At 46.8% G+C, this 45224-nt stretch carries 37 protein-coding genes and 1 pseudogene; 4 read left to right on the forward strand and 34 right to left on the reverse strand.

Annotated features, from left to right (window positions below; translation table 11 throughout):
* The 8 genes from rfbC (Q8L79_RS12185) to rffA all read right to left on the reverse strand — a co-directional run.
* The coding region (gene rfbC / locus Q8L79_RS12185) for a dTDP-4-dehydrorhamnose 3,5-epimerase (protein ID WP_305271634.1) at positions 1–313 on the reverse strand (313 nt) is incomplete at its 3' end.
* Positions 310–1197: a glucose-1-phosphate thymidylyltransferase RfbA gene (gene rfbA, locus Q8L79_RS12190; RefSeq protein ID WP_305271635.1), complete on the reverse strand. Its 888-nt coding sequence runs from the start codon at positions 1195–1197 to the stop codon at positions 310–312. The genes rfbC (Q8L79_RS12185) and rfbA, both read right to left, overlap by 4 nt.
* Complete coding sequence (rfbD, locus tag Q8L79_RS12195; protein ID WP_305271637.1) at positions 1194–2096, reverse strand: dTDP-4-dehydrorhamnose reductase; 903 nt, start codon at positions 2094–2096, stop codon at positions 1194–1196. Before rfbD ends, rfbA begins: the two co-directional genes overlap by 4 nt.
* Positions 2097–2234: 138 nt before the next feature.
* Positions 2235–3302 carry a dTDP-glucose 4,6-dehydratase gene (gene rfbB, locus Q8L79_RS12200; protein WP_305271639.1) on the reverse strand — a complete coding sequence of 356 codons (1068 nt, stop codon included), beginning with the start codon at positions 3300–3302 and terminating at the stop codon, positions 2235–2237.
* Positions 3303–3716: 414 nt separating this feature from the next.
* Positions 3717–4712 (reverse strand): GDP-mannose 4,6-dehydratase, encoded by a 996-nt coding sequence (locus Q8L79_RS12205; protein ID WP_305271641.1) that lies wholly within the window; start codon positions 4710–4712, stop codon positions 3717–3719.
* A complete protein-coding gene (gene gmd, locus Q8L79_RS12210; protein ID WP_305271643.1) occupies positions 4681–5766 on the reverse strand; it encodes a GDP-mannose 4,6-dehydratase in 1086 nt (361 codons plus the stop codon). Before gmd ends, Q8L79_RS12205 begins: the two co-directional genes overlap by 32 nt.
* A 544-nt stretch (positions 5767–6310) precedes the next feature.
* On the reverse strand, positions 6311–6916 hold the full coding sequence (gene cysC / locus Q8L79_RS12215; protein WP_305271644.1) for an adenylyl-sulfate kinase: 606 nt from the start codon (positions 6914–6916) through the stop codon (positions 6311–6313).
* A complete protein-coding gene (gene rffA / locus Q8L79_RS12220; RefSeq protein WP_305271646.1) occupies positions 6913–8058 on the reverse strand; it encodes a dTDP-4-amino-4,6-dideoxygalactose transaminase in 1146 nt (381 codons plus the stop codon). Before rffA ends, cysC begins: the two co-directional genes overlap by 4 nt.
* A gap of 140 nt (positions 8059–8198) precedes the next feature.
* Here rffA and Q8L79_RS12225 point away from each other — a divergent pair, with 140 nt between their 5' ends.
* From Q8L79_RS12225 to Q8L79_RS12235, 3 genes are all read left to right on the forward strand, one after another.
* Entirely contained in the window at positions 8199–9953 is a 1755-nt protein-coding gene (locus Q8L79_RS12225; RefSeq protein WP_305271648.1) for a hypothetical protein, read from the forward strand.
* 280 nt (positions 9954–10233) lie between these two features.
* Positions 10234–11172 carry a glycosyltransferase family 2 protein gene (locus tag Q8L79_RS12230; RefSeq protein WP_305271650.1) on the forward strand — a complete coding sequence of 313 codons (939 nt, stop codon included), beginning with the start codon at positions 10234–10236 and terminating at the stop codon, positions 11170–11172.
* Positions 11172–11930, forward strand: a complete 759-nt coding sequence (locus Q8L79_RS12235) for a sulfotransferase (protein WP_305271652.1) — start codon at positions 11172–11174, stop codon at positions 11928–11930. Before Q8L79_RS12230 ends, Q8L79_RS12235 begins: the two co-directional genes overlap by 1 nt.
* 3 nt (positions 11931–11933) lie before the next feature.
* Here Q8L79_RS12235 and Q8L79_RS12240 read toward each other — a convergent pair whose 3' ends face one another.
* Genes Q8L79_RS12240 through Q8L79_RS12250 form a run of 3 tightly spaced genes read right to left on the reverse strand, consistent with a single transcriptional unit; the run spans position 11934 to position 16482 of the window.
* The gene (locus Q8L79_RS12240) at positions 11934–13517 is read right to left on the reverse strand and encodes a hypothetical protein (RefSeq protein WP_305271653.1); all 1584 of its coding nucleotides are present in this window, start codon (positions 13515–13517) and stop codon (positions 11934–11936) included.
* A gap of 12 nt (positions 13518–13529) precedes the next feature.
* Complete coding sequence (locus tag Q8L79_RS12245) at positions 13530–14762, reverse strand: DegT/DnrJ/EryC1/StrS aminotransferase family protein (RefSeq protein WP_305271655.1); 1233 nt, start codon at positions 14760–14762, stop codon at positions 13530–13532.
* A 58-nt stretch (positions 14763–14820) separates the two neighbouring features.
* Positions 14821–16482 carry a hypothetical protein gene (locus Q8L79_RS12250; protein WP_305271656.1) on the reverse strand — a complete coding sequence of 554 codons (1662 nt, stop codon included), beginning with the start codon at positions 16480–16482 and terminating at the stop codon, positions 14821–14823.
* Between the two features lie 139 nt (positions 16483–16621).
* On the opposite strand from Q8L79_RS12250, the pseudogene Q8L79_RS12255 reads away from it, so the two are divergent.
* A pseudogene (locus Q8L79_RS12255) lies at positions 16622–16779 on the forward strand (transposase); the annotation flags it as partial.
* 87 nt (positions 16780–16866) lie between these two features.
* Here Q8L79_RS12255 and Q8L79_RS12260 read toward each other — a convergent pair.
* The 23 genes from Q8L79_RS12260 to rfbC (Q8L79_RS12370) form a co-directional block, all read right to left on the reverse strand.
* A complete protein-coding gene (locus Q8L79_RS12260) occupies positions 16867–17442 on the reverse strand; it encodes a class I SAM-dependent methyltransferase (RefSeq protein WP_305271658.1) in 576 nt (191 codons plus the stop codon).
* Positions 17443–17471: 29 nt separating this feature from the next.
* The gene (locus Q8L79_RS12265; protein ID WP_305271659.1) at positions 17472–18425 is read right to left on the reverse strand and encodes a lysylphosphatidylglycerol synthase transmembrane domain-containing protein; all 954 of its coding nucleotides are present in this window, start codon (positions 18423–18425) and stop codon (positions 17472–17474) included.
* Between the two features lie 341 nt (positions 18426–18766).
* Entirely contained in the window at positions 18767–20350 is a 1584-nt protein-coding gene (locus Q8L79_RS12270) for an FAD-dependent oxidoreductase (RefSeq protein ID WP_305271661.1), read from the reverse strand.
* Positions 20347–21624, reverse strand: a complete 1278-nt coding sequence (locus Q8L79_RS12275; protein WP_305271663.1) for an NAD(P)-dependent oxidoreductase — start codon at positions 21622–21624, stop codon at positions 20347–20349. Before Q8L79_RS12275 ends, Q8L79_RS12270 begins: the two co-directional genes overlap by 4 nt.
* The gene (locus tag Q8L79_RS12280; RefSeq protein WP_305271665.1) at positions 21621–22538 is read right to left on the reverse strand and encodes an NAD(P)-dependent oxidoreductase; all 918 of its coding nucleotides are present in this window, start codon (positions 22536–22538) and stop codon (positions 21621–21623) included. The genes Q8L79_RS12275 and Q8L79_RS12280 overlap by 4 nt, the downstream gene beginning before the upstream one ends.
* Positions 22539–22578: 40 nt before the next feature.
* Positions 22579–23895, reverse strand: a complete 1317-nt coding sequence (gene rfbH, locus Q8L79_RS12285; protein ID WP_305271667.1) for a lipopolysaccharide biosynthesis protein RfbH — start codon at positions 23893–23895, stop codon at positions 22579–22581.
* 188 nt (positions 23896–24083) lie between these two features.
* A complete protein-coding gene (rfbG, locus tag Q8L79_RS12290; protein ID WP_305271669.1) occupies positions 24084–25178 on the reverse strand; it encodes a CDP-glucose 4,6-dehydratase in 1095 nt (364 codons plus the stop codon).
* Positions 25160–25933 (reverse strand): glucose-1-phosphate cytidylyltransferase, encoded by a 774-nt coding sequence (gene rfbF / locus Q8L79_RS12295; protein ID WP_305271671.1) that lies wholly within the window; start codon positions 25931–25933, stop codon positions 25160–25162. Before rfbF ends, rfbG begins: the two co-directional genes overlap by 19 nt.
* Before the next feature lie 32 nt (positions 25934–25965).
* Complete coding sequence (locus Q8L79_RS12300) at positions 25966–26928, reverse strand: glycosyltransferase family 2 protein (protein WP_305271673.1); 963 nt, start codon at positions 26926–26928, stop codon at positions 25966–25968.
* Between the two features lie 35 nt (positions 26929–26963).
* Entirely contained in the window at positions 26964–27389 is a 426-nt protein-coding gene (locus tag Q8L79_RS12305) for a GtrA family protein (protein WP_305271675.1), read from the reverse strand.
* A 370-nt stretch (positions 27390–27759) separates the two neighbouring features.
* Positions 27760–29337, reverse strand: coding sequence for a hypothetical protein (locus Q8L79_RS12310; protein WP_305271677.1), 1578 nt, complete (start codon positions 29335–29337; stop codon positions 27760–27762).
* Positions 29338–29349: 12 nt separating this feature from the next.
* Positions 29350–29721: a GtrA family protein gene (locus tag Q8L79_RS12315; protein ID WP_305271679.1), complete on the reverse strand. Its 372-nt coding sequence runs from the start codon at positions 29719–29721 to the stop codon at positions 29350–29352.
* Positions 29722–29737: 16 nt separating this feature from the next.
* The gene (locus Q8L79_RS12320) at positions 29738–30322 is read right to left on the reverse strand and encodes an acyltransferase (RefSeq protein ID WP_305271681.1); all 585 of its coding nucleotides are present in this window, start codon (positions 30320–30322) and stop codon (positions 29738–29740) included.
* A 2-nt stretch (positions 30323–30324) separates the two neighbouring features.
* A complete protein-coding gene (locus Q8L79_RS12325) occupies positions 30325–31371 on the reverse strand; it encodes a glycosyltransferase family 2 protein (protein WP_305271683.1) in 1047 nt (348 codons plus the stop codon).
* The gene (locus Q8L79_RS12330) at positions 31368–33860 is read right to left on the reverse strand and encodes a hypothetical protein (RefSeq protein ID WP_305271685.1); all 2493 of its coding nucleotides are present in this window, start codon (positions 33858–33860) and stop codon (positions 31368–31370) included. Before Q8L79_RS12330 ends, Q8L79_RS12325 begins: the two co-directional genes overlap by 4 nt.
* Complete coding sequence (locus tag Q8L79_RS12335; RefSeq protein WP_305271687.1) at positions 33857–34966, reverse strand: hypothetical protein; 1110 nt, start codon at positions 34964–34966, stop codon at positions 33857–33859. The genes Q8L79_RS12330 and Q8L79_RS12335 overlap by 4 nt, the downstream gene beginning before the upstream one ends.
* Positions 34967–34978: 12 nt before the next feature.
* Positions 34979–36391, reverse strand: a complete 1413-nt coding sequence (locus Q8L79_RS12340; protein WP_305271689.1) for an MBOAT family protein — start codon at positions 36389–36391, stop codon at positions 34979–34981.
* A gap of 45 nt (positions 36392–36436) precedes the next feature.
* On the reverse strand, positions 36437–41305 hold the full coding sequence (locus tag Q8L79_RS12345; RefSeq protein ID WP_305271691.1) for a methyltransferase domain-containing protein: 4869 nt from the start codon (positions 41303–41305) through the stop codon (positions 36437–36439).
* Positions 41306–41312: 7 nt separating this feature from the next.
* Positions 41313–42026, reverse strand: coding sequence for a bifunctional 2-polyprenyl-6-hydroxyphenol methylase/3-demethylubiquinol 3-O-methyltransferase UbiG (locus Q8L79_RS12350; protein ID WP_305271693.1), 714 nt, complete (start codon positions 42024–42026; stop codon positions 41313–41315).
* A gap of 131 nt (positions 42027–42157) precedes the next feature.
* A complete protein-coding gene (locus tag Q8L79_RS12355) occupies positions 42158–42910 on the reverse strand; it encodes a TylF/MycF/NovP-related O-methyltransferase (protein WP_305271695.1) in 753 nt (250 codons plus the stop codon).
* Positions 42911–43035: 125 nt separating this feature from the next.
* A complete protein-coding gene (locus Q8L79_RS12360) occupies positions 43036–44412 on the reverse strand; it encodes an ABC transporter ATP-binding protein (protein WP_305271697.1) in 1377 nt (458 codons plus the stop codon).
* Positions 44409–44702: a hypothetical protein gene (locus tag Q8L79_RS12365; RefSeq protein WP_305271698.1), complete on the reverse strand. Its 294-nt coding sequence runs from the start codon at positions 44700–44702 to the stop codon at positions 44409–44411. The genes Q8L79_RS12360 and Q8L79_RS12365 overlap by 4 nt, the downstream gene beginning before the upstream one ends.
* Positions 44703–44850: 148 nt before the next feature.
* A partial coding sequence (gene rfbC, locus Q8L79_RS12370) for a dTDP-4-dehydrorhamnose 3,5-epimerase (RefSeq protein WP_305271700.1) occupies positions 44851–45224 on the reverse strand: 374 nt, incomplete at its 5' end.

Here is a 45224-nt window from a genome sequence, read left to right on the forward strand (position 1 = left end):
CGGCCGACAGTTCCAGCCCGACATGCCGCCCAAAGGTGGGCGAACTGCGCCGTATGTCCACGGCCACGTCAAAGACCGCGCCTTGCACCACGCGCACCAGCTTGCCTTGCGGCTGCCGGATTTGGTAATGCAGGCCGCGCAATACATTTTTGGCCGATCGGCTGTGGTTGTCCTGCACGAAATCGACATCGCGCCCAGTGAGCTCGGCGAACCGGCGGCGGTTAAAGCTTTCAAAAAAGAAGCCGCGCTCGTCGCCGAACACCTTGGGTTCGAGGATCAGGACCTCGGGAAGGGCGGTGGTGGTGACTTTCATGAGGGCTCTCCTTCTTTCAACAAGCGCTGCAGGTATTGCCCATAGCCGTTTTTGGCGAGCGGCTGCACCAGCTTTTCCAGTTGTCCGGCATCGATGAAGCCTTTGCGATAGGCGATTTCTTCCGGGCAAGCCACTTTCAAGCCCTGCCGGTGTTCGATGGTCTCGATGAAATTGCTGGCTTCGATCAGGCTCTCGTGGGTGCCGGTATCCAGCCAGGCATAGCCTCGGCCCATGATTTCCACATTGAGCTGGTTGCGCTCCAGGTAAATGCGGTTCAGGTCGGTAATCTCCAGCTCGCCGCGAGCCGATGGCTTAAGGTCGGCGGCCATATCGACCACCTGGTTGTCGTAGAAATACAGGCCGGTGACCGCATAATTGCTCTTCGGCTGTGCCGGCTTTTCTTCGAGGCTGGTGGCGCGGCCCTGCTTGTCGAACGCGACTACGCCGTAGCGCTCGGGGTCTTGCACGTGGTAGGCGAAAACGGTTGCGCCTTGAGTGCGCACCATGGCTTGCTCAAGCTGGGTTTGCAGGTCATGGCCGTAGAAGATGTTGTCGCCCAGCACCAGCGCGCTTGGGGCGTTGCCGATAAAGTCTTTGCCGATGATGAAGGCCTGGGCAAGGCCGTCCGGGCTGGGTTGCACGGCGTACTGCAGGTTCAGGCCCCATTCGCTGCCGTCGCCGAGCAGTTGCTCGAAGCGCGGTGTATCTTGCGGGGTGGAGATGATCAGGATATCGCGCATGCCCGACAGCATCAGGGTGCTGAGCGGGTAATAAATCATCGGTTTGTCGTAAATGGGCAGCAGTTGCTTGGAAACCACTTTGGTCACCGGGTAGAGCCGGGTGCCGGAGCCGCCGGCCAGAATAATGCCTTTGCGTTGGGTCATAATGGCCTCTCAAGAGTTTCGGTCAGCATGCGCGTGATACCGCTGTGCCAGTGGGGCAGATTCAAGCCGAAGGTGTTTTGCAATTTGCGGGTATCCAGGCGCGAGTTTTTAGGCCGCGGGGCTGGCAATGGGAATGCGCTGGTAGGTACGGGCTCGATCGCATCCGGCGCAACCTTGATATCGAGACCGGCTTGACGAGCGAAATCAATGACGAAACTGGCGTAGCCGTGCCAGGAAGCCTCGCCCCCTGCCACCAAGTGGTAGAGGCCGCTTACATCCGGACGCTGCAAAGCCGAGCGAATACTGTGGGCGGTTACGTCAGCCAGCAGGTCGGCGCCGGTAGGTGCACCGATCTGGTCGTCAATCACTGAGAGACGATCCCGCTCTTGGGCCAGACGTAGCATGGTTTTGGCAAAATTGCCGCCGCGTGCGGCATAAACCCAGCTGGTACGGAAGATAAGATGTTTGCAGTCCATAGCGCGAATGGCCTCTTCACCTTCCAGTTTGGTTTTACCATAGATACTCAGCGGACCGGTAGGGCCGGTTTCCAGCCATGGCTTGTCACCACTGCCGTCGAATACATAATCGGTAGAGTAATGAATGAGCCATGCCCCGCTACGCTTGGCTTCTTGGGCCAGAACACCGGGAGCCATTGTATTGATGACTCGGGAAAGTTCTAACTCGTTCTCGGCTTTATCGACCGCAGTATGCGCAGCGGCATTGACGATGATATCCGGTGCGACGATGCGGATGGTTTGAGCGATGCCTTCCAGGTTAGTGAAATCTCCGCACAGTTCCTGACTACCGGTCCCCAGAGCCACCAGCTCACCCAACGGCGCCAGACTGCGTTGCAATTCCCAGCCGACTTGACCGCCTTTACCGAACAGGAGAATTTTCATGTCGAGCTATCCCTGCCCGACACCCTGCGGGCGGCGATGCCGTACAAATACGTTCCTGACGTATTTGTCATGTCAAGCTACCCTTGCCCGACACACTGTGGGCGGCGATGCCGTGCGAATGGGCTCCCTGCGCACTTGTCATACGGCACGCCCTGTATAGTTTTTTTCAACCCATTCGCGGTAGGCACCGGATTGGACATTGGCGACCCAGCTCTGGTTTTCCAGATACCACTGCACGGTTTTGCGGATGCCTGTGTCGAACGTTTCCGCCGGCTTCCAGCCGAGCTCACGCTCTATCTTGCTCGCATCAATGGCATAACGGCGGTCATGGCCGGGACGATCGGTAACGTAGGTAATTTGTTCGCGATAGCTCTTGCCGTCGTCTCGAACCCGCAGTTCGTCGAGCAGCGCGCACACAGTGTGCACGATGCCGATGTTGGGTTTTTCGTTCCAGCCGCCGATGTTGTAGACCTCGCCGACGTTGCCGGCGTCCAGTACGCGGCGGATGGCGCTGCAATGGTCTTTGACATAGAGCCAGTCACGGATTTGCCGGCCATCGCCGTATACGGGCAGGGACTTGCCTGCCAGCGCATTGACGATCATCAGCGGGATGAGCTTTTCCGGGAAGTGGTAAGGGCCGTAGTTGTTGGAACAGTTAGTGGTGAGCACCGGCAAGCCATAGGTGTGATGGTAAGCCCGCACCAGGTGATCGCTGGCGGCTTTGCTCGCCGAGTAAGGACTGTTGGGCTCATAGCGGTAGGTTTCGGTAAAGGCCGGATCGTCTTTAGCCAGAGAACCGTAGACTTCATCGGTGGAAACGTGCAGGAAGCGAAAGCTTTGCCCGGCTTCGTCCGGCAGGTTGCTCCAGTAGGCGCGCACCGCTTCCAGCATCCGGAAGGTACCGACGATGTTGGTTTGAATGAAGTCTTCCGGACCGTGAATGGAGCGGTCTACATGGCTCTCTGCGGCGAAATTGATGATGGCGCGGGGCTGGTGCCTGGAGAGCAGACTGGCTACCAGATCAGAATCGCCGATGTCGCCCTGCACGAAAAGATGGCGCTCATCGTCAGCCAGTGAAGCCAGGTTCTCATGATTACCTGCGTAGGTGAGCACATCGAGATTAATGACCGTTTCGTCGAATTGTGCCAGCCATTCCAATACAAAATTCGCACCGATAAACCCGGCACCGCCCGTTACTAAAATCATTCAATATACCTGAAATATCCGTTCTCTCCGCAAGGATGTTTGCCGAGACGCTTTTGCGCTTTTTTATGACCTACCGAGAAGTCTGCTGCCAATCAGTCGTGCTTTGCTTATCCTTTATTCATTCTAACTTACAGAGATAAGATGGGGCAAATTTCTTATGTCAATTGAGAATAAAGTGACTGTATTGACGTTCATTCTGACAGTCCTTTTCCTCGAAACGCTCGCGCATCCACTCAATAACCGTCAAAAATCGTACTTAAATACTAGTTTTATTTTGACGGATAAAGGTAAATCCGTTCGTCCTGAGCCTGTCCTGAGCTTGTCGAATGAGATGAGCGGATTTACGCGCTGAGCTAAACAATTTTTACACGACATAACAAGACTGAGTACTAGCCTCGCCCAGTGCTCGCCTGATTAGACAATGCTGAGAATCTTAACCACATCCCTCATCCGCTTGCTAGCCTGCCAGCCAAGTATCTTCCGGGCTTTTTCCGGGTCTCCCTGACTCCAGGAAATCTCATTCGGCCGCATGAGCTTATCGTCGCGCACCACGTGCTCAGTCCAGTCCAGTCCGAAACACGCAAAAGACTGATCGACAAAATCCTCAAGCGAATTGGTTTCCCCTGTGGCAATAACGAAGTCGTCTGCGTAGTCGAGCTGGAGGATCCGCCACATTGCCTCAACGTATTCAGGCGCCCACCCCCAGTCACGTGAAATGCTCAAATCGCCCAACATCAGCTTTTCTGTCGATCCGCATGAAATTCGATATGCGGCTTGCACAATTTTCTGCGTTACAAAGCGCGCCGGGCGAAGCTCGGATTCGTGATTAAATAAAATACCGTTCGCCGCGAACATTTTATGCGCTTCGCGGTAATTGCGAACCAGCCAGTGCGATGCAGCTTTTGCAACCGCGTAAGGACTTACCGGATTAAAGGGCGTATGCTCATCCGCCGGCACGCCCCCGGTATCACCAAAACATTCGCTGGAACTTGCGTGGTAAAATCTCACAGGCATATCCAGGAAGCGCAAAGCCTCCAAAATATTAAGCGTACCAATAGTAATACTCTCAATCGTCTCTGAGGGCTGCTCAAAAGACAAACCAACAGAAGTCTGACCGGCAAGATGGTAAATCTCATCCGGACGCACTTTCGAGATCACCGTAAGCGTACTCTTGAAATCATGCGGCGCCATCGATAACAGACTGACCTGCTGGGCAACACCAATACGTGCGAGCGAATCAAATCTCGAAGCGCTTGCATCCCGTGATGTACCAAACACCTTATAACCCTTGCTCACCAGCAGTTGTGCGAGGTAAGCGCCGTCCTGGCCGCCAATACCTGTAATAAGCGCACTTTTTCTCGCCGGCATGGCGGCATCCTTATTCATGGTAATCGAAAGCGGCGTAGCCATGCTTTTTGACGAGCTCATCGCGCTCTGCGCTCTTCAGGTCTTCGCGTACCATTTCTGCCACCAGCTCACCAAAGCTGGTCTGGGGCGTCCAGCCAAGCTTCTCCTTGGCTTTAGTCGGGTCGCCAAGCAAGGTTTCGACTTCAGTAGGACGGAAGTAGCGGGGATCGACCTTCACAATGACTTTGCCATTCTGGTCTGTGCCGGTTTCTTCTACCCCGTGACCTTGCCAATCAACCTGAATGCCGAGCTCCTTCGCAGCGGCATTGACAAAATCACGCACGCTAAACTGCACCCCAGTGGCAATGACGAAGTCTTCAGGCTTCTCTTGCTGAAGCATGAGCCACTGCATTTCGACATAATCTTTAGCATGCCCCCAGTCGCGCAAAGAGTCCATATTGCCCAGATAGAGACTGTCTTGCAGCCCCAGCTTGATGCGCGCCAGGGCTCGGGTAATCTTGCGGGTAACAAAAGTTTCGCCGCGAAGCGGTGATTCGTGATTAAAGAGAATGCCGTTACAGGCATACATCCCATAAGCTTCCCGATAATTGACGGTGATCCAGTAAGCGTAAAGTTTTGCCACTGCATAAGGGCTGCGCGGATAGAAGGGAGTGGTCTCTTTCTGCGGAGTTTCCTGGACCAGGCCGTAAAGTTCGGAGGTGCTAGCCTGATAGAATCGGGTTTTATTTTCGAGACCAAGGATACGGATAGCTTCGAGGATGCGCAGAGTGCCTATGCCGTCGGCGTTGGCTGTATATTCGGGCGTTTCAAAACTCACCGCCACGTGACTCATGGCGGCGAGATTATAGATTTCGTCGGGCTGTACCTGCTGGATGATGCGGATCAGGTTGGTGGAATCGGTGAGATCACCGTAATGCAGGATGAAGTTTTTGTTCTCGACGTGCGGATCCTGATAAAGGTGGTCGATGCGGTCAGTGTTGAAGAGCGAGGCACGACGCTTGATGCCGTGCACTTCGTAGCCCTTTTTGAGCAAAAATTCGGCAAGGTAGGCGCCATCTTGACCAGTGATGCCTGTAATAAGTGCTTTTTTTGTCATTTTCTTGTTCCCTATAAATTTAAATTAACACCGTCGAGGTCAATAGTGTTCGATAAAATGTTGTCATGAAGGGAGCAAAGCCATTCTATTCCTTTTCAACCGGCAGCACCACACATCCGACATCCCGTTCTGCCGCGCTGAGCTTAGCATCACAATCAGGTGATGCCTGTAACACAGTGTCCGCGCCTGATATACTCTCACGCAACATATCCTGCCATGAGAGCTTTCAGTAGATGCGAAATGCCACTTTGCAAGCGCCCGACAATGAGGCGCTTTATCTATTCCGAGAATAGACTGTAATCCCCAAGCCTTCAAAGTCATTAAGATCTAATTTAGCCGCATGATATCGGGATCGATACCTAGCCCTATCTCGAACACCTTCATTACCTAATCAAGTAAGTAACTGTGCGCGCAGTACCCGGCACACACCATTCAATGCCGGTTCTCGATTGAAAGCAAGAATGATAGAGGCCGTTTTTATAGCTTCTGGCTACGTCCCAACAACGTAGATATCTTACGATTCATAATTACCCGTCTACATCACCTATGAACCAAGGTTAATCCCACGATTATCCAGCAAAGCAAGAACCTGTGCTACGCATTCCTTTAGTGGCAGACTACTGGTATCAAGCGACAGCTCTGGGGTTTCCGGAGCCTCGTACACAGACGAAATGCCAGTAAAGTCTTTGATCAATCCTTGCCGCGCCTTGGCATAAAGACCCTTCACATCGCGCTGTTCACACACTTCCAGCGGACAATGACAGTAAATCTCAATGAAGTCTTCCGGAGCAACAAGCGAGCGGACCCGAGCGCGGTCAGCACGATAAGGTGAAATAAAGGCCGTCAGAGCGATAACGCCAGCCTCAGTGAAAAGCTTGGCCATTTCGCCTATGCGTCGGATGTTCTCCACGCGATCCTCTGACGAGAAGCCAAGATCAGAGCACAAACCATGCCGCACGTTATCGCCATCGAACACAAAGGTTCGGCAACCACGTTCATATAACGCCTCCTCAACTGCGTGAGCCAACGTGGATTTGCCAGATCCGGATAGCCCGGTAAACCAGAGAATGAAACTTTTGTGGCCATTCATCCGCTCCCGCAGCAATCTGCTCACAACGGCTTCGTGCCAGTGAATATTTGAGGTATTCATAAGCCCCTCCCATCCCCAAAAAACTCTTCGATAGTCGCACAGATATATGCAATTTCGTCTTCGGTCAAAGCGGGATAGAGGGGCAGTCGAACGAGCCGATCAGAAAGATCTTCGGTAACCGACATCGCGGAACCGGCACGACCGAACTTTCGTCCTGCGTCTGTCGCATGTAAGGGGACATAGTGAAACACTGCATTAACCCCCTTCGCTTTTAGTGCCGCCAACAAGGCGACCTGCTCATCGTGAGTTCTTGTTAATAGATAAAACATATGGGCATTGTGGGCACATTCGCATGGGATCATGGGAAGGGAAACAAAACCGTTCTTTTCCAAGCTCCGCAATGCCGATTCGTATCGCTTCCAAATTGCCATTCGCCTGCCGTTGATTTCATCGATATGTTGCAATTGTGCAAAAAGGAAGGCCGCCACAAGCTCGCTTGGTAGGTAGGATGACCCCACATCCACCCAGGTATATTTATCCACCTCGCCCCTGAAAAACCGAGAACGGTTGGTGCCTTTTTCGCGAATTATCTCTGCCCTCTCGAAAAACCGCAGGTCGTTAACGACCAGAGCCCCGCCCTCGCCGGAAACGATATTTTTGGTTTCGTGAAAACTGAAGGCAGCCAAGTCACCAATGGTACCGAGCTTTCGGTTTTTGTAGGTACTGCCGAGTGCCTGCGCTGCATCTTCGATAACAAGCAGGCCATGTTGGCGGGCCATCTCCATGATGGTGTCCATCTCACAGGCCACCCCTGCATAGTGAACAGGAACAATAGCCTTGGTACGAGAACTTATTGCCGCCTTGATCAGACTCTCGTCCATGTTCAGCGTGTCTGGCCTGATGTCCACAAAAACGGGAATGGCTCCGCGTAATACAAAAGCATTTGCTGTGGAGACGAAAGTATAGGAAGGCATGATAACTTCGTCACCCGGCTGAATGTCCGCCAAGATGGCCGCCATTTCAAGCGCCGCTGTACACGAATGGGTGAGAAGCACATCCTTGGCGCCCAAATAAGCCCCTAGAAGTTCCGAGCATTTCTTGGTGTAAGGTCCATCACCTGCGAGCCGCCCGCATTCAAGCGCCTCACGAATGTATTCAATTTCAGTACCTACCTGGTGGGGAAAATTGAAACGTATTGTCATTATTTGAATTTGATATGTTTAATATGCTGGAGCTTATGGCGGAACTTTGTCATTAGAGGCTCGTGTAGTACAATTCTATCCATGAACTGTAGTCAGCTACCGAATAAATTTAAAAAAGATTATCAAGGATAGGACCCATAATGTCAAAGCTAGAAAAAATTTGCGCGGCGTTTTTTGTTGCGCTTATCTTGTGCTGGATGACGTTTGACAATCTCATAGGCATAAGATTTACAAACTATGATGACATGTGGTTCTCAGTTGTTTCGTTCAAGGATTACTTTGCAGTTGCCGGTGAAGATGCCACAAATACAGGCCGCTTCGGTATGTATTACGCGACAGTATATTTGATGATTTCAAATGCGTTATGGAATACCCCAATATTGGACATTGCCTTGTATGGGGCCGTAGCCGCAGTCATGGTTGGCATATTGGCTCTTGCGCACTATCTTGGGCATGTCCGCTTAGGCTTGCTTTTCGTGACATTATATCTGTCATTCATCCCGGTAACATATCATTTCAACCTGTTGGTATCTTATCCATTTCGGTACACATCCGGCATTCTTCTGTGGTTAGCGGCGCTCTTTTCAATAGAGACTTATCTTCGTAACAAAAAATCCGGTTATCTATGGTTTGCGTGTGCGCTTTCTTTCGTGGCTTACACCCATCATGAAACACTTTTTGCGATCTTCGCTTCGACAAATATTATTTTCGCTGTACTTCGTCAAAACGGAGGCACGCTAAAGCAGCGACTGTCCAATCCAGCCACTCTAGCTCTTCTTGCTACCAGCCTTGTTTATGCTGGAGTTTTTGTTGCTTGGTATATGGCGCACCCTACGACTTACGCGGGCAATACCATTAAAATTGATGCAGTAGGCTTCCTATCTGGCTATGCAAATGCCGTAGCTTATTATGTCTGCGCCTCACTTCCACTTTTTCATTTTTTTAACGGTTACGTTTTGCCATTTATTGTAGGCGGCACTGATCTGTATTCGGCCATCGCTGTGGCGCACGATTTTGTCTCCATGATAGGTAATATTGAGGCTGGACAAATTGCTCGATCTTGCCTTGTTGCTGTAATATTCTTTATCACCATAGATAGACTTCCGCCACTCATCAATTCAGCAGCACTGAAAGGAATTGTCGCTATCGGACTGGTCATCTTGATCCTACCGCCCGCAATCATCAGCTTTAGTCAAGCATACCAATTATACGTCCGGGGGGGCTATGCCCCTCTCCATATTACTTTCTTCAGTTATTTCGGATCGATTCTGCTGATTTGCGCAGCAATTATTTTTGTATTGAAATATCTATCATCTAACCTACAAAAATTAGCGTCGTACGGTCTTGCACTAATCATCGGCATCGGCGCACTTACCACTGATGTTTTCAATGCCCAAGTCTCTGAAGCCATGCACCTTAACAGCGCGCGCTGGAATGTGGCCGCCACGCTAATGCGTCACTTACAGGTGCGTAACAATGACAGCTCATTACCCAAACTTGTCATCGCGCCGCAGCTGTGGGATGTCGCCGGGTCTCCCGGTGCCCTGCCAGAGAAATATTGGCAACGGCTATTTAAGCTAAAAACAGGACTCGATATCCAGTTCTCCCCGTTACAATTATCGGATATGCCTGAACTATCAACAACGTTATATTATGACTGCCCAAAACTGAAAAACTGTCTGATTATGCTTCAGCACCAACAGAATCGCATGATCGAGGTCATTTCAACTTCCCCTAGACCGCGCTTCTTAACCTATTCCGAAAATAATGCAACAAAGACAATTAATGTTGTACCGACCCTGCAACAAGCGCCAACGCTGTTTTATCCGGGAATTTATGTGACCACATTACCCAACAACTTCACTGAGCTATCGAAGTGGCGCATTGAAATGTAAGTGTGGGATATACGTGACTGACTACTTACGGCACCAGCAGCACGATACTAAAGTTTCATAATTCTTGTTTAGGACCTTGCCAAACTGAATTCGGTGAGTAAGCCGACTTCCTACAGACGCTAATTCCATGCGTATTCAAAGCACGGGTTATAAGACAATACAAATGATTTCAATACTGATGCTGTCCGACAAAAAGATTGGCTTAGTAATTATTAATATGGCAGCTGTTCATGTTGCGATTTCAAATTGATTGGAGACCGGGCAAGTGATGAGTGAAACAATGGCAAAAAACGATTACTTATACAGCGTTGTAATTCCTGTTTATAACAGTGAGGCTGTCGTAGCGGAAACAGTCGCGTTGGTGCGCAATTTTTTTCTGTCACAAACACTGCGGTTTGAGATCATTCTGGTAAATGACGGTAGTCGAGATAGTAGCTGGAGAGTAATTTCAGATCTGGCGAGAGACTTCCCTGAAGTCGTTGCAATTGACTTGCTGAAAAACTATGGCCAGCACCATGCTAATATATGCGGCTTCCGGGAAGCGAAGGGAGATTACCTGATCACCATGGATGATGACCTGCAGAATCCCCCAGAAGAAATTGGTAAATTGATCGAGACTGTTATGAACGGCTACGATCTAGTTATTGGCCGCTTCAAAAGCAAAAAACATTCACTCGTTCGTCGCGTAGGAAGTCGCCTTGTCGGCTGGTTGAACAGGAAGGTATTCGATGTGAAAGATGACCTCATACTGACCAACTTTCGAATCATACACAGGGATGTCGTTGACCGGGTGTGCCGAGATCGTTCATTTTCGCCTTATATACCCGGACTGGTGCTTAAATATTCCGCTCGCCGCTGTAATGTCCTGGTTCGCCATCTCCCCCGGCTAGTGGGCACATCGAACTACACATGGCGTAAGATTATGCGCCTGATGACGACTATCCTCTTCAACCACTCGTCAATTCCCCTGCACTACGGTTCTGCCTTTGGTTTCGTGGTCGCAAGCATTAGCTTTTTACTAGGCGCTTTCTATTTATTGGATGCCCTGTTTAACAAAACCGTAGCACCGGGCTGGGCTACTTTGGTAGTTTTGTTATCTTTCTTCAACGGCGTATTGATTCTGATGTTGAGTGTAATCGGTGAATACCTGATCCGTGTACTGCGAGAGGTCGGCTCCCAAACTCAAAATTGTTACGAGATCAACGAGATCGTCCGCTAATGAATCATTTGTTCATCACCGGCGCTCAACGTTCAGGATCGACTTACCTCTATCACATACTTGACGAGCACCCGAAAATTAGTATGTCGCGGCCGGTTCGCCCTGAGCCGAAATTCTTCCTGGACGACCAACTTTATGCAAAAGGGCACGCATATTACGAAAACGCCTACTTTAGCGGTCATAGTAAAGAAACCCGATATCTTGGCGAAAAAAGCACGTCCTATATTGAAAGTGTAGTAGCTGCAAACAGGATTCATCAGTTCTATCCGAACGCACGAATATTGATGATTCTGCGCGACCCTGTGATTCGGGCCTATTCAAATTACCGCTTCAGCGCAGCACACCAACTTGAGGACCTGACATTTGAAGATGCGTTGAAAGCCGAGCCGATTCGTTTAGCCGATGCTTCATTCTCGACATCGGTCAATCCCTACGCCTACTGCAAACGCGGACACTACATCGATTATATCGAGACTTACCTCACTATTTTCGACCGCAGCCAACTTGAGATTCTGATTTTCGAAGAGCTCGTTTGTAAACCGGAAAGTGTGCAGCGCCTTTATCGCTGGCTGGGTGTTGATGACGACTTTAAGCCGGACTCTTTTGGTAAAATCTATAATCCTACCGTCCAAAAAGAGCAAGATCATTCCAAGACCTTTCGTTCTCTTGCGTTAGGATACCGGGAATCCTTGGAGCAGCTAGAAAACCTGCTTGGACACAGAATCGAAACGTGGCGTCGGCACTGGGATAAACTGTGATTTTCACCAGCGTATTTTCTCTACAACTCGCATCGCATTAGCCATCGCCAAAAGCCCAACAGTAGTTCCGGGCAAAGAAGGGAATGTGCTCGTATCCACAATATGCACACGCTGCCAAGCGCTGAGCCTACCCAGATCGTCAGTTTCAAGATTATCGCCACCCCCGGCTCTCATCGGTAACGAGCCCCCCACATGGTACGAACCACTGTTATTTTTTGCGAACGGGATGATGGGCAAACACCCGATTTTCCAGCATATTTTCAACAGTCTTAAAGCCGACAATGCAAAGACCAACAAATGAGAGCCTGATTTGTGGTGACGTGAATGAAGATGATTGGTGTTCGATTTTTCAGCGGACTGAGTGAGCCAGAGCTCGTAATATCCGGCATAATCAGAGTGGAAATTGACGAATGCCAGCATCACATGCTCGACCATAAACTGCTTCACGCGCGCCGCCAAACCGCTAGCACCCGGCTGAATTTTGAGCTTCTGAAATAGCAGCTCATTAGCTGTTGATATTTGCACATGCGTCCAATGCTTGAGCCATCCCCCTTTAAACTCTAAAAAAATTCCGGGCTGTGTATTGCAGTTTGGCCAGTCTATCGGCAATTTTCTAAAACTGAATACAGGCATCACATAACCGCCTCTAGTCTTGAGCTTTACTTTTTCATCAAATATTTTTAATGAATTTAAAACTATCCGGGTGCTATTGACAGCACCCGCCGCAATAAATACTCTATCGAATTCACCGATATTTTCGCACCCCTTCGCATCAAGGTATTTAACCTTGACTCGATCATCTGCTTCCGACACGTCCAGAACAAGGCACCCCGATTTGTAATCAATAACCCCTTGATTACTTAAAAGTAAAATATCGTCGCTAGCTTTATAAATGGATTTGTAAACACAGCCTGACATACACTGACCGCAGTACTTGCAACCCACAAACTTATCCGTAGTTTCTGGGCTTACAAGCAATCTCGACTGACCAAAAACAAGCGTATCTTTTTCAAGAATCGATGCATTATTCAGCCGATCAAGAACCATCCTTTCGGCTTCATTGAGGTGAAGCGCCTTTGGATCGCTTTGTAAAATTTCAAAATTTAAACTTAATCCATCCTCCTTTGCCGAATAAGGAAGGTCCGCGACCGCTATTTCGCAATATTTATTTATTTCATCGATACTAACAGGCCAATCGTTTACATCACACGCTTGAGGAGGCAATGATGCAGCCCCCCAACCCACGCTAAAGCCCCCTAAAGCGTAGCTGAATGGCGGTAGATTTCCTTCGCTCTCAACGGGTGCATCGCTTCTAGATTTTCCGTAGAAATAATCAGAGCCAAAAAGCAGCTTTTTTGGTATCGCATCACCTTTATCAACTGTAAAGTTTTGACTAAGCGCCTTTCTTTCTTGCTCCGACCACTCGCTTGGATTTTTACCTGCCAGGGTATTTGCCAGATTGGATCGCTCCAAATCTAAAGTTTCTCCACAATCCAGCACAGTCGGTTTAAAACCAAGCTTCTGAAGCGCCTTTACCGCACCGATTGCAGACAACCCACTTCCTATCACCGCCACTTCAATGGTCATAACCAGTCGCTATTAAATTAATTGATTTGTCGCATTTACAATCCGTTCCAGGTCGGCGTTACTTAGACCGGGAAAGCACGGAAGAAAGATGCCATTATGATAAATTTTCTCGGCCACAGGCGTCATCGTCTTATTGGGGTATTTCTCCAGAGCAGCAACCAATTCCAAACTGGTTGTTGCGGTATCGATCCCATGCCTTGCAAAAACTTCTTGCGCCTTTTTGGGATCTTGCACCATCACCAACTGCCAATAAACATTGGCGGAGCTTTTAGTTGTTTTTGGAAATTTATCCAGATCACATCTGGCCTTCAAAAAATTCGCGTTATCAATGCGTATCTGGTCGCTCGCAGAGACTCCATCAATATGAGCAAGGCCAATATTTGCCTGGAAGGAACTGTAGCTGGAAAACCACACCTTTGGCAGCGTTGGCAACCTGTCTTTATTGCGAGAACCCGTCTGCTTAAGTGTCGCTTCTGGATTAAATCTTCGCATGATTTGCAATAACGGGAACACGGCAAGGGAAAAAATCAACCGGGTTGTAGCAACATTTCTAACCAAATTCACCCAGGCTTTTTTGATCAGGAATTTTCGGTCTGCCAGTGAAAGACCCGCCTGTGATTTTTTTAGCGCCTCATACGTTGCGGTGTCGCTTGTTATCGCAAGACCTCCGCCAAGGGTATCCAGCGTCTTTATTGAGGAACAGCTATATATCCCGACATCCCCAAATGTACCGACACGTTTGCCATCGAAACTGCCGTTCAAACACTGGGAAAAGTCCTCAATAATGAATATTCCCTTGTCTCTGAAGAAATCAACCAACACCTTCATATCAGGTACCAACCCAAACAAGGTCGTAATGACCACAGCCTTTGTTTTGGGGCTTGTCTTGCGATGAAGATCATCCAACTGAAAGTTTAACGTATCGATGTCCCAATCAACATAAACAGGAACAAGGTCTAACGCTAAAATTACATCAACTATCCCTTTAATTGTAATGGGCGGCAAAATAACCTCGCTACCCTTTGAGAGATTGAGATTTTTCAGCGCGAAATAAATTGCAGTTCTTGCAAATGGAAATGCCACACAATATTCACGGTCGCAATACTCGGCAAACTTACTCTCAAATTTTTTGATTGTAGAATGATCATCTAACGGCATAAAAAACGAAGTCATAAAATACCCAACGCTTTCAATAATCTTGTGGTAAATCATTCCTCTAGGAATTTTATCAAGCGTAAATTTCATATTATCCAATTTTCCCAACAGCTTAACTCTATATGTGGACCAAACACCTTCTCGTCTATCATGGTGTATTCTTTTTTTGTTCGACAATCGGCAACCGTTTTAAGACCGCAAAGGTAGATATTAAAACCGGATTCTTAACATCATACCCTGCCGCTTCAAGTCGCTTGTTCAAACACAAATTTATCATCAGTTGTTTTTCTGCGCCTCGTGGCGAAATTGCACCACTATAATAGTCGCGCTTTGTGGCAGGATCCTGCATAACCGAAAGAACCGCCACATCGGCAATATCAAGCCCGATTGGGTAATTAAAAACCGTTCTGTCCCGAATCAAAGTCGCAAAATAACCTTCCTCGGTTGTTACTTTTACCCCTTTTGGAACCACAGCATCAAGTTCCCGACGTTTCTCAAGCACATAGCGGTATGGGTCCGTGGTTTGATCTCCAATAACAAATTTGACTGCTTTTACAAAAACATGGTCTTCGATCCTGGACAATGAAAACAACTTTCCGGGCAGACCGTAAAGGTTGAAGCTAAGCAGCAGCAGCGTCACAATAACCATGCCGGAGAAAAAGTAACGCAGTTTTTTCTGTGGTAAGCCTGACGACAGAACTCGAGCATAACCTACTGCCGCAGCAAAGATTATGAACGGTACATAAGTAGTATGGTAATGAGTTGTCCAGCCGGAAAGCTCCGCTCCACCAGCGTCAAACACAATATTCGGCATCATTGCACCCAAAGCAATAATCATTAAACGGGGTGCTGAGCGTACGAACAGGAATGCGAAGCAAAAATTAACAAAAAGAAATCTAATGAGACTTGCATGGACTGCTGGTTGCGCAAATCGGTTCGTTATCTTTATAAGGTCAAACAGTGACAAATAATTGCTCTGATTGCTACTTATAGAAGAATCTGTCGACTCAAAAGTAAACGTTATGCCGACAGCATAGACTGCAAGACATGCCCCTATAAAAATCAAGATAAAGAATGTGTTACGTGCAAGCCCCTGAGTTCTGAACAGCATAGAAAAAGCTATTAAGAACCCGCCTGCGAATAGCGCACTTCGCTCGTGAATGGATGCGGTCACAATCGCAACAACCACCACGCCAGCCAGCAACCAGGGTGAATCGGGCTGCCTAAGCAAATGATAGCAAAGAGCACATAGCAACAATCCTGCAAAGAGAAACAGCCTGTCGAAGTAGTATTGGCCATCCAGTGCTTGTGACCAATTGGGGTATGCAACTACCAGCAGACAAAATAAAATAGCGTGTAATGGCGCAACACGGATAGATCTTAGAAAGAAAAATACGACTGCAAGCAATCCGAAAAAAGAAAAAATATGCGATGCTGGAGCAAGCAGTTCTGCCGGAACAATACGAGCCATTGCCCCTAGAAAATAAACTATATAATAGGCATGGTTATGTAATATGTTGCTAGCCCAAGGTTCCGTTGGACTCAAGTCCATTGCGCATACATCTTCCGGAACAGCAAAAAAAGAGCGCATAAAATCCTGGGAGCTATGATTCGCAACTGACAACGGTTTACCAATGTTAGCAACATTGTTGATAGCCTCAACATAAAAAGTAGCATCAACCTGCCTCAGATACATGTAATTCTTTTCGTAAACAAAAAGAATTAGATAAGACCCCAGCAAAAGAAGAACAAAAATTGCGTCCCAGGACAGACATCGCTCCAAATACTGCTTGGAAAATATTTTTTGCATACTACCTTCTACATTTTTAACATTTCATATCATTGACATCCCAACCTTTGCCGCTGGGTCGTGAGGAAACGAAGCTATTTTATAGTTATGGCTTCTGACTCAGTTTTGAATGGCGTGCGCCGAATATTGCCAACCTTTGCGCCATCGTTGGCAAATCGAGTTATTTTTTAAATGGATAAAACGACATCTGCGTATCAAGTCCTTCTTGGATGCTTCGGAAAACACGGCCAAGTCTCAAATCTGGATCGCTGTATTGGTTATATCCTGTTTGCTATCCTCAAGAAGCCGCTCGACATGACAGCTTTGCTCTAAGAAGATGCCTGGAAACTTCGAATGCAGACCAGAGAGCCAACCAGGTGTTTCTATTCAATTAACATTGGAACTCTAGGATTTAAAAGATAAATCAAAAACATTCGCTAAAAATAAGACATTCTTTTTGCGTTTGATTTCACAATATCTAAGTAATATCTCTAATTCTTCTTTGTGCATTAATTTAGTGGAAGCGTGAGCATCAGGCCTGCCAAGCAGAAATTTACCAATATTGTTTAATAGACCATGACGACTGATACCCACAACCAACTCAAGCTTACTGTTTTTCTCCCTTAGTTCGGCAAGGAGTGTATCTAATTGTTCTTCTTCAAAAGTACAAAATACTTCGTTAGCAACGAGAACATCAAAATCAACTAATCTCCAATCATCCACATCAGTTAATGCAGGTATGATGTCATAACCGATAATGTTTGAGTTAGGAAGGAGTCGTTTTAGTTCACCGTTACCACATCCAAAGTCCAGCACTACAAGCCCTGGCCTCTCCAAGACACCAACCTCGATAATGCAACGTAGAAGCTGTCTAAAGTAAAATTTCGCCAATCCCGCATAATCAGTCACGCCTTTAATCATAATTGTTTCCTCCTTATATTTTCTACCATTGACATAATAAGTGCTCCATAATTGACTCATTGGAACTCATTTCCATAGTGACTTGCATTTTACGTCACCTTTGAAAGCCCTGATTTCGGGAGAAGCCCGATCCCAGTTTGTTTTAACACCGCACCAACAACCCCCATTAGCAAAATTGCTACCGTCAGTGCCAGATATCCAACCGCAGCCAAAGCAAATCCAGCTTCACCAGAATACCCAAGGAGCGTAAAAACATAGGCATAGGCACCTTCTCTCATGCCTATTCCTTGAACAGAAACAGGGAGCAGCCTTATCAACTCAGCCAATATCACCACAATACCGAGAGCTGCCGGTGCAATCTTGATATCCATGGTGTAGGCTAAATACAGTATTGCGACATACCAAATGCCTAAGGCTACCATCGACAGAAAGAAAAGTTTCACAAACTCTCCCACAGATTTAAACCGGGAAGCTCTCCAGCATGCATCTATAACAATCTTGATGTTGCGCCGCCCTGCAAACCACCCAAGTCGCCTGATGCGCCCCATTAGAACCGGCAGCCCCCATAATCCCATCAGTGCAACAATTATTGCACCTGCCAGCAGATCAAGTACCAGAGAACGTTGCCCACCAGTCAGTAGATAACAGAACCAAAAAATTAAATATCCTAATAAGTAGGAATACAACCCCAACAGTCGCTCGCGGAAAAGTGCCAGTAGAACAAAATAACGCCGGCCATTCTGCCGCAACATTATAAACCGGTAAACGTCCCCACCAATATTCGCCGGTGTAAACGTATTCAAAAAAGTCCCCATGCAAAAATATTGTAGATGCCACCGAAATACCCCAGGTCGTGCGGCACGCACGAGCATAAACCAACGGTATGCCATCGGAAGATATAGACAGGCTGCAATCAGCACCGCCACACAAAATACCACTGGATTCAAAGTGACAAGTATGCGGGACAGCGACTGCCAATCCAAAAGGTAAACCGCGATCCCCAGTAAAACAACTGAGGCTATCAACCGTAGCACTGTCTTCATCTATATTTAAAACCTATAGGAAGAGATAGATATAGGATTCGTTTGTCCCAATAGCTAAAGGAATCGGAGAGCAAGATATGAAATAGGGGTCGGAGTTCATATATCTGTAAAATAATGAGCTTAAGCTTAATGTAATCCAGCACGTTTTTAAAAAATTGATAGTCCAGCACCCGAGTGAACTCACTAAAACAATTCTGGTATCCCACTTCCGTATATTGAGGCTTAAAAGAGTTTCCAAACATGATTGGGGGTAACAAAAAGTACTGAATAGAAAAGCTTAAGCGCAATAGGTAGAAATATAAAAACAAATAATAACGATCTAATGCCATACAAACCTCAATTTAGATTTTCAATACAACCAGTTGTCGTCCAATTCTATCGGCATTCGCCATGATTGTCAGAGTATGCGATTTTTCCGGCAGAACCGGTAAACATGCACCATCGACAACATAAACGCCATCCATACCCTTAACCTCACCCAGCGGAGAAGTTTCGCCAACAACCGATGACTCGCGCATGGGCAATGTGCCTGCATAATGAATATCGCCACCGGGACGGCCAACCGTGAAGCTTCCCGGCAGCAACATGCCCCCGAGACGCCAATAGGCTTTACGTACTTTCTTGGCTGCCTCATTCATTAACGGCATAACCTTATCGTCGTATTTTCCCGATATGACCAGCGACTCATCCCTGCCCAATTTTGCTCCTGCGACAGTCAGATGGCCCGGCAAAAAAATGTTACCGACCACACAGGAACTTAATAACCCCCGCAATAAATCTATGCTATATCGTCTTCGCAAAGGCACATGGCGCGCGAATTCAGAAAGAGGAATACCTGTCGTTGCAAAAGTGGAGCCGAACGCCGTGATATTGTCATAGAGCGCCAAAGCAAAAGACAACTGTCCCAAACCAAATCCCGGCAGCCTTGGCGCTCCCAACAGCCTTGGCAACCATAGCAAAAATGCAGCAGTTGGACACGACAGCACAGGCACAGTATCCCTATAGTCCAGAGCTTTCAGTACTATTCGGGTAGTCGCTAAGGTGCCGGCTGCCAGAACGACCTTGTTTGCGGTTATTGTTTTTCGCTCGTTACTCAAGGTGTTTTGTCCGCTGACGCTCCAATAGCGGTCGCAACGGGTCAAATCATCCACCACAAAACCGGAGATCTTAGTAAAATTCTCATACTTATAAAGTTCCGGCAGATCATCAACCGCAGAGTATAACGAATGCCGCTGGCACCCCCAAAGACAGTTCCCCGAAAGATTACATGCTTGCCGCCCTGACATATCTTCACTCAATACGGCCACTCTGGATCGACCCAGCCTGAATCCCTGTGAATTCAGTTTTTTTCTATGGTTTAAATAATGCTGAGACAAATGGGTATGCAACATATCCATCGGTATCGCAGGCTGCGCGTCTTCATCCAGACCGAAGTAGTCGGATAAATCGTCATTAGCTCTACCGCTAATGCCCATTCGTTGACTGACTCTTCTATAAGAAAGTTCCAGTTCGGACGCTGAAAATGGAAACTTGGCGATTTCGGTAGCTGAGAAACGCGCCACTCCGCACCCCCATGAATTTGACAAACCACCTGTCGCCAACGATCCGACCGAGATAAAGTCTTTTCCTTCTATTTTGTTACTGCGCTCAAATCCATCGAAAGCAAAAGCATGTGAAGGCACCCGCAATTTAGGAGAAACCGCATCACGCATCTTAAGCGCGTGAAAATCTTTGCCGACCATCCACTTCCATTGTTCGGCATCATTAATACGCGCCGAAAGAAAGTCCATCTCTGGCGGCTGTATGTCTGGTCGCTTGCCTCCGTCTACCATTAGCACTTTCAATCCGGCCTCAACCAGTGGAAAAGCTGCCGAAACCCCTGCCGGACCGCTGCCAACAATAATAACGTCGAAATCAGGGATCATAATATTCCCTTTTCTTGGCTCAAGGTAAGCCGGACCAAGGGTGAAAATAACATTCGCGATATTCGCCAACACACTTCACATAAAACAGCATGAGTCATCGAAAACAAACTATACAACACCCCGTGTCCACGCCCAAGAAAGCGATAAGCCCCGACTGGGGTTGCCTCAGCCAGCACGGTCGCGGCATCCAGTCGCCATAAATACTCTGCGCTCGTAATTTTGTTAGTCCACGAGGACTCGTCAAGCAAAGACAAAAAAATGGGGTAGCCCAAAAATAATTTTGGTAAATCCAAGGCCTGTCCGCCGCGCAGCTGTTCTATTACACGGATGTAACGACGCAATACAGCACTGCCCGGCCTCTCTTTCAATATATAACCAAGCATTGCCTGTCCTTCCCGCAGCAAGCGCCTTCTTCGATCATTACCTGATGGGTGCATTCCCGAACGTAGGGGGCGTAACTCAAGGCCAAGCTGGTTAAGATCGGGCCGCGTTTCCATGACAGGTAAATTGAAAAGAGACTGCAAACGCTCCAGACCTAACCGGGTTCGAAATTTTTCCCCAAGGATGAAAGTTAACGCGTTGATAACTAAGACAGGCACGGGCAAAAATCCTCGCCAGCAACGAAGTCGCGATTTTGCAATCGTATCAAGCAATATTGAGAAGGAAACCGGAGCAACTGCGGCGAGACAATACACGTCAGGAGGAACATCACCCCGTTCAGCAATGCGCAATAGCCCCTCTGCAAGATCATCCACATGAATCGGCTGAACCTTGGGTGCAGGTATAAACGCGGGAAGCAGCGGCAAGCGCCTGACGGTACTGACCAACGTTCCGAACAATCCGCGTAACTCGCCGCCATAAACCTGACCCGGCCGAACCACCCAGCCTCCTGCAGACAGCACCTCCTGTTCAATGCGCCATTTGGTTCTTCCGTATGCAGTCGGCGCATCTGATCGAGCTGTTTGGCTGGATACAAAAATAAATTTCGCACCGACTTCCTTGGCAGCCTTAATCAAATTTACTGCGGCGTTTATTTCAGACTTCTTATCTGTGTTATTCGCCAACAAGGTATTTGCGGCCAAATGAACAATTGCGTCTGTGCCAGAAGGCAGTTCTATAAGATTAGCCTTATAAATATCGAACGGAATCCAAAGATTTTCTTGTATTATCGGTGGTTGGCGAGATGCGACGACGATAACATGACCATGTTTATCTCCAATAGTAATTAATCGAGTACCCACATACCCATTGGCACCTGTAACTACAATTTTCATTTTTTATTATTATCTAATTGCCCGAGCTTTAACCGGTCTACTTCTTGTTTAACAACTTCCCTAATTCCGGCATTGATGTCATATCGACAATGCCACCCCAACGCTAGCAGACCGGAAATGTCAGGCTCTGAATGCATCACCTCCCCGTCGCGATAAGGCAGTGCACCGAAGACCAGATGTGCGTTGGAATTGGTAAGGCAATGCACTGTTTCTACAAACTCCCTTATCGAAACAGATTGCCCAGTACCAACATCGAATTCGACGAAGTAATTACTAAAGCTGTCTATCTTTTCTAATAAAACCATGTAGGCTGATATTACATCATCAATATAAATAAAATCTCGTTTCTGCTCGCCTTTTGTTAGTCTAAGCTCTGGGACATTACCAAGGCAACTATTGATAACGTAGGTTGAAAATTTCGTTGGCTCATCGTCTGAACCGTAAAAATGCTCTAACCTGACATTTCCAAATAAAATCTCTTCATGCTTCGAAAAATATTTCCCCCATTGAAGGAACTGATTTTTTGAAAGTGAATATAGATTCAGGTATTTATCCAAACTCGTGTCAGTATTGAGGAACGCCTCGACTCCAGCACGTTTCCCTGCATCAAGCAATCGCAAAGGAAATTCAGTATTGGCTGAAAAAATCTCGCTAACCGACTCATTGTTCCTTCCATAACAAGTGGCTGTATGAATGATAACGTCTATTTTTCCAAATTTACTAAAAAGCCTAGCGAAATCGAGATCTTCTTCTATATCAATAAAAACTATATCTGTGACAATTGACTCTACTCTGCGTAGTGAGGAGGACTTTCTTTTTAAAGCGACCACCTCATAACCATCAGACAATAGTGCCTTAGCCAAATGACTCCCCAGAAATCCTGTCGCACCAGTAAGCAATATTTTTTTCTTCATGGGATTTATGGATTATAACGAACGCGTTTAAATCCGATAATCAAGAATTCACACCAAAAAATACTTCGATCTTTTCAACCACGAAACTCAGCATCTCTTCGTTCAGTCCTGGATAGACGCCGATCCAGAGGGTGTCATTCATAACCTTGTCTGTATTGGTCAATTCACCGCTGATGCGATAGGTGAGACTTTCAAAATATGGCTGGCGCGCAAGATTTCCGGCAAACAGTAAGCGCGTACCGATCTTGTATTGATCCAGATATTTCAACAGTTCGACGCGATTCACTCTCGCCGTTTCGCGAATGGTAATGGGAAACCCGAACCAAGAAGGCTCACTGCCTAAAGTGGCTTCCGGCAAAACCAGGAATTCTTCGCAGGTTTTCAAGCGCTCTTTGAGAAAAGTGAAATTGCGCTTGCGGTCTTCGATGAATGCCGGCAATCGATCCATCTGCGCCAATGCACAGGCCGCCTGCATGTCGGTAATCTTTAGGTTGTAACCCAAATGAGAGTATGTGTACTTGTGGTCATAACCCTCCGGCAATGAGCCCAGTTGCTGACAAAAGCGTTTGCCGCAGGTGTTGTCGCGACCCGGTGCACAGAAGCAGTCACGCCCCCAGTCACGGAAGGATTCAATGATGCCGCGCAGGCCGCGGTCTTTGGTGAATATCATGCCACCCTCACCCATAGTGATATGGTGCGCGGGATAGAAACTGCAGGTAGCGATGTGGCCGAAGGTACCGACGTGCTGCCCTTTGTAACGCGAACCCAGTGCGTCGCAACAATCTTCGATGACCCATAGGTCATGTTTCTTGGCTATTGCCATGACAGCATCCAGATCAAAGGGATTACCCAGTGTGTGGGCGATCATAACGGCTTTGGTTTTTGAGCTCATCGCCGCTTCAATTTTGTTGGGGTCAATGTTGTAGGTGGGGATATCCACATCAACGAACACCGGCACCATGCCGTTATGTAATATAGGGTTCACGGTGGTGGGGAAACCTGCAGCCACGGTAATAACTTCATCCCCCGGCTTCAATGCTCGCGCACCCAGTTTGTGCGAAGTGAGTGCGGTGAGTGCCAGCAGATTCGCCGACGAACCAGAGGTCGTTGTCAATGCATAGGGTACGCCCACGAATGCTGCAAAGCGTTTTTCAAACGCCTTATTAAAGCGTCCAGTAGTCAGCCATCCATCCAGAGATGCCTCGACCATGTTCTTCAATTCACTCGCACCGAGCACTTTGCCAGAAGGCGGAATGACAGATACGCCTGCAGTGAAGGGCTTGGACTCTAATGCGATTGCCGCGTATTCCTCTACGAGGACGGCTATTTTTTGACGGAGGAGATCTTTTTGTTCCATGTCTTTTTTAGTTTGGTTAAATAAAAGTGGTGTTGGAGCTCATTGGTATCTTAGATAGGTTACTGCTCAGTCAGACTTATGAACTCCTTTATGCAATGCTGCCAAAGTTCAAACTGCAACCTTATTTCATCACCAATAATTGATACATCTTCGCCAAACTCAAAATGGTTCCGCTATTCTTCAACGTTTCATGAATTCATGTCGTGAGCTTGGTAATCGGCAATCTGCTCCAAGGAAACTGTTTTCATATTTTTACCGGCAAGCCATTGTTTGTTCCATCGTACAATACTGTTCAGTGTGGCGGGCAGAGTCCATCTCGGATGCCAGTCCAGTCGGGCCTTAGCCTTGGAGCAATCCAGCTTCAGGTAATGCGCTTCGTGTGGATGATCTCCGCCATCCAACATCCAGCGTGCATCCTCACCCCATGACGTGGTTAATTTCTCAACGATCCATTGCACAGGCTTGGCATCTTCATCACTCGGCCCAAAATTCCAACTTTCCGCATAGGCCGCACCTTCTTCATAGAGCTTTTGAGCCAGCAACAGATAACCGGACAACGGCTCCAGCACATGCTGCCATGGGCGGATGGAATGAGGACTACGGATATTAACCAGGTTACCTTGAGTGATTGCGCGCATGATGTCCGGAATGAGCCGATCTTCCGCCCAGTCACCACCACCAATAACATTGCCAGCTCTGCCCGAAGCGATTGCGACACCATGCGTGTTATATTTCTCGGGATGGAAGTATGAATTACGGTAGGCCGCAGTGACTAGCTCTGCGCAGCCCTTACTGCTGGAGTAGGGATCGTAACCGCCCATGGGCTCATTTTCACGGTAGCCCCACGCCCACTCGCGATTTTCATAGCACTTATCGGTAGTGACATTCACCACTGCTTTCACGCTCTTCGTGGCGCGCACAGCTTCAAACAAATTCACTGTGCCCATCACGTTTGTAGAGTAAGTCTCGACCGGCTCAATATAGGAGTATCGCACCAGCGGCTGCGCCGCCATATGAAAAACAATCTCCGGCTTATATTCGGTAAACACTGTGTTCAGATGCTTCAAATCACGGATGTCGCCGATGATGCTAGTCATGCCTTTACCGACTTCAGCGATCTCGAACAGACTGGGTTTCGTTGGCGGAGCAAGTGCATAGCCCACCACCTGCGCACCCATGGATTGCAACCATAGCGACAGCCAGCTCCCTTTGAAGCCAGTGTGCCCGGTCAATATGACACGCTTATTCTTCCAAAAGGTTGGATTCACGACCACACTTTCCATGGCGCTTTACCGGATTGCCATAACTCTTCGAGATGCGTCTTGTCGCGCAATGTGTCCATCGGTTGCCAGAACCCCTGGTGATGAAACGCAGCGAGTTCGCCCTCTTCCGCCAGTCGCTCCATCGGTTCGCGCTCCCAAGTGGTTTTATCATCAACAATGTAATCGATGACCTGCGGGGACAATACAAAGAAACCACCATTGATAATGGCTCCATCACCCTGAGGTTTTTCACGAAAGCTATTAACTTTATTGTCCTGTATATCGAGCGCACCATAACGACCGGGAGGCAAGGTGGCCGTTAGCGTGGCTTTAACTTTCTGCGCTTTGTGGAAGGCAATTAACTCGGTAATGTTGACGTTACTTACGCCATCACCATAGGTCATGCAAAAAACTTCTTCATCTTTGACATATTGGGCCACTCTCTTCAGGCGGCCACCAGTCAGAGTGTCTTCGCCAGTGTCCACCAAAGTCACTTTCCACGGCTCAGCATAACGCTGATGCACTTCCATTTTATTGTGCTCCATGTCGAACGTCACATCCGACATATGTAGAAAATAATTTGCAAAATATTCCTTGATGACATATCCCTTATAGCCGCAGCACACAACAAACTCATTAACCCCGTGAGCGGAATAAATTTTCATGATGTGCCACAAGATAGGCTTGCCGCCAATCTCAACCATGGGCTTCGGACGGACCGAGGTCTCTTCACTGATTCGCGTTCCCAAACCACCCGCAAGAATTACGGCTTTCATTGCTTCTTCCTGTCTAAAAACCTTTCTAACATTTAATTCAAACCATGAGAGTTTTTAGAACCGGGGTATGATTCCTCGATAATAGCCGTCTGCGATGATTCTTTTTGCATATAAATTCGACCAAGATACTCGCCGACAACCCCAAGAAGAAGGAAATTCAATCCAAATCCAAATAAGAGAATTACAATTGCTGCCGCCACGCCTTCAGGGAATGGAATTCCAAGAAACAGTTTTGCAACAACAAAATACGTTCCTAAAACAAATGACAATAGAGAAAAAACAATCCCACAAAAAACAGATATTCTCAGAGGTACAATCGTTCCACTCACTAATCCATCGGCTGCATAGGAAAAATACTTCATCAATCCAAATTTTGACTGTCCCAGCAAACGCGCCCGACGATCATATGGAACCCCAGCAGTTTTAAATCCTAATCTCGCAATCAATCCTGCGAGATATGGTTCAAAAGGAATCATTCGTAACTCTCTAATCACCCTCTCATCCAAAAACCAAGCCCCACTTTCAATGGTGACTGCGTATCCTTTTATGTATCTCTCGATCTCTCTATATATATTTCTGAGAAATCCTATAACGAAACCCTCATCTCGTTTCCTGCGCACACCATAGACAACTTTGGCTCCACTCGCCCATTGTTTAATAAATTCAATAAGCAACTCTGGCGGATCTTGAAGATCACAATCAAACACTGCACATGCACTGGAATTGGAGTTCACAATTCCAGTGAATATTGACTTCATAACCCCGAAATTTCTTGAGTATTTAATTATACTTATATTCGGATACTGCTTTTGTAGAAGAAGTAAACAGTCAAGTGTACCATCAGTACTACAATTGTCTACAAAAAGAAATTCGAACGAATAGCGCTGCTTAAGAGGTTGTATCACATTAGTAAACTCGGAAACAAAACGAGCCACATTCTCAGCTTCATTAAAGACTGGACATAGAATCGTAATAGACGATTGCTTGCTATTCATAAATTTGATTTCCAATTGTGTGTGGTTGACTGATTTCAATTTTTAATTTTAATTTGGAGCTGTTGTCTCTTGAAAAAAACAATATATTTACTTATAAGGAACGTAAAAACTGCCGTGACCAATAATGACATGATGCCAGCAAAATAATCTGAAAGCCCAGTCCGTGAAATCATGCTTAATATATTAATATTTATTAAATATCCTATTCCCTGCATTACAACAAATGCCATAGAGCGCCTTAAAGTCAGTGTACATCCAAACACAAATCTGGCCATCACAACAAAACCTACACATATAGTAATAGCCGTTGCAATTGTCATCGCTAGCCACGGTGCCAAACCAGCAAGCAGTCCCATGATAAATATCAGGTAACAGCATAATGTATTGAAAGAACCTGCGACAATGAATCTAATTGATTCCCTCTTAAGTAATTTTTTGCTTAAATTCTTTATACTGCTCATAACATCGATGTGGCATTGAGTTGTTTAATTTTCGGAGAGCTTATGCACATAGACATGGCCCGCACAATGTGCAAATGAAATATTGAGAACTCTTCTCAGTAATCCCCAATTCACCATTAACGGTCTATCGTCGAATCCGTTATAGATCCACCTGAAAAATCGTCAAGTTTTTTAACATTGCTGGCAATTAACAGAACTAGTCTCCGCGGTGACTAGACCTTGGATCACGCATCCAGTTTGCTAGTGTTTAATTGCAAAAATTAGCTATTCTATTTTTTCAATTAATATATTGTTTTTCAATATTAATTTTATTAAAAAGTACGATTTTAATTAATGCAATTAAGCACTAGTATTTTCAAAATAACCCATGTTATAGTTTTTTGAGCAAAGCCCAGCCTCCCACACGCGAGACTTCTTTATAGTTTGCTGATATGACAGGGGCTATACACTCATTTGCCAATACTGCATCATCACCGTACCTAATTGCAGACAATATTTTAATGCCTGGAATCGCTCCCTCTGCCTGCACCATAATGAAGTCACTATGCCCAACACCTAGAGGAAAATAATTCACCTTATTCCCATGCAGATACCATGCTGCCATGCCCCATTCTGACGTTGTTACCGTTGCACCTATGGGTACATTTTTAGCTATCTCGTCAAACTGTGATTTTTGTCCCCGAGTAAACGATGCCACTTCGGCTCGACCGAAATAATCCCAAAGTGAAATAAAGACCGACTGACCCTTATAGAAATGTGGCACTAATATCAATAACGTTACTGCGATACCTGCAGTAATAGGGAGAACCAATCTATGAATTGCAACATCAATTCTTTCGGCATAAGTATCTTGCGTATTAGCAATCGCTATCAGAAATGCCCCCATTAAAAATCCGTAATAATGGCTATGGTAGTGCGTAAGCCAGCCATTCTTTTCTGCACCGCCCATCGTCACCAAACAATTTATTGCGACAATGGGCAGCACTGCGACAAACACTCTAGGCGCAAACAATGCGGGCAACACCAGCAGCACCAAGTTAAACAACAAATATTCGCCTACCCCAGCTATTTTTGCAGCATAAACAAAACTTTGCCAATGAAGCAACCCAGCCTGCACCCCCCCATTATCTGTAGACCCGCCCCAAAAATATAAGTAACTAAATGTATAGACAGAACATAACATCGCGAAACCAATTATTACAGCTCGTCTTTTAATTGAAGTTCGGGCGAACAGCGAGTAACCCACCGAAAAAATAACGATAGTGACCATATTTCTTTCTGATGTTAGCCCACCCAACACCCCAAATAGAAATGCCAAAAGAAGATAGCGACGCGATTCACTAACAAGGTTAGTATCAACCTTAAAATACTGATGCACATGCAGTACATACAACAATGCAAAGGGGATAAAAAATCTATCTGTGTAAAACTGTCCGCCACTTGAAATTTGCCATGCGGGGTGAATCATACATATTGCTGCCGCTAAAATAGAAACCGCAACAGAGACGCCGGATTTTCTGAGAAAAAAATAGGCCACGCAGGGAATAATTGCAAAAGTTAGGGCCATAAATGCCGAGAGCGCTTTTAATGCACCTATCTTCGCTGCAAAGGGGGCAATCAGATACAGAATGATGTATGCATGCAGAGATGACAGCCAATTGTATGGGTCTGAGGTAAACATTCCCGCCACCAAATCGTGTTGGCAGTAAACCGTAAGCGGCGCAGTACCTAATTTTATCACTGCCCAGTTTTGAGCCAATATCTCACTTGTTGGCGGCAGACCCTTAGCCAAATTGGAAACCACTTCGATTAAAAATGCCGTGTCACCGTAACTGTAAGGCATCATCGACTTGTAATAAGCAAACAACAACCCAAACAGCAACGTCGTTAGCAGATAGACAACGACAGATTCCGTTATCTTAATCTTGCTTGCGAGAATATTTCTCATTAGATGAACCTATTATTTAAAAGAGAATTTTGAAGTGATCCAGTACATCAGCAAGAATAATGAAATGTCTGAGGCCGCCTTCGCGTAAATTGGATTGGGCAATATGAACATGATGCCATACAAGGCGGCGGAAGACATTGGTGTATAGAACAGCGCTAAACCGAAATATTTAATAGCATGCTTTCCAATATCTTTCCTCTCTTTGATCGAATAGGTGAAATGCCGGTGCGCAAAGAAACCAAAGATTGCGGCGACGATTTTGATCAGGCCATTGGCCACTACGGGTTTGTAAGCCAAACTCATCAGAAGAATATAGCCCCCAAAGTCTATACCGTACGCAACTCCCGCCACTATTCCATATCTTAAAAAAACGATTCTGTTCATTTTTTGTTGAATTCCGTTACGCCAAATCCTGTTTGCATGCCATGTCTCGTCGATCTTTTATTTTTCTAGCCGGCACTCCCACATAAACAGAGTATTCTTCTGTATCTTTGGTAACTATCGCATTAGCACCGATTACTGTCCCCTTGGCCAAGGTAATACCAGGCATGATAACTGCACCTGCGCCTATCCATACATCATCATTTATTACAATTTTCTTCGGTCTTACTAATCGTGAAAATATTGGCGGCTGAGCACCATTAATTGGATGTTCGCCTGATGAAATCGTGACGTTGTTGCCTATCAATACATGATTTCCAAATTGAATGCCTCCTACGCCATTAATATAAGTGCCGCTATTGATGCCAAGGTGCGTCCCCGAAACTATTCGTTCAGCATGAATAATTGTAACTCGTGGCTGTATCCAGGCAAATCCGTCTATTTGCTTAAAAAATAGCTTGCTGGCGCTGGCGCGTAAAGCGACGCCCAAAATGGTTGGCACCACCGACAACAATCCCATAACCAGGGATTCCAGTTCCAATCTAACTATGGTTGACAGCGAATAACAACGCGCTTTCTCAATTAAAAATTTTATGTATTCCATGTCTAACCCAATCGATTTCGGTCATGATCGTTAATAGATATTTTGCTCGATCGTATACGCAAGTGAAGTGCATATCTTGGAATGTTGGCAATATCATAGCCAAGAAACGCCAACACCAGCTGCATCCCCATAAGAATGGGTAAAGCCGCCAACATAACAGTGCCTGCCGGGGTAACAGCGCCTTCCTGCGCTGACTCAAACCAGTGGTACCCTCCAAATCCAGTGCCTAACAAGAGCAGAAGCAGTCCTACCGGCAGCTCTATCGAAGCCAATGATAAATCGCGTAAATAATAATTATAAAAAATCCGCTTCATGAAGTTCCGTGAATGTTTGAACAGAAATTCGCCGATGATTTTCGATATTTTTAAGTTGCTGACTTCATCGCCATACTTTGCATCTATCGGCACATCGATCACTACGGCGCGTAGCGTGTTGAGTCTAAACAGCATATCGGTCTCAAAAAAATAGCGGCGACTAATTTTTCCAAATGGTAAATGTTTTGCAACACTAGCGTGGATCGCAGTATAACCATTAGTAGGATCAAACAAATCCCAATACCCTGAAGACAGTTTTGTCATCAATGACAACATGGCATTGCCGAACAGTCGCACCTTGGGCATAGCATGAATTTCTTCGAGATCAAAGAACCGGTTGCCCTTGGTATAGTCGGCTTCCCCCGCAAGAATGGGGCCTACAAAACTTAAAATCAGAGAAGGATCCATCTGACCATCGCCATCGATTTTAACGATGACATCTGCTCCATCTGCAATCGCGGAACGGTAACCTGTCATCACGGCACCGCCTACACCTTGGTTGCATTCGTGATAAATGACCCGAACACGCTGATCCAAGCAATGCGCCTCAACGTGTTTCCCTGAGCCATCCGGACAGGCGTCATCTATTGCGTAGATTCGGCACACCTCATTCCCGATGCTGGCGATTACGTCCAGAATGTGTCGTGTGACTTTGTAGCAAGGAATAACGACAGCGATACGACTGTTGCTAATCGAGGTTTGAACTGCTTCTTGGCTTGATGTCGTAATATTCATTGTCGTAGTGAATTACTTTTAAATTCTAAAGGGATTGACGAATGCCCAGTGACATATACCTCTGCATTAACGGTACTTAAAGGAGCTGCAACTTCCATTGCATGTTCAGACCAGGCTGGCGTGCACTCAAAAGTCTTAATGTCCGTACTGATAAACTGTCCGTTACTATCGAACCAGTTAATCTGAACACGGCCCAATGCCGCCTCTTTAGCGCAGCGGGCGCTAACCGTATTAAGATAACGTCGGCCAGCAGTAACTGCCACTTTTTGGCTTACAGGGGAGTCAACACTTGTCAGGATAACGCCTGTGTTTGCATCATATTTTGTGTTGGCCGCCAAAACCCAACCGTTAATAGATGTAAAATCAGGATTGGTTAGCAACTCGGTCTTAAAATCGGAATTGATTTTAATTTTTCGAACACTAAATGTGCCATATTCTGCAATCTTCTCAGTTGCCTTTTCAATAAGAGCTTGTTTTTTTAGGCCATCCTCACCTGGGCAACAATTAACGCCATTCCAATTCGCATCCAGGATGACATAATTGACGCCCCGCTTCAGTAAAATATCTGAGACATCCTGCTCTGCATGGATTGAAATAACTTCTCTCTGAAACACAAAATTATACCAACACGGGTACAGCGCATCCGCCGAAATCCCTGCCGCTAATGGCTCGGCAAAGACCGCAACCGGGGTTTGTTCGACATTAAGCTGATTGACTAATTTAACCGCACTTTTAATTGGCACTCGAGCCTGCAAATACCTTTCCCTGCTGGATTGATCCGGAATCGATTTGAGAGCAAAATCCGGATAAAATGCGCCCGCATTAAAAAAAAGAAGATTTAAAACCACGGTAATTACTGCCGCAACACTCCATAAATGACTGATCAGCGACCTCGCCGAAAGTGCTGAGCCTAACGCCACACCCATGGCAGCTATCAATATTATCAATGAAGGGAAAGCATATCGTAAATAGCTTTGCGAGCTGAAAACCATTGCAAAAGAAAATATTCCAATCAGAAGTACGGCGATAGCCCTAAACCGCTTAAAGGCAATTAGTGTGATAACAGCAGGAACAAATAACAATAACCATTGAAATCCAGAAGCCCCGGCATTGGCCTCCAGGTATTTTCCTGATTCAAATGTCACTCTATAAATAACGTCCCATGTAATGCCTAAGGTATATAAAGGATTATAAAAATTTTCGGAAGTGATGTAATAAGGCGATTGAAATATCTTATTATACAAAGGAAAAACCGGGTTCCCTGCTAGCCACCAAGCTGTCGCATAAGGGATGACGCCAATCGCCAGGAATAGGCTCAAGCCAAGCACCAAATAGGGTAGACTGGCGGCCTTGTACCACGTCTTGTATCGCCAAGCCAGCAGCAGCAGCAGCCCTGGCAATGTTGTAAAAGTCACCGCTTTTGCAGCCAGCGCGCATCCGAGCAAAAAACCGGCAACAGGCAATTCAAATCTTGGCTTGCCTGAAGTTGAGCAAGAACTGAGAATTGCCAACACCCCCCCAATAACAAACGAGGCCCAAACCGACTCAATATATAAGCTGGAACCTTCAGTAAAAGTTAGTGGCATCGATAAGAAAATAAGAACAGCCCACCTTGCACCAGCGGCCGATCCACCTGCCCATATTACGATGCAGCGTACCAGCCATCCGAGAACAAAAATAAATCCAACATTGATTAACCGAGCCGCCGGTTCGTCGGCCAACATGTAACCAATAGAGAAAATCCAGTCGCCCAGCATAGGCATCACTGCCCATACATAGGTACCGGCATCGAAACCCCATTGGTGACGTAGCGACAGATGCCCGGGGATAAACAGGTGCATTGCCAGAGAGTCGAACCCAACTTCCGGCATCAAAGCGACAACGAAATAAACCAATGCGACAACCGCAATCGCCACATCAAGCGCATTTAAGCCAAACCCAACAGGATTATTTTTGTTAACGCATGCGAGAAAACTTTTGCTTTCTGCTACAACCATGCGCCATCCAAGCGCTAGCGGTAATGCAAGAGCGACTCCATATACCCCCGGATAATTCAAGGGAAAATGAGCAAGCAGCCCGACAGCCGTGCCATAAACGCCAGCCCCAATCAGAAAACAATTAAGCCAAGTTGCGCCGTTGATCTTTAGTTTACCCAGCAGCCAGTAGCCCAATATCGAGGACGCGCCGACAAACCAGAGGGTTACTAGCAAAGGCCAAAGAGCACCGGCACCTATAGCCAAAAATACAGCAACCGCCATCGCTGCCAGACTGGCGTTCAGGTGCAGCATCCTCACTATCAGACTGACGATAATAGCCGCAACCACTAAAAAGCCAAAAAATCTAAACTGTGCGCCTGTATCTGACAAGGGGATTGACTGCGGCCACGATAAATTGAAAAGTCCTATTGCCGTTAGAATAAAGCCTGAAACCAGGGCGATTGTAATTAATATTTTTGAATACGGTTTGTAAAAACTATCCGGCTTTATCATTTTGCTTCCCTTTCTGCTGCCAATCCCGCATAGACGCCGCTATCAACTTCAATGAACTCAACCAAAAGATAACGGGTATCTGGCGGCAGGTTGCTGACTACTTCCTTCAGATTAATTTCATTGGTGCGGGCGCGGTATATCTTTTTAAAATAAACCCATATTCCTGAACGGAGCATCCCATCAAAAAAACTGTCGCCAAAAACAACGATCGGTTGCAATTCACTGCCGGTCGGCTCTTTGGCTTCGTAAATCCATTCAAAAGGCGGTTTATGATCGACATAGTTGTAAGGAGGCTGAACCCAGTTCGGTTTTACGAACAAAGCATTCTCGGTGGGCGGAAAAAAAATCGGCATGAACATAGCCTCTCCGCCGCTTAATGGCTTTTCTTCGATTTCAAGCTTATGTGTCCATACGGGATTGGTTTTCCCTTCCAATTTGCCAATCTCGTTTACGAGCGTACGGGTAACCTCAAACGCTGCCGGATCATTCCAGTGAAAGTCGGTCTTATGAAAAACATTCCGCTTGCTTGCTATCTCCTTCAAGATCGTAGCGCTATCGATGAAAGTGATTTCCTTCATCGATCTCAACCGATCCTGAAGCAGATCTACTTGGCGCGGCTTGGGCAATTGTTTGGCTATGCTTGGCAAATGCTCTGAATAATAGACATCCTTCATCGGGGTGATCATCATGATGAGTTTGATACCCCGTGCTTCAAGTGCCAAAGCAAGCTGGCGGGTTCCTTCTATGACCGCGTCAGCTTCTGTTCGCAGATTAAGCTCAACCTTGGGTTGTTGATCATCCACCACGCTTCGATAGAAAAGCCAGCCGTCACTGCCGACATGTACTCGGGTCGACATACCGAATACCGAGTAATCAAGCTGCGTTTTAGAGCGAATCAGGAAATCGCGGAAACCATAATGATCGTTGAACCACTTAACGGCGTCTCCAGCATATTGACCGATCTCGCTCCAGGACTTCAGGACAGGAACAGGGGCTAACTTCCTGTTTTCTTCCAGCGCCGGCTGACGAGGAAAACCAGTAACCATCTGCACCATCGGCATCCAAATTAAAAGCATGAAACCGATTAAGAAAACCAATCTAAACATCATTGCGTTTCCTTAAAATCGAAAGTAAATAAAGGGGTTGAAACCGTTCGCTGCAATCAGTATGCAGGAGTAAGCCATCAGAGTCATCGCAGTGGCCCCCTGTATGCCTGTCACCATCCACCCGGACACACCCATGAAACGGAGGCGCTCCATCGGAAATATCGCACAAACCGAGGCGACCAGCAGGAATGTAATTTTGTCCGGCCCCAAGAGAATTGGAATCGTCTGCATAGTTGTCTGGTGAGAGCCGATATTTGACATAACAGTCAAATAGTCGATCGCCACAGGTACGCTGGACGCCCTGAAAAAGACCCAGCCTATCATCACCAAAAAGAACGTTAATGCTTGACCTGCCCAGCCCGATGTCGCAAACCCATGGCGAGCAAGAAGCTCCCGCTCAATAATGAGTAAAACGCCATGATAAATACCCCAAATAATAAAACCATAGGAGGCACCGTGCCATAAACCGCAGAGAAAGAAAATAATGAACAGGTTGACGAGAGTCCGAACTCGCCCGGCCCGATTACCGCCAAGAGGGATATAGAGATAATCCCGGAACCAGCGTGATAACGTCATGTGCCAACGGCGCCAGAATTCGGTAATGTTTCGTGACCGATAGGGCTGATTGAAGTTCTGAGGAAACTCGAAACCCATCATCCGACCCAGACCGATCGCCATATCGGAATAACCGGAAAAATCAAAATATATTTGCAGGGAATATGCAAACGCGCCGAGCCAGGCAATCCCGGTGGTCAATTCACTGTGCGGCAAAGCAAATATGCTATCGGCGACGTTCCCTACGCTATCAGCCAAAATGATCTTCTTGCTAAGCCCGATTACAAAGCTGATGAAACCCGAGTAGATCTGGTCGAGCCGCACCTTTCTATCGCGAACCACATCAACGATCTCGGAGTAGCGCACGATAGGTCCGGCAATAAGCTGCGGAAAATTTGCCATATACATGCCGAAGTCCACCAACGACGACGCAGGTTTGACCTTGTGATTATAAACGTCAAGAAGATAAGAAATAGCATGGAACGTAAAGAACGAAACCCCGGCCGGGAGCAGAATTTGCGAGACCTCAAAATGCGCGTTGCTGCTGATCAATGAGGCCGCATCGTTTACCGATTGAACGAAAAACATCCAATATTTGTAGTACAACAACGGCATCAGATTTACGACTATGCCTATAGTGAGAGCCGATTTTCTTGCAATACCGGATGACTTGCAAAAGTACAGTGCCATCAAATAATTAAAAACGATGGATCCGCACAAAATGCTTGTGAGGATGCCGCCATCGGTAAAGTAGAAAAGCAGACTTGCAACCAGAATTACCCCATTCCTGAAGCGTGACGGAGTAGCAAAATACACTGCCATAAATATTGGCAGAAAACCGAAAATGAACGCTGAAGAACTGAATGCCATACTGATAATACCTTGATTTTTAGCTGCTTTGACAGCATCATTTTGTTACTTGGTCAATCTAAACACTAACTGTCCACCGCCCAAATGACCGAACTCGACAGATGCGTAAACTTCGATGCTAACATCTGAAAAACCAGCCTCTTGCATTTCTTCGAGCACATCCCAGCCAAAATCCGTAAACACCAGCGAGCCATCAGCAGAGACGGGATTTCCATGGTATGACGGCGGCAAAATATGCTCTAAAGCACCGGCAACCAATTTTGCGCGAGCAATCGACAAGTCGTTATTGCTGTGAAATGGGATGGTGGCAAGCAGCACTCCCCCCGTCTTAAGCACACGCACACATTCAGCAAAGGCTCTAGCTGGATTCGGGACATGTTCGAACACATCGTTGCTCACTATCAGGTCTAGTGCGCCATCCGGGAAACTGAGATTTTCGACATCTTCATGACGAATGCCTTTGATGATTGCACCACCCTCATATTCATGCCCAAGATATTCGCTGCCGACGATATTATGTTTTTTGAAAGCGGCTGTTGCCCAATTATAAATAGGCGTAACCTGTTCCATAAAGTAAACGCTCTTTTTGTCGTCTACATCCAGCTCCTGCTCGATAAGCGTAGCTATCAGCCGTTGGCGGTTGTTCATCCTGCACACAGGACACTCCAGCCTTTCGCGCCAATTCGGCAGCCAACCATCATCTTGACGTTGCCCCCCTGATTGCATATCCACCAAAAAAGAAACTTTTTTGCGGCACGGCACACAATATCCATCCACTGCAAAAGCTTCGTTTGTTGACGACTCAAGCAGCGTCTTTTCAATCTCTCTAATTTGCTTTAGCAGCTCATTATCCAAAGCGAGAATAAAATTTTCCCGACTTTTAACTGATGTAATTGCCGTTAATTCATCCGCTCGTTTTTTAATTTCTTTCTGTGCCGGCTCCGACCCTGAACAAAGTGAGAGCGGATATGCGCCACGGGTCGTGGATATTGACATTTCACTAAGAATCTCATTCAAAATCTTCCAGGCTGCTTCCGCCCCCCAAGCATTTTCTGTAAACTCCAGGCCGTTATGGCTGATACGATTCCAGAGCGCTTCATCTTTGTATAGCTTCGCAATTGTATCAGCAAACGCTTCCGCGCCATCCGCAACCAGAATGTTTTCATCAGTCGTTAGCGACATGCCTTCTGCTGCCAGCGGCGTGGCCACTACGGGTAAACCGACGGACATCGCCGACCCGATCTTGCCTTTTATACCCGCTCCGAAACGTAGCGGGGCGACGGAAATACGCATTTTGTCGAGTAACGGATTCAGGTCGTCAACAAAACCAAGGACAATAACATCTTCGCAAGCCAAAGCCAGAATCTCGACAGGTGGATTGCTTCCCACAACATAAAAACACACTCCGGGTAAGCGTGTGCGCAGTAGCGGCATTATTTCCGCAACAAAATATTGCACCGCATCCACATTGGGCGTGTGCTGATAACCGCCGACAAAGATAATGTTTCTGCGATCAAAAAAGGTTTTCCTCGTTCCCTCTACATTCATAATTAATGGAAGGACGTGGATTTGTCCGTTAGGCAATTCCGGCCGCAACAGCTCCAGCTCAGCCATGCTAACAACGATAGAGGCGTCAGCCAGGCAAATTGCCGCAAGCTCACGTTGCTTCATTTGCTTTGCTTCCAACATTTTTACTGAATCACTGAGCAATGCAGCTTCGCGCGTCATTCTTAAGAAATGAAGATCCACGGTATGGAAAAGCACTTTGGCATGCGGACAGTATCTTCGAACAAGTTTTACATTATTCTCAAGCACTTCTCCACGAAACAGCAAGGCAAGATCGTAACGCTTTCCCAATTCATTCAAATGTTGCTCTACAGACGTAAGGTATGGCGCATACAAAACCTCTATTCCTGCGCGCTGAAGTGCCGGAGTATAGTCCGGCAGGTACAATAAATTATGTTCAGGAATAAATGTCACCTGAAAACCCATTTCCCGTAACAGCAATAACATATTAAACGTTACTATCGAGCCGGCATCCTGATTGGGCGTAGGAGTACAGTAATCCAACACCAGCACACGTCGCTTGGCCATACGGTCTTTCGCTTGATCGACCTCAACGCCCGGCGCTTGATGAGCACGAAATCTTTCCTGCCAGCGCACAAATAGCTTTGCAGTATTTTCTACCTGATATGCTTTTACGCCTTTTGTAAGATCAGTACCCGAAGTAACGCCCTCGTAGTGAATGACCTCTGAAAGCGGCTGGTAGATAACACGGTAATTAAGATCCCGGATTTTGAGTGCGAGGTCGCAATCTTCACAATAGGCCGGCAGGTAATGCTCGTCAAAGCCGCCGAGTTCATCAAATAACAGCTTGGGAACCATGATGGATGCACCCGAGCAGTAATCCACCTCTCTGGCATAGTTATAAAGCGGTAACTGTGGATCTTGGAATCGCCCAAAATTCCATGCACTACCGTCTTGCCAAATGATACCTCCGGCTTCTTGTAACGAGCCGTCTGGATAAACCAGTTTTGAGCCTACAAAACCTGTGCCGGGGAATTCATGGAAAGTTCTGACGAGTTCATCTAACCATCCCGCTGTCACTTCGGTATCGTTATTGAGGAAATGCAGATATTCGCCTCGCGCTGCCTTGGCGCCGATATTACAAGAACGGACGAAACCCTGGTTTGTTTCGTTTGAAACAACCTTTACACCCTCAATGCTGCTGAGCCTTTTTGTTGTATCATCCGATGAGCAGTCATCGACAACAATTATTTCAAAGGAGCTTAAGGGCAGGTATCTGCAAATCGACTCCAGGCATTGGATCGTATAGTGGACTTGATTGTAAACAGGAATGATGATACTTACCTTTGGCGTATCGAATGACTCAAACCCTAGCAGCCCAAATTGCTTTCTGTTTATCCTTAATAGATGTTCGCATAAGATCTTCATATCGCGGAAAGGTTGTGGCTTCGGTTGCCTGCCTTCCTCGGCGCCACTAAGTATAAAATGCACCAGAGGGTTGGTTCCCGCTACGGCGACATCCGGATTCTGCTCCAAGTACCAGCGGCTGTCGAACCAGGAGTTGGGATTCCTCCCTTCGGCTGCACCTTTTCTCAAGTAATGAGCTAGCGGGTTGAGGCCTGCTTCGGCGACATCCGGGTTCTGTTCCAAGTACCAGCGGCTGTCGAACAAAGGATTAGGATTTAGACCTTCGACTGCTCCCTTGCTCAGGTAATGCGCTAGCGGATTGAGGCCTGCTTCGGCAACATCCGGGTTCTGTTCCAAGTACCAGCGACCGTCGAATAAAGGGTTCGGATTTCGACCTTCGACTGCACCATTGTTCCAATAATGAACTAGCGGGTTGATGCCTGCTTCGGCAATATCCGGGTTCTGTTCCAAGTACCAGCGGCTGTCAAATAATGGACCAGGATCCCGTACTTCGGCTGCACCATTGCTCAGGTAATGAACTAGCGGGTTGATGCCTGCTTCGGCGACATCCGGGTTCTGCTCCAAGTACCAGCAGTTGTCGAACAAAGGATTAGGATTTCGACATTCGACAGCACCATTACTCAAATAATGAGCTAGTGGATTAATTTCCGCTTCGGCGACATCCGGGTTTTGCTCCAAATACCACGCGGAATTAAATAGATTGCTGCTATCTATTAATTCAGTTTGCTCAGCAATAATCCTTTTTTTCCGGTTACTCGGAGCCAATCGTTCAGTGAGTGAACGATAGAAAATACGGCCTCGCCGAATCAAGTTGGCATTGGGGATAATCTTGTCATCCTGTGTACTCACTGTATCGTTAAGGCCGCCGATTTCCCCGTCAAGTTCAGTTACGGATTGATTGAGGCTGGCAATCCGTCTATCGCGCTCGGCTGCTCTCTGGTCGAGGCTGGCGATCCGTCGATCGCGCTCAGCTACTCCCTGGTCGAGAGTGGCAATCCGCCTATCGCGCTCGGCCACTCTCTGGTCGAGGCTGGCGATCCGCCTATCCCATTTCGTTACGACTTGGTTGAGATCCGCGATCTGTGCTTGAAGTTCAGTGATGGATTGATTCTGGCTGGCAATTCGCTCATCGCGCTCCGTGACGGCTTGGCTGAGATTGGCAACCAGCCCGTCACGTTCAGCTACAATTCGATCCTGTGTCTGCGCCCACTTCGCAAAACCCACGTAATGTTTAAGCAAATCCAGCTTATCCGGATAAAGAACCGACATATCCAAACCAGGCAAGTCGACACTGCTTGCGCCACAGACCGCCACAAAATACACCGGCTCTGCCAAATGTCCTGCGATGGGCTTCAGGCCATTGCCGTCATCATGCCAGGCACGGAATGAACCTTGTCCGCCTTCAAGAGGCTGAATAACGGAACCCATCAATATACGCTGACCGAAATATTGAATGGACTGAAATTGCGTTTTCAGCAATTCATCGAATTCTTTGAAATCAAGCTCTTTGACATGAAATTCGTTATGTTCGCCACTCTCTTCAGAATAGATAGGACGATTAGGAGAAGAAATAACAAGTAATCCATCCGGACGCAATACCCGCCTGATCTCTGCCAGCATTTGTTCTTGCTCGGCCAAATGTTCGATTGTTTCAAAGGAAACCACAACGTCAAACGAGGCATCAGCAAAATCAAGAGCAGTCGCGCTGCCTTGGCAGAACGTCAGATTAGGCTTTGCATAAGTAGCCGTAGCATGTCGCACTGCATCGACTGAAATATCTACCCCTACAACTGAACGCGCGACATCGGCCATAAAAGATGAGCCATAACCTTCGCCGCATGCTACATCCAGAATTTCCTTTTCTTTAACTACATCCAGCGCCATCGCATAACGATGGTAATGTTCTAATCGAATTTTGCCTTGTTCGGCAGGAATATAACGCTCACCGGTAAATTTCATAAAAAACCTATTTTCTTGCGATTAATACCAGCGCAGCCGGATATTCGAATGAAAAAACTTCGCAGGAACAAAAGCCTGCTTTCAAAACAGTTTGCCAAACGTCCGCTCCAAACTCCGTGCAAACTACTTGATCGTCCGCAGGAACGCCTGACTGACCGTGGTAGCTTGGAGCCAAGCCTGTGCGCGAACGTGTCATACGACCGACAATAATTGGCACAGTAAAAATACAGAGTCCGCTAGGACGAAGAACACGCCGACATTCTGATAACGCTCTTTCTGGGAATGGCACGTGTTCCAAGGTATCAGAATGGATTACCAAATCGAATTTTTCCGATTCGATATCAAGATTTGTCATGTCAAACTGTGGGTATTCGATTAACTTGTGATTCGGTAGCTTTTGTAGAAATTGGGTCAAATTTCCTGCTTTATTGATTTCTAGTACATGTAATTCAGCGGATGAGTTACAGAATTCAACCAAAGTCCGATGAGCTGAATAGCTGCAGAGTATCGCTTTTGCCAGCCCCATCGCACGCAAATTATTGCCACACTTTTGACAAAAAATGCCTTGTTGTCGGTTTATGTAATTTATTTCTTCGTGCGACAATTGCCACGCATCAATTAAATCGCGCCACAATACATCTACAGCTCCGAAGTGACCTGAGCCACAGGCAACACAGTATTGCAGAGCTATCTCCATTTCTTTAGCTAAAATTTCTTCCAATTTTCACTCACAATTTTTTATCATAGTAGATTATTATTAGCTAATACGAGCTTGGGGCTTCAATGTATTAACCTTTATGGGGGGCATTTATATTCCAGATTAACACCGAGCATCTAAGGTCACATCAAGCTTTACGACCTAATTATCAATCCTTGTCCCGTCGGTAGAGATACTACTGATGATCCTAACTCTCGCATTAACGCATCCATAGCAGTTTTCTGCTGACGATAACCCCAGTATGCATAGTCATCTAATAACACGATGGCACCCGGAACCATTTTTTCCCAGAAATACCCAACTGCCGCCACTTCTGGAGGCGCGCAATTTAGGTCCACATGCAAAAAAGCAATCTTGTTTGAATTCACATGCTTTAATGTCTCAGGGATGCTCCCTTTGATGATCTGCACACCATTCCATTCAGAGAAATTCTTAATAACGTTATCGACATCGGTTACATAAAATCCCATGTCAATCAATTTGCTGTTTTTCTCGATTGCACCTTCGGCAATCTCCACATCGGAAACGTAGCGCTCATCTAATCCACTGAAAGTGTCTAATAAATAAAAAGACTTGTTAAGTGAGTTCCAATTCAGATAGTGCATGATACTGCTACTCATGAATCCTGCGTTAACGCCGCATTCGACAAAATCTCCATCTAATTTTTTTGCCACCGATGCTGCCCACAGCCCTATATGTACACGCCAGTGCCAGCCGTAATCTTTCCCAGAGGCCTGGACTCCACGAGCATATGCAGCGGCGAACGCATTATCGCTCATAAATTCACTGTTATGAATAGATGCCAAACCATCCTGAATATATGACGATGGTTCAACAAGAATTTCCGTCACTCTTCGACTTCTTTGCTCATTATCATAATTTGTCATTATTTATCTAGTCTCAACTATATTGATGGCGTGAAATATCTAGGTCGGTCGAATAGCTTTCGGTTTTCGTTCCATCTGGAAGGGTAAACTCATAAAACCACTTTTGTTGCTTAACTCTATCTAATTTATCCATTACTACCTCCATTTGGGATGTACAAGCAGATTGCTTTCATCGGAATGCCTACCAGCCCTTGGCAAACTGAACTCGCATGAACCCTTACAATTAGAGCCTCGTGCATCCAATGATGCTGAACATGGTTTTCTTGTGTTCCTTCAGCCAAAGCCACCGTTACACTATAATCACCGGTAGGCAATATGGGTAAGCGAAACTCAAACTTTGCAATTAATTCGTTCCCCGCATCAACTGTAGGAGAGTTGAACTGATAGCTAAGATAAGTGTTATCGGTGAAAACAACTTGTCCCAACCTATCCTTGAATTGAAAACCCACAATAGGTCTGAGTATCTGCTCATGAGCTTTGCATCGAATCTCCAGAATAACGTCCTCGCCACCGACCGCCCAAGATAACGGTGCGCCGTCACTACTGCGTAATACTACAGAAGAAATAACGGCAATATCAGTGCCAAAACCGGATTTTTCTGGCTCAAACTTGAATACTTCGATATCGTTGCGCAATGTAGATCCATTAATTAATGCTTCGCGCGCATCTTTGTATTCGAGATCGGTATGATATTCATTGGATGCGGAAAGATCAGTTTTGTCTATTTGAATATCACCTTGGCTAGATTCATAAAGGGTCTCAAGATAGAGTTCAGTGACTTGCTTTGGGGTGCCTGAAGCTTTTATTTGACCATGATCCAATAGAACTGCCTTGTTACACAAATTGACCACCGCCCCCGTATCGTGACTCACAAACAGAACGGTTCCGGTTTTCATAAAGTTGCGCAAATAGCGCATGCATTTTTGAGTAAAAAAAGCATCCCCTACCGCTAACGCTTCATCAATCACCAAAATATCCGCATCCACATGCGCAATGACGGCAAACGCCAGCCGCACCATCATCCCGCTGGAATATGTTTTTACCGGCTGCCCGATAAAATCACTGATGTCGGCAAAGGCAACAATGTCATCAAATCGCTTATCGATTTCTTCGTTGCTCAAGCCGAGCACAGCGGCATTCATATATACGTTCTCCCGCCCGGTGAACTCTGGATTGAAGCCTGAACCAAGTTCGAGCAGCGCAGCGATGCGGCCATAGGTTTGAACACTGCCACTGGTAGGATTAAGTGTGCCGCAGATCATTTGCAGCAGTGTAGATTTACCGCTGCCATTGCGTCCGATGATACCTACCGTTTCGCCTTTCTTGATTTCAAATGAAATATCTTTGAGCGCCCAGAATTCGCGGAAATATTGCTTTGGCGGCAGCCCTGCGAGACGTTGCAGTCGAGGTAACACGAACTGCTTGAGCCGATCGCGCGGAGCATCGTAAATGTGATAACACTTGCTGAGGTTTTGTACGTGAATGGCGATGTCGGTGGTCATACTGGGTATCGTCGAGTTATGTTGCCGGCATAGGCGATGACATTGGGAACGACTGCTAATAGCGCCGAAGACATATTAGCAACTACGATATATATCTTCGATATTTTCTTATTAGCAATCAGGTTTCTCAACTTGAGACTATTAATCATGCCGGAGGGGGCCGCGCGGCAAATACCATCAAGTATTGTGCCGCCGCTCATCAGCTCAACCCCATCAATCAAGCGAAAAATGCGTCGAATTAGTAGGTCAGTCAGCGCGTCTTTAAGCAGCTCGGCTTTTTCCAGTGTCATAGCAAAACTCCGGTCTGCACGGGCATTCTGGAGAAGAAACAACTGGCAGCGGAGTATACAGTAATGTCAATCTTGCGCACGCTTAGTTTCCTGACCGCAAGGGATATGGACTGGGCGGCGTGAGGGTTGACCGCGGTTGCCGGGTGGGTCATGCGAAATGCTCCGCGTCAGCCAACGACTTGCCCAGTTGGTCTTTTGCGGACAACGCGGGCTCGCCTTGAATCGGCCAGTGGATGCCGATGGCCGGATCGTTCCAGGCAATGCTGCGCTCGAATTCGGGAGCCCAGTAGTCGGTGGTTTTGTACAGAAACTCTGCGGTATCCGACAGCACTACAAAGCCATGTGCGAAGCCTTCGGGTATCCACAACATGCGTTTGTTTTCGGCCGACAGTTCCAGCCCGACATGCCGCCCAAAGGTGGGCGAACTGCGCCGTATGTCCACGGCCACGTCAAAGACCGCGCCTTGCACCACGCGCACCAGCTTGCCTTGCGGCTGCCGGATTTGGTAATGCAGGCCGCGCA

The organism is Methylobacter sp., from assembly GCF_030680395.1.
Taxonomy (GTDB): Bacteria; Pseudomonadota; Gammaproteobacteria; order Methylococcales; family Methylomonadaceae; genus Methylobacter_A.

Bases quoted from the DNA above. Each gene is read 5' to 3' on its own strand.
- rfbA (WP_305271635.1), bottom strand. From the start codon at position 1,197: ATGACCCAACGCAAAGGCATTATTCTGGCCGGCGGCTCCGGCACCCGG.
- rfbD (WP_305271637.1), bottom strand. From the start codon at position 2,096: ATGAAAATTCTCCTGTTCGGTAAAGGCGGTCAAGTCGGCTGGGAATTG.
- rfbB (WP_305271639.1), bottom strand. From the start codon at position 3,302: ATGATTTTAGTAACGGGCGGTGCCGGGTTTATCGGTGCGAATTTTGTA.
- Q8L79_RS12205 (WP_305271641.1), bottom strand. From the start codon at position 4,712: ATGGCTACGCCGCTTTCGATTACCATGAATAAGGATGCCGCCATGCCG.
- gmd (WP_305271643.1), bottom strand. From the start codon at position 5,766: ATGACAAAAAAAGCACTTATTACAGGCATCACTGGTCAAGATGGCGCC.
- cysC (WP_305271644.1), bottom strand. From the start codon at position 6,916: ATGAATACCTCAAATATTCACTGGCACGAAGCCGTTGTGAGCAGATTG.
- rffA (WP_305271646.1), bottom strand. From the start codon at position 8,058: ATGACAATACGTTTCAATTTTCCCCACCAGGTAGGTACTGAAATTGAA.
- Q8L79_RS12225 (WP_305271648.1), top strand. From the start codon at position 8,199: ATGTCAAAGCTAGAAAAAATTTGCGCGGCGTTTTTTGTTGCGCTTATC.
- Q8L79_RS12230 (WP_305271650.1), top strand. From the start codon at position 10,234: ATGGCAAAAAACGATTACTTATACAGCGTTGTAATTCCTGTTTATAAC.
- Q8L79_RS12235 (WP_305271652.1), top strand. From the start codon at position 11,172: ATGAATCATTTGTTCATCACCGGCGCTCAACGTTCAGGATCGACTTAC.
- Q8L79_RS12240 (WP_305271653.1), bottom strand. From the start codon at position 13,517: ATGACCATTGAAGTGGCGGTGATAGGAAGTGGGTTGTCTGCAATCGGT.
- Q8L79_RS12245 (WP_305271655.1), bottom strand. From the start codon at position 14,762: ATGAAATTTACGCTTGATAAAATTCCTAGAGGAATGATTTACCACAAG.
- Q8L79_RS12250 (WP_305271656.1), bottom strand. From the start codon at position 16,482: ATGCAAAAAATATTTTCCAAGCAGTATTTGGAGCGATGTCTGTCCTGG.
- Q8L79_RS12260 (WP_305271658.1), bottom strand. From the start codon at position 17,442: ATGAGTCAATTATGGAGCACTTATTATGTCAATGGTAGAAAATATAAG.
- Q8L79_RS12265 (WP_305271659.1), bottom strand. From the start codon at position 18,425: ATGAAGACAGTGCTACGGTTGATAGCCTCAGTTGTTTTACTGGGGATC.
- Q8L79_RS12270 (WP_305271661.1), bottom strand. From the start codon at position 20,350: ATGATCCCTGATTTCGACGTTATTATTGTTGGCAGCGGTCCGGCAGGG.
- Q8L79_RS12275 (WP_305271663.1), bottom strand. From the start codon at position 21,624: ATGAAAATTGTAGTTACAGGTGCCAATGGGTATGTGGGTACTCGATTA.
- Q8L79_RS12280 (WP_305271665.1), bottom strand. From the start codon at position 22,538: ATGAAGAAAAAAATATTGCTTACTGGTGCGACAGGATTTCTGGGGAGT.
- rfbH (WP_305271667.1), bottom strand. From the start codon at position 23,895: ATGGAACAAAAAGATCTCCTCCGTCAAAAAATAGCCGTCCTCGTAGAG.
- rfbG (WP_305271669.1), bottom strand. From the start codon at position 25,178: ATGGAAAGTGTGGTCGTGAATCCAACCTTTTGGAAGAATAAGCGTGTC.
- rfbF (WP_305271671.1), bottom strand. From the start codon at position 25,933: ATGAAAGCCGTAATTCTTGCGGGTGGTTTGGGAACGCGAATCAGTGAA.
- Q8L79_RS12300 (WP_305271673.1), bottom strand. From the start codon at position 26,928: ATGAATAGCAAGCAATCGTCTATTACGATTCTATGTCCAGTCTTTAAT.
- Q8L79_RS12305 (WP_305271675.1), bottom strand. From the start codon at position 27,389: ATGAGCAGTATAAAGAATTTAAGCAAAAAATTACTTAAGAGGGAATCA.
- Q8L79_RS12310 (WP_305271677.1), bottom strand. From the start codon at position 29,337: ATGAGAAATATTCTCGCAAGCAAGATTAAGATAACGGAATCTGTCGTT.
- Q8L79_RS12315 (WP_305271679.1), bottom strand. From the start codon at position 29,721: ATGAACAGAATCGTTTTTTTAAGATATGGAATAGTGGCGGGAGTTGCG.
- Q8L79_RS12320 (WP_305271681.1), bottom strand. From the start codon at position 30,322: ATGGAATACATAAAATTTTTAATTGAGAAAGCGCGTTGTTATTCGCTG.
- Q8L79_RS12325 (WP_305271683.1), bottom strand. From the start codon at position 31,371: ATGAATATTACGACATCAAGCCAAGAAGCAGTTCAAACCTCGATTAGC.
- Q8L79_RS12330 (WP_305271685.1), bottom strand. From the start codon at position 33,860: ATGATAAAGCCGGATAGTTTTTACAAACCGTATTCAAAAATATTAATT.
- Q8L79_RS12335 (WP_305271687.1), bottom strand. From the start codon at position 34,966: ATGTTTAGATTGGTTTTCTTAATCGGTTTCATGCTTTTAATTTGGATG.
- Q8L79_RS12340 (WP_305271689.1), bottom strand. From the start codon at position 36,391: ATGGCATTCAGTTCTTCAGCGTTCATTTTCGGTTTTCTGCCAATATTT.
- Q8L79_RS12345 (WP_305271691.1), bottom strand. From the start codon at position 41,305: ATGAAATTTACCGGTGAGCGTTATATTCCTGCCGAACAAGGCAAAATT.
- Q8L79_RS12355 (WP_305271695.1), bottom strand. From the start codon at position 42,910: ATGACAAATTATGATAATGAGCAAAGAAGTCGAAGAGTGACGGAAATT.
- Q8L79_RS12360 (WP_305271697.1), bottom strand. From the start codon at position 44,412: ATGACCACCGACATCGCCATTCACGTACAAAACCTCAGCAAGTGTTAT.
- Q8L79_RS12365 (WP_305271698.1), bottom strand. From the start codon at position 44,702: ATGACACTGGAAAAAGCCGAGCTGCTTAAAGACGCGCTGACTGACCTA.